This window comes from Pseudomonas sp. RSB 5.4 (assembly GCF_037126175.1).
Taxonomy (GTDB): Bacteria; Pseudomonadota; Gammaproteobacteria; order Pseudomonadales; family Pseudomonadaceae; genus Aquipseudomonas; species Aquipseudomonas fluorescens_H.
In genome coordinates this window covers 5,976,931-6,033,049 of the sequence record NZ_CP146986.1, presented here as the reverse complement: position 1 = coordinate 6,033,049, position 56,119 = coordinate 5,976,931, and the positions used below count along the sequence as shown (strand labels likewise).

The window sequence follows — 56,119 nt, the reverse complement described above, 5'->3', positions numbered from 1 at the left end:
GCCGATGCATGGCGACATCGGTTATTGGCTGGTCACTCCCGATCGCCCGTCTGGAGCAGCCGTGCAGAGTTTCATCCAATGGCTGGATGAACAGGTCCATGCATGAGCGATTTCGATACGTCGGATTAGATCTATCCGTTTGTCGTCAATCCGTCGCTTCAACATGCTGATGACCTCATTCAGGAGCACTCAACATGACCGATTCACTCAGCGCGCGCATTGAACTACTCGGCCTGCAACTTCCGCCTCCAAGCCAGCCCATCGCCAATTACGTCAATCAGGTCGGCACTCAAAACCGCCTGTACATCTCCGGACAAATTCCGTTGGTTGACGGCAAACCGGCGTTCATCGGACGTTTGGGCGAAGCCATCAGCGAAGAAGAGGGGGTCAAGGCCGCCGAGCTGGCTGCATTGGGCCTGCTCGCGCAATTGAGCGATGCCTTGGGCGATGACCTGTCAAAACTGGGGCGTATCCTGCGACTCGGCGTTTTTATCGCCACCACTCCCGACTTTCAACGCCAGGGCGCCGTGGCCAACGGTGCTTCCAATTTGCTGGTCAACGCACTCGGTGAAAAGGGCAGGCATGTCCGTACCGCCGTGGGGGTGTGCAGCCTGCCAAGTGGTGTGGCCGTTGAAGTCGATGCGATTTTCGAGCTGCTCCCGTGAATGCCCAAGCAGTCGAATATCTGCGAGCGGCCACGCCCGGCTGCGCCCGGATCATTCACTTCAACCATGCGGGTGCCTCTCTGCCGAGCCAGGCAACCCTCGATGCAATCATCGAGCAGCTGCAACGCGAAGCGCTCGGCGGCCCGATGGAGGCCGCTGACACTCAACTGCAGCACAGGGCACGCACCGCCGCCGCGACACTGCTCAATGCTGCCCCGGAAGACATCGCCTTCGCCAGCAGCGGCTCGGCGGCATGGAGTCAGGCGTTCAATGCGCTGGGGCCATGGCAACCCGGCGAGCGGATCCTCGTCGGACGTCACGAATGGGCCGGTAATCTGGCCTGCATGGCTGAAGCGGTAAAGGCCGGTGCGCGACTGCAGGTGATCCCCTGCGATGCCGATGGCGCTGTCGATCCGCAAGCGCTCGCGCAGATGATCGATCGTCACGTGCGCCTGATCGCCCTGACCTGGCTGCCGGCCAATGGCGGCCTCATCAACCCGGCCGCGCGAATCGGTCAGGTCGCTCGACAACATGGAGTCCCATACTTCATCGACGCCGGTCAGGCGCTGGGGCAGTTGCCCTGCGACGTCCAGGCCTTGCAGTGCGATGTGCTCAAGGGCGCCGGGCGCAAGTTTTTGCGCGGCCCGCGCGGTACGGCGTTGATGTACATCCGGGGGGCGTTTCTGCAACGGCTGTTGCCACAGCAACGCGATGTGTTGTCGGCGCCTTGGGATGGCCGGCGCTTCCCCCTGCGCGATGATGCGCGCCGTTTTGAAACCAGTGAAGTGTCGCTGGCCCTGCTGGCCGGGCTGGCCAATGCGCTGGAGGAACACAATCGGATCGGCGCACTATCGATTCGTCAGCGTATCGAGCAATTAAGCGATTACCTGCGTCAGCGCCTGCGGAGCATTCCCGGCCTGACCCTGCACAACCTCGGCGCGGCGGATCAACAGTCCGGGCTGATCGCCTTCACCCTTGAGGGCTGGGATTGTATCGAACTGAAGCAGGCGCTGGCTGCACGGCGAATCAACATCGGCGCCAACGGCGTGGCCTACACGCCCCTCGACATGCAGGCCCGCGGGCTCGAAAGCCTGGCGCGGGTGGCGGTGAGCTATCTGAATACTGAGGAGGAAATCGATGTGTTGCTGGCCAGTCTGGGCGAGCTGGCGGCGGCGCCTCAGATCTCGATATCGACCCACAAGCCCTGACGCGGCTGATCTTCCATCAGCGGCACCACCGGCACGGTGTTGTCAGCATTCAGCTCGGTGCCCGGCACGGCCAGATGCTCTTCCGGGTCTTCGTCGGCTTCGCGACGGCGACGATCACGTTCCTGCTGGCGACGCTGTTCTTCGCGCGCCAGCAGTCGATCCTCTTCCGGGTCACGTTTTTGCAGGTCGATCGTGCTTTCGTTGGAGCTTTCCTGCACCGGCACCACCGGAGGAATGTCCGGCCGCTGGCGAATCGGATCCTGCTGGGAAGTGATCGGCACAGCGCTCAGGGGGAGCATCGGTGGCAGCATATAAAGGGTCTCCTGTCAGCAGGCTATCGGCTGCGGCAAAGGCGCCTTGAGCCACTGGTCGCAAACTTGTGACCGGGTTGGCACTGTAGGAGCTGCCGAAGGCTGCGATCTTTTAATGGGACAATGTAGAACTCAGGTGTTTCCGTAGATCAAAAGATCGCAGCCTGCGGCAGCTCCTACCCAGTAATCTTTGGCCCTGAAGCCTGCATTCCGTTAAGATAGCCCGCTTTTTCAAGGTGGGAGTCAGGCAGCATGGCGCAGCAGTATCAACCGGGGCAACGCTGGATCAGTGACAGCGAAGCAGAGCTTGGTTTAGGCACCGTTCTGGCACAGGACGGCCGCTTGTTGACCGTGCTTTACCCGGCCACTGGCGAAACCCGCCAGTACGCGCTACGGAATGCGCCCCTCACCCGCGTGCGATTCTCGCCGGGTGACACCATTACTCACTTCGAAGGCTGGAAGATGACCGTGCGCGAAGTCGACGACGTCGACGGGCTGATGGTCTATCACGGTCTCAACGGGCAGAACGAAGCCGTTACCCTGCCGGAAACCCAGCTGTCGAACTTCATTCAGTTCCGTCTGGCCAGCGACCGTCTGTTCGCCGGGCAGATCGACCCGCTGTCGTGGTTCTCCCTGCGCTACAACACCCTGGAACACACCAGCCGCCAGTTGCAGTCCTCGCTCTGGGGCCTGGGCGGCGTGCGTGCGCAACCGATCGCGCACCAGTTGCACATCGCCCGTGAAGTCGCCGACCGCATCGCGCCACGGGTTCTGCTGGCGGACGAAGTGGGTCTGGGGAAAACCATCGAAGCCGGTCTGGTGATCCATCGCCAGTTGCTCTCGGGCCGCGCCAACCGCGTGCTGATCCTGGTTCCGGAAAACCTCCAGCACCAGTGGCTGGTGGAAATGCGCCGCCGCTTCAACTTGCAGGTCGCGCTGTTCGACGAAGAACGCTTCATCGAAAGCGATGCCACCAACCCGTTCGAAGACACCCAGCTGGCATTGGTTGCCCTGGAGTGGCTGGTCGAAGACGAGAAGGCGCAGGACGCCTTGTTCGCCGCCGGCTGGGACCTGATGGTGGTCGACGAAGCCCACCACTTGGTGTGGCACGAAGACAAGGCCAGCCCCGAGTATTCGCTGGTCGAACAACTGGCTGAAGTGATTCCCGGCGTGCTGCTGCTCACCGCGACCCCGGAACAACTGGGTCAGGACAGCCACTTCGCCCGTCTGCGCCTGCTCGACCCGAACCGTTTCCATGACCTGGCCGCGTTCCGCGCCGAGAGCGAGAACTATCGCCCGGTGGCCGAAGCCGTTCAGGAATTGCTCGACAAAGGGCGCCTGTCGCCTGCAGCACACAAGACCATCCACGGTTTCCTCGGCAACGAAGGCGAAGCCCTGCTGACTGCGGTCAACGATGGCGACAGCGAAGCCAGCGCGCGTCTGGTGCGTGAACTGCTCGACCGCCACGGCACTGGCCGCGTGCTGTTCCGGAACACCCGCGCCGCCGTGCAGGGTTTCCCGGAGCGCAAACTGCACCCGTACCCGCTGCCATGCCCGGACGAATACCTCGAACTGCCGCTGGGCGATCACGCCGAGCTGTACCCGGAAGTCAGCTTCCAGGCCCAGCCTGACGCCAGCGAAGAAGAACGCTGGTGGAAATTCGACCCGCGCGTCGAGTGGCTGATCGATCAGCTGAAAATGCTCAAGCGCACCAAAGTGCTGGTGATCTGCGCCCACGCCGAAACCGCGATGGATCTGGAAGACGCGCTGCGCGTGCGTTCCGGCATCCCGGCCACGGTGTTCCATGAAGGCATGAACATCCTCGAGCGTGACCGCGCCGCCGCCTACTTCGCCGACGAAGAATTTGGCGCACAGGTGCTGATCTGCTCGGAAATCGGCAGTGAAGGTCGCAACTTCCAGTTCGCGCACCACCTGGTGCTGTTCGATCTGCCGTCGCACCCGGACCTGCTCGAGCAGCGTATCGGGCGTCTCGACCGGATCGGTCAGAAGCACATCATCGAACTGCACGTGCCGTACCTGGAAACCAGCCCGCAAGAGCGCCTGTTCCAGTGGTACCACGAAGCACTGAACGCATTCCTCAACACCTGCCCGACCGGCAACGCCTTGCAGCATCAGTTCGGCCCGCGCCTGCTGCCGCTGCTTGAAGAAGCCGATGACGGCGAGTGGCAAGCCCTGATCGACGAAGCCCGCGCCGAGCGCGAGCGTCTGGAACAAGAGCTGCACACCGGTCGCGACCGTCTGCTGGAGCTCAACTCCGGCGGCGCTGGCGAAGGTGACGCGCTGGTCGAGGCGATCCTTGAGCAGGACGACCAGTTCGCCCTGCCGATCTACATGGAAACCCTGTTCGACGCGTTCGGTATCGACAGCGAAGACCACTCGGAAAACGCCCTGATCCTCAAGCCGAGCGAGAAGATGCTCGACGCCAGCTTCCCGCTGGGCGACGACGAAGGCGTGACCATCACCTACGACCGCAACCAGGCGCTGTCGCGCGAAGACATGCAGTTCATCACCTGGGAACACCCGATGGTGCAGGGCGGCATGGATCTGGTGCTGTCCGGTTCGATGGGCAACACCGCCGTCGCGCTGATCAAGAACAAGGCGCTGAAACCGGGCACCGTTCTGCTGGAACTGCTCTACGTCAGCGAAGTGGTTGCACCGCGCTCGCTGCAACTGGGCCGCTACCTGCCACCGGCTGCCCTGCGCTGCCTGCTCGACGCCAACGGCAACGATCTGTCGCCGCGGGTCTCGTTCGAAACCCTCAACGATCAACTGGAAAGCGTTCCACGTGCCAGCGCCAACAAGTTCATCCAGGCCCAGCGCGATCAGCTGACGCCACGGATCAACGCCGGTGAAGACAAGATTGCCCCGCGTCACGCCGAGCGCGTGGCCGAGGCCCGTCGTCGTCTGGCGGCCGATACCGAAGAAGAACTGGCGCGCCTGACCGCGTTGCAAGCGGTCAACCCGACCGTGCGCGACAGCGAACTGGATGCGTTGCGCAAGCAACGTGAACTGGGTCTGGCGATGCTGGATAAAGCGGCGCTGCGTCTGGAAGCGATCCGGGTGTTGGTGGCGGGTTAAACCGCCCTGCTTCAGTGCTGAAAACAAGAAGGCCCGCAGTGATGCGGGCCTTTTTGTTTGTCTGATATTCATGCTGCGCTGTTGATTGCCTCTTCGCGAGCAAGCCCGCTCCCACATTAGATCTGCGGTGTGAACTCGATTCCTGTGGGAGCGGGCTTGCTCGCGAAGGCGATCATGCAGTCGCCACCGCACCATCAGGTTCACTCACCGCCACCAACCCCTCCTTCATCCGCTGCGCATCCCGCACAAAACACCGCGCCGCCAGAAACAGAAACACCATGGTGAAAAACAGCGCCACCGGAATCAGATACATCGCGTCATGCAACCCGACAGCCTTGAATGCCTCGGTCATCTGCTCAGCCCCCGCCGAAATCATCGCCGACTGGGCGAAGTGATCCGACAAACCACCGACCACCACCGGCCCCAGGCCACCGCCCAGCAAATACAACCCGGCGAAGAACAACGCCATGGCCGTGGCCCGCAGGCGCGGCTCGACCACGTCCTGAATCGCCGTGTACACGCAGGTATAGAAGTTGTAGGCAAACAGCCAGCCGACGCTGAACAGCGCGACGAACACTCCGATCTCGACACGCCCGACATACAGTGCCCACACCGTGCACACCGTTGAGACGATCAGGCTGAACCCGACAAACAGTAGGCGTCCGTTGGCAACACGCTGATGAATCTTGTCAGCGATCCAGCCACCCAGGGTCAGGCCGATCAACCCGGTGATACCGACAATCACCCCGGTCGCCACCGCCGCATCGTGCAGAGGCATCAGGAAATAGCGCTGCAGCATCGGCACCATGAACGAGTTGCAGGCATAGGTGGCGAAGTTGAAACACAACCCGGCCAGCACCAGCCAGAGGAACGTCGGCACCGCGAGCACCCGGCGAATCGGTTTGTCGACTCTCTCCTGAGACACCTGCACGGTTTCTGCCGCACCGCGTTTGGGTTCCTTGATGAAAAACATGAACACCGCAAGGATCAGCCCCGGCACCGCCGCGATAAAGAACGGCGCGCGCCAGCTGTCGAACGCCTTGACCATCGCGCCGATGGTGAAGAACGCCAGCAGCAGGCCCAGCGGCAGGCCCAGCATGAAAATGCCCATGGCCCGCGCCCGACGGTGCGCCGGGAACAGGTCGCCGATCAACGAATTGGCGGCTGGCGCATAACTGGCCTCGCCGATACCGATGCCCATGCGCACCAGCAGAAAACTCCAGAAACTGCCGACCAGACCGTTGACTGCGGTCAGCGCGCTCCAGGTCGCCAGGCCCCAGCCCATCAGTTTGCTGCGCGAACCGGTATCGGCCATGCGCCCCAACGGCAGGCCGGCAATGGCATAAACCAAGGTGAACGCGGTGCCGACGATCCCCAGTTGAAAGTCGCTGAGGTGCCATTCCATGCGGATCGGCTCGATGATGATCGCCGGAATGGTGCGGTCGAAGAAATTGAACAGGTTGGCAAGGAACAACAGGAACAGAATGCGCCAGGCATTCGCCGCTTGGGTCGAGTTCTGCATGGGTCCGTCTCTTTATTGTTATAGGGCTTCACTGCCGACGCATCCGAGCCCGGAACCTGCAATCTAGACAGGCGGGCCGGGGCTGTCTGTGATCATTCGTCAAGCTGATAACGAGGCATGGCACTGTAAAGAAACGTAAGCCCTTGATAAGTCAGCAATCCCCCATAAACCGGGGGTTTTGCGGCAAAATCCGGCTACAAAAAAATACTTTCGCGCCCCCCTTCCCAAGTCCATGGCGAAGCCTAGAATAGCCGCCGGATCCGTCCGGATTCGCCGATCAACCCCTTTGATGCCCTCCCCATGTCCGAAGTCAGTCCGTGTCTGAATTGCGGTGCCTGCTGTTCCCATTTTCGCGTGTCTTTTTTCTGGGGTGAATGCGCCTCCTCCGGCGGCACAGTGCCCGATGAACTGGTCACGCAGATCAGCCCCAGTCGGGTGGCGATGAACGGCACCGACTGCAAATCGCCGCGCTGTACGGCGCTGGTCGGTGAGGTGGGCAGTAACGTGCAGTGCTCGATTTATGAGCAACGCTCCAGTCCTTGCCGCGAATTCGATGCTTCCTGGGAAAACGGCGAACAGAATGTCGATTGCGACAAGGCGCGCGCCCGCTTCGGCTTGCCGCCGCTTGAACCTGACTGGAATCAGATCCCTTACGAGCAAAGCGCCTGAGAGTTAGCGCCAATCGCTATAAAGCTCATGCCGAAATCGTTGGCACCAATGTGCCACTACCGCTTGCATGGCAAAAACCGCCTCTATACTCCAGTCATTCGCCTGCGTTGAAGACGCAGTAGGGACGACTTCAGAGACGGGGCATGCTATGGAGTGGCTTGGTTTGCAGTTTGTTACCGAGCTGCCGGAGAGCGGGCAGGTCATTCTCGATTGCACACACAACCCCTTGCTGGTGCTGGTGGCCTATCTGGTCGCCTGCGCCGCGAGTTTTGCCACCCTCGACATGGCCGAGCGGGTCGGTCACGCCGAAGACCCGGGCTCGCAACGGGTGTGGCGCTGGATCGGCGCTTCGTGCCTGGCCGGCGGCATCTGGGCCATGCACTTCATCGCCATGCTGGCGTTCCAGGCGCCGATCGAAGTCCACTACGATCTGGCGATCACTCTGTTTTCCCTGCTGATAGCCCTGCTCGCCTCGTGGCTGGCGATGCACACCTTGAGTGATCCACAGCCGAGCCTGGTGCACTACCTGAAAACCGCCATCGTCATCGGTCTGGGCATCGCCGGCATGCATTACGTCGGCATGGCGGCGATGCATTCGGTGGCCACCGTCTACTACCAGCCCCTGTTGTTCTGCCTGTCGATCGTGATTGCCATCGGCGCCAGCTTCGCCGCGTTGTGGGTCGCCGGTTATCTGCGTGAAGGCACTGGGCGTTTTCATCAATTACTCAAATACACCGCTGCGGTGATTCTCGGCGCCGGCATCATCAGCATGCACTTCACTGGCATGGCCGCGCTGCACCTGGTGTTGCCCGAAGGTACAGCACCGACGATGGCCGCCGACCCCAGCCATCTGCAACTGGGCCTGACGGTCGCGCTGATCATCCTACTGATTCTCGGCAGCGCGATCAGTGCGGCCCTGGCCGACAAGAAACTGCAGAACAAGGAGCACGACCTGCGCCGGGTCAACGCCCTGCTCGGGCAGCTCGATCAGGCGCGGATGTCACTGCAGCAAGTGGCCAACTACGACGCCCTGACCAACCTGATCAATCGCCGTGGATTCAACCAGATCTTCGCCGAGAAACTCAGCCAGAAAACCAGCGAAGGCGGCATGCTCGCGGTGATGTTTCTCGACATCGACCACTTCAAGCGGATCAACGACAGCCTCGGCCATGACGCCGGTGACGCCCTGCTCAAAGTCATCGCCAATCACATCAAAGGTTCGGTGCGCAGTCATGAGGATGTGGTCGCACGCTTCGGCGGCGACGAGTTCTGCATCCTGATCGGCCTGCACGACCGCGAAGAAGCGCGCGGCATGGCGCAGCGGATCATGCAGAAAATGAAGGAGCCGATCGAACTGGCGGGACGGCGCATGGTGATGACCACCAGCATCGGTATCAGCCTGTTCCCCGACGACGGCACCACCTGCGAAGAACTGCTCAAGCATGCGGATCTGGCGCTGTATCAATCCAAGGGTGCCGGGCGAAACGGCCTGCATTTTTTCAGTTCCAACATGAAGACCCGCGCCAGCCTTGAACTGCAACTGGAAGAAGAGCTGCGCCACGCCCTGCGCGAAGAAAACGGGCTGATGCTCTACTACCAGCCCATCTTCGAACTGAAAACCGGGCGGGTGACCAAGCTCGAAGCGCTGATTCGCTGGCAGCACCCGGTGCATGGCCTGCTGGCCCCGGATCGTTTCATCGCAATTGCCGAAACCAACGGCCTGATCGCCGAGCTGGATAACTGGGTGCTGCGCCGGGCCTGCACCGACCTTGGCGAACTGACGCGCCACGGCTGCGACGAACTGAAAATCGCCTGGAACTGCTCGCCACTCAATCTTGCCCGGGAAGAACTCGCCGATGAAATCGAAAGTGCGCTGCGCACCGCAGGCGTCGCGCCGGAACGACTGGAACTGGAAGTCACCGAAAACGCGCTGATGGGCAACATCGCCAACACCCTGGTGCTGTTGCGGCAGATCCGCGCCCTCGGGGTGTCGCTGTCGATCGACGACTTCGGCACCGGTTATTCATCGCTGGCCTACCTCAAGCGCCTGCCGCTGAACACGCTGAAGATCGACCGTTCCTTTATCCTCGACATCCCCAAGGCAACCGCCGACATGGAGATCGTCCAGGCGATCATCGTCATGGCTCACACCCTGCATTTGCAGGTGGTGACCGAAGGCGTGGAAAGCCTGGAGCAGTACGAGTTTCTTGAGCGCTCAGGCTGCGATTTCATTCAGGGCTACCTGCTGAGCCGCCCGGTGCCGCTGAACGAATTACGCCCGGTACTTGAGGAAATCAATCAGCGCAAACACTCGCACGCGGTCAATCCGCTGAGTCTGGCGCGCGGTACATTTGTACCAGTGTCGCTGGATCCTTCTGCAAAAAGCCCTGCGCCCCATGCAGGCGCATCAGTTGTGCGGCCAATCCGCTGATCGGCGTGGCCGAGCCTTGTTCGCGAGAGAATTTCACCGCGGTGTCGAGATCCTTGAGCAGCGTGCGCACGTGCCATTTCACCGGTTCGAAACGGCTCTCGGCCATTTGCGGGGCGAGGATCTGCAATGGTTTGGAATCGGCAAAACCACCGGCCAGCGCTTCGGCGATCAGGCGCGCATCGACCCCGGCCTGCTCGGCCAGCGCCACCACTTCAGCAATCACCAGCGCATTGCAGGCAACGATCATCTGATTGCAAGCCTTGGTCACTTGCCCGGCGCCGATGCCGCCCATGTGCGTGACGCGCTGACCGAGGCTGAGCAGTACCGGGCGCACCCGATCCAGATCCGCCGCCGCACCGCCGACCATGATCGCCAGACTGCCGGCCTCGGCGCCGACCACGCCGCCGGACACCGGTGAGTCGAGCCAGCTCATCCCGGTCTTGTCGGCCAACTCGGTGGCCATTTCGCGGGTAGCGGTCGGTTCGAGGCTGGAAAAGTCCACGAGCAACTGGCCGCTTTTCGCACCTTCAGCGACACCCCCGGCGCCAAACACCACCTCGCGCACCACCGCCGTGTCGGCCAGACAGAGCATCACCACGTCCGCGTGTTCGCACAGTTCAGCGGGGCTTGCCACCTGCCGGGCGCCTGCTTCGACCAGTGGCGCGCACTTGGCCGGGTTGCGATTCCACACGGTCAACGGGTAGCCGGCAGCCAGCAAACGGCGGCACATCGGCAGGCCCATCAGGCCGATTCCGGCAAAACCCAACGAAGGGAGCGTTGACATCATTTCGCCTCTTTTTGATTAAAGATCACTGAATAATGGCCGATTCATGAGCGATTAGGAAAGGATTCCCCCGTGCGACGATCAGGCCAAGCCCCTGACGCCCGGGCCAAATTCGCGCAATAAAAGACGCGAGATCTTATTCCGTGAGGCTCGCTGACACTGGTCAGCGGACCAACCAGTCCAGGTATATGGCGCACAATGACTTCTAAAAACAATCCGGCCACCGCGGTATCCGATCTGACCCTGAGCCCTGCGGCAAACAGCCCGGCTCCGATGAAGCCATTGCCTCCTTCGCGCCCGCTGGGCACTCACCAATACCTGTACTACACCGAAACCAACACCGACCGCATCCTCGACAACCTCGACGGTCTGCGTGACCTGGTGTTCCCGCGCCCGCCGCACCTGGAAGGCGACAACGAACAGCACAACGACCAGGAATTTCCCTCGGTGTGCCTGATCGGCCTCGGTCGCTGCGGCTCGAACATCGCCCTCGACGTCGCGGAGCTGGTGTACAACGCGCGCAAGTTCTACCTCAACGAATTCAACAACGAAGACCGTGCGGCGGATCGGCGTCTGGCCGACAAGGGCTACAGCCCGGCCCAGTGGATCAAGCACAACCTGCGGATCGGCCCGAACAAGTCGAGCAAACCGGTGTTCCTCGTCGAACCGCTGGTGATGCTCGGTGACCTCGACAAGGATATCGCCGGGCGCATCCGTTTCTCGCGCAAGGGCGAGAAAAGCGGCTTCCTGCGCGACTACAGCAAAATGAAGATCATGGACTTGTCCGAAGTCCACGCCGGTGGCGCCGGTAACGCGCCGATCCTCGGCCAGTATCTGGCGAAGATCATCCTCAACAAGGATACCCAGCGTTTCTCCAGCCCTGACTGGAAAATGATCCACTCGTACCTGATCGACAGCTGCGGTATCAAGGCCAACCAGTCGCGCCTGTACTTCTCGATCTTCAGTGCCGGCGGCGGTACCGGTTCGGGCATGGCCTCGGAGTTCGGTCTGGCCCAGCAGCACTCGTACATGAACAAGACGTTCGACACCAAGCCGATGGACGAGCACGACGGCAAGAGCGGGCATTCGTTCGTGTTCGAGCCGATCTTCACCAGCGGCATCTGCGTGCTGCCGAACATTTCCGACCACCGCAGTGAAATGTCCGAGGCGCTGCACATCAACGCCGGCCGCCTGCTGTGCAAATACCTCTCGGAAGAATGGGATTTCTCCTACAACTTCGCCAATGAAGACAGCAGCGAAGCCAGTGTCATGGGCCGTATCCGCCCATGGAACGCGATGATGCTGATCTCCAACGACATCATGCGTTACGCCGAAGAGAGCGATGACGGCAACATCCAGAACATTGATGTCAATGCGATGGAGAAGCACGCCAACCAGTACATCTCGCAACAGATCTTCAACATTCTGACGGCGCAGGCGGTGACCACCGACTACGACCAGAACTACTTCCGTCGCGCCGGCATCGACATCGGCGAAACCATTCGACTGGACGCCAACGACCTGTTCATGAGTCTGGCCGGCCCGGTGGCGATTGCCTACGCCGAATCGGTGGTGCCGGAAACCCCGCCGCCGAGCAGCGACAAGTTCAAGGTGTTCGACAAAGAGCCGCAGCGTCTGAACATCGATGATCTGTTCTTCCGTTCGATCGACCTGCCGCACTTCAACAAAGTCACCCAGGCCATCGAAGGCATCAGCCTGCTGCCGATCGAATCCAAGCGCTATCGCGCCTCGCTGGAGCAGTACAAGAATTCCGGCTACGACGCCGCCGCGCTGCACGACCTGCACTTCTTCAAGAACTGCTCGTCGGTGGTCTCGATCGTCTCGCTGCCGAAGGACTACAAACTGTCGTACATGGACTTGAACCGGTTGAAGACCCACCTCAACAGCCTGTTCCCCAACACCACGCTCAAGCGCTATGCACTGGTGATCGGCGCCTCGGCCAACCTGTCGCTGACCACTTTGATCGCCAAGAGCCCGTGCCTGTCGGATGATTTCCTGACGTTGATCGTGGCGTTCATCAAGCGCTGCTTTGCCAAGACCCCGTACCGTTTCGACGAGACCCTGGACAACTCGATCCTCGACTTCATCATCAATGAAGACTTCGACGAAGACCGCATCGACGATCTGCTCAACGAGTTCGAAAACCCGGCGAAGATCCTCGACACCAACTGGTACGCGATCAAACCGATGTACGAGAAGAAGTACCGCGAGCTGATCAACGACAAGGACAAGTTCGTCTCGATCAACGACATTCGCCTGTCGCGTGATTGCGTGAAGAAAGCGATCAAGTACCTGCGCGAGATCTACCGTCACCGGATCGGCAAGACCAAGGTTATTTCCCTGAATAACCATACCGGGAAGACTTACTCGGTCTAAAGTCAGACCGAGTCGCCCCCATTCGCGAGCAAGCTCGCTCCTACAGGGAAATGCATTCTCATGTGGGAGCGAGCTTGCTCGCGAAGAGGCCCTCAAATTCCCTGAAAATCTCAGTCGTTCCAATATCCAGAAACAATTAAGCAGCCCTCAGGCTGCTCAATAAACTGTTCCCGTTACGTTTACGTCACCGTGAGGCCACCCACGCTTGTGGCCTTTCTCTACGGCAACGTGCCATCACGCTACTCGGCTACACACTTTTCGCGGATGACGGCACGCACTACAAAGGTGCACCCCTTCAGACCTGCGCCCTTTCCTGGATCAGAATCCACGGACTCACCACCACCGCCCACAACTGAGGGTCGCGCTCGAAAATATCCAGCGCCCGCGTTTCAGACAGCTTGGCGAGTTTGTCTTCAGCCAGCCAGGCGGCGACTTTCTCGCCATCGTCCGATGCCACGGCCTCGGCGGCAGCAATCAAATCCAGGGCCGGGTCGACCCACAATAGGGCACCCTTGGCGAAGAACGGCTCCAGCTCTTTCCAGGTAATAGATGCGGTTTCACCAAGCAGCTTGGCATAGAGGGTGCTAGGTTCTTGATTCATGGGACTGTCCGGAAAAGAAATCGACGCGAATGATAACGTCGGTGGTCCGGCAGAAAAACCCGGTTGCAAATGGCTTCACCGAACGAAAAGAGCAGGAACGCCAAGGAATGCTGCTGTTTGGGGCATAAGCCCCAGGAAAGCCCCGCCGCAATTCTGTCTTTTTCATTCAAAAATGCGACACCCACAAGTTTTGCCCCCTGGCGCCAGCTTCCCAGGCCAACAACCGGCGCTCTACACTGTACCGGTACAGTTGCCGGGGGCATTTCCGGAGGGTATCGCAAAGGTATCTGACCCGGTTCTGCTGCTACGGCGCCAGAACTCAAAAAAATTACAACAGTAAGAGTGGAGCACTATGACTAAGGCTACTAAGCAGATTTCCAAACTGTTTGCCGCTATGGTTCTGGCCGGGGTTGCCAGCCATTCGTTCGCCGCTGACACCATCAAGATCGGTATCGCCGGCCCTAAGACCGGTCCTGTAGCCCAATACGGCGACATGCAGTTCAGTGGCGCCCGCATGGCCATCGAGCAGATCAACGCCAAGGGCGGCGTCGACGGCAAGAAACTCGAAGCCGTTGAATACGACGATGCCTGCGATCCGAAACAAGCCGTAGCGGTCGCGAACAAGGTCGTCAACGACGGCGTCAAGTTCGTGGTCGGTCACCTGTGCTCCAGCTCCACTCAGCCTGCTTCGGACATCTACGAAGACGAAGGCATCGTGATGATCACCCCGGCTGCCACCAGCCCGGACATCACTGCCCGTGGTTACAAAATGATCTTCCGCACCATCGGTCTGGACAGCGCCCAGGGCCCTGCCGCCGGTAACTACATTGCCAAGTACGTCAAACCGAAAGTCGTCGCTGTGCTGCACGACAAGCAGCAATACGGTGAAGGCATCGCCACCGCGGTTAAACAGACGCTGGAAAAAGACGGCGTGAAAGTCGCGGTATTCGAAGGCATCAACGCCGGCGACAAGGACTTTTCCTCGATCATCGCCAAACTCAAGCAAGCCAACGTCGACTTCGTCTACTACGGCGGCTACCACCCGGAACTGGGTCTGATCCTGCGTCAGTCCGAGGAAAAAGGCCTGAAAGCCAAGTTCATGGGTCCGGAAGGCGTGGGTAATGACTCCATTTCGCAGATCGCCAAAGAGTCCTCCGAAGGCCTGCTGGTGACCCTGCCGAAATCCTTCGACCAGGATCCGGCCAACGTTGCCCTGGCTGATGCCTTCAAGGCGAAGAAAGAAGATCCGAGCGGCCCGTTCGTGTTCCCTTCCTACTCGGCGGTTGAAGTGATTGCCGGCGGTATCACCGCAGCCAAATCCGAAGACCCGGCCAAAGTGGCCGCAGCCATTCACGCAGGCTCCTTCAAGACCCCTACCGGCGACCTGAGCTTCGACGCCAAGGGCGACCTGAAGGACTTCAAATTTGTGGTTTACGAGTGGCACTTCGGCAAACCGAAAACTGAAGTTTCGCCTCAGTAAGGCGCGCCCTGACTGACTGCCAATAAAGCCCACGGCGTGCCGTGGGCTTTGTTTTACGAATGTATGGGCCGCGCTGGCGTGATCCGCCAGTCTCCCCACCTGAAAATCTCAAAACCGTCATCAGCGGTTCGCTGGCAAAACCCGGATTCGAAGTGGATAAAGATCCACGGGGCCGGGCGGGAAAATGACTCCACCAGTGAAATGCGTATCAGGTTTTTAGGAGCGTTGTAATGCCTGACATCTATCACTTCTTCCAACAGCTGGTTAATGGCCTGACCATTGGCAGCACGTATGCCCTGATCGCCATCGGCTATACGATGGTCTACGGCATCATTGGAATGATCAACTTCGCCCACGGCGAGGTGTACATGATCGGTTCCTACGTGGCGTTCATCGCCATCGCCGGGCTGGCCATGATGGGAATCGACAACGTCCCGCTGTTGATGACCGCCGCGTTCATCGCGAGCATCGTCGTCACCAGTTCCTACGGTTACAGCATCGAACGGATCGCCTACCGCCCCCTGCGCGGCAGCAACCGTCTGATCCCGCTGATTTCCGCGATTGGTATGTCGATCTTCCTGCAGAACACGGTTCTGCTCGCGCAAGACTCCAAGGACAAATCCATCCCCAACCTGATCCCCGGCAACATCTCCATCGGGCCAGGTGGCGCACATGAAGTGCTGATTTCCTACATGCAAATCGTGGTGTTCGTGGTGACCCTGGTCGCCATGCTCGGCCTCACGCTGTTCATCTCCCGCTCTCGCCTGGGTCGCGCCTGCCGTGCCTGCGCCGAAGACATCAAGATGGCCAACCTGCTGGGCATCAACACCAACAACATCATCGCCCTGACCTTCGTCATCGGTGCTGCGCTGGCAGCCGTCGCTGCTGTGCTGCTGAGCATGCAGTACGGCGTGATCAACCCGAACGCTGGTTTCCTCGTCGGTCTCAAAGCCTTCACCGCTGCGGTACTCGGCGGCATCGGCAGCATCCCCGGCGCGATGCTCGGCGGGCTGGTGCTCGGGGTGGCGGAAGCCTTTGGCGCCGATATCTTCGGCGACCAGTACAAGGACGTCGTGGCTTTCGGCTTGTTGGTTCTGGTGCTGTTGTTCCGTCCGACCGGCATTCTGGGCCGTCCGGAGGTTGAGAAGGTATGACTAAAAATCTTAAGCAAGCACTCTTCAGTGCGCTCTTGGTTTGGGCGGTTGCGTATCCGGTACTCGGTCTGAAACTGACCATCGTCGGCATCAACCTCGAAGTGCACGGCACCAGCCCGGCCATTCTGGCGACCATCGCCGTGTGCTCGGTGCTGATGTTCCTGCGCGTGCTGTTCAACCAACAGATCAGCAAGGCGTGGAAATCCTCGCCGGGCCTGCCGTTGATCCCGGCCAAGGCCAGCAACTTCCTGACCCTGCCGACCACCCAACGCTACATCATCATTGCGCTGATCCTCGGTGCACTGGTGTGGCCGTTCTTCGGCTCCCGTGGCGCGGTGGACATTGCGACGCTGATCCTGATCTACGTGATGCTCGGCCTCGGTCTGAACATCGTCGTCGGTCTGGCCGGTCTGCTCGACCTCGGTTACGTCGGTTTCTACGCCGTCGGCGCCTACAGCTACGCGCTGCTGTCGCACTACTACGGCCTGAGCTTCTGGATCTGTCTGCCGATTGCCGGTCTGATGGCGGCGACGTTCGGCTTCCTTCTGGGCTTCCCGGTGCTGCGTCTGCGCGGTGACTATCTGGCGATCGTGACCCTGGGTTTCGGCGAAATCATCCGCCTGTTCCTGCGTAACCTGACCGATATCACTGGCGGTCCGAACGGCATCAGCAACATCGAGAAACCGACGTTCTTCGGTCTGACCTTCGAACGTAAAGCGGCGGAAGGCATGCAAACCTTCCACGAATATTTCGGCCTCGAATACAACTCGATCAACAAGGTGATCTTCCTCTACCTGGTGGCCCTGGTGCTGGCACTGGCGGCGCTGTTCATCATCAACCGTTTGCTGCGCATGCCGATCGGCCGCGCGTGGGAAGCGCTGCGTGAAGACGAAATCGCCTGCCGTGCGCTAGGTCTCAACCCGACGATCATCAAGCTGTCGGCGTTCACCCTGGGGGCAAGCTTCGCCGGTTTCGCCGGGAGCTTCTTCGCTGCCCGTCAGGGTCTGGTCACACCGGAGTCGTTCACCTTCATCGAGTCGGCGATCATCCTCGCCATCGTCGTGCTGGGTGGCATGGGCTCGCAACTGGGCGTGATTCTCGCGGCCGTGGTGATGATCCTGTTGCCGGAAATGATGCGTGAGTTCAGCGAATACCGGATGTTGATGTTCGGTGCGCTGATGGTGTTGATGATGATCTGGCGTCCACAAGGTCTGCTGCCGATGCAACGCCCACACATGGAGTTGCGAAAATGAGCCGCGAGATCCTTAAAGTCGAAAACCTGAGCATGCGCTTCGGCGGCTTGCTGGCGGTCAATGGCGTGGCCCTGACCGTCAAGGAAAAACAAGTGGTGGCGCTGATCGGGCCGAACGGCGCGGGCAAGACTACCGTGTTCAACTGCCTGACCGGTTTCTACCAGCCATCGGGTGGCAGCATCCTGCTGGACGGCGAGCCGATCCAGGGCCTGCCGGGGCACAAGATCGCCCTCAAGGGCGTGGTTCGCACCTTCCAGAACGTGCGTTTGTTCAAGGACATGACGGCGGTCGAGAACCTGTTGATCGCCCAGCACCGTCACCTGAACACCAACTTCCTGGCCGGCCTGTTCAAGACCCCGGCGTTCCGCAAGAGCGAGCGCGAGGCCATGGAATATGCCGAGTACTGGCTGGAAAAGGTCAACCTGAAAGAGTTCGCCAACCGTACCGCCGGCACCCTGGCCTACGGTCAGCAACGGCGTCTGGAAATCGCCCGCTGCATGATGACCCGCCCACGGATCCTCATGCTCGACGAACCGGCCGCCGGCCTGAACCCGAAGGAAACCGAAGACCTCAAGGCGCTGATCAGCGTGCTGCGTGAAGAGCACAACGTGACCGTGCTGTTGATCGAACACGACATGAAACTGGTCATGAGCATTTCCGACCACATCGTCGTGATCAACCAGGGCACGCCTCTGGCCGACGGCACGCCGGATCAGATCCGCGACAATCCTGAAGTGATCAAAGCCTACCTGGGGGAAGCGTAAATGCTGCAGTTCGAAAACGTTTCCACCTTCTACGGCAAGATCCAGGCCCTGCACAGCGTCAACGTCGAAGTCCGTCAGGGCGAGATCGTGACCCTGATCGGCGCCAACGGTGCCGGCAAGTCCACGCTGCTGATGACGCTTTGCGGTTCGCCGCAGGCGCACAGCGGCAGCATCCGCTACATGGGTGAGGAACTGGTTGGCCAGGACTCGTCGCAGATCATGCGCAAGAGCATCGCCGTAGTGCCGGAAGGTCGTCGGGTGTTCGCCCGTCTGACCGTCGAAGAAAACCTGTCGATGGGCGGTTTCTTCACCGACAAGGGCGACTATCAGGAGCAGATGGACAAGGTCCTCGGCCTGTTCCCGCGCCTGAAAGAACGCTTCAACCAGCGCGGCGGCACCATGTCCGGTGGCGAACAGCAGATGCTTGCCATCGGCCGCGCGCTGATGAGCAAGCCGAAACTGCTGCTGCTCGACGAGCCGTCGCTGGGCCTGGCACCGATCATCATCCAGCAGATCTTCGACATCATCGAACAGCTGCGCAAGGACGGTGTAACGGTGTTCCTGGTCGAACAGAACGCCAACCAGGCGCTGAAAATCGCCGACCGTGCGTACGTTCTGGAGAACGGCCGCGTGGTGATGCAAGGCACCGGTGAAGCCCTGTTGACCGACCCGAAAGTGCGCGAGGCGTACCTCGGCGGTTGAGGCTTTTCACTGAACAGAAAAACGGCCTTCGGGCCGTTTTTTGTGCCTGGCAGATAGTTTGAATCCAACACAGATCCCCTGTGGGAGCGGGCTTGCTCGCGAAAGCGATTTTACATTCAGCCTATGTGCTGACTGATCCATCGCATTCGCGAGCAAGCCCGCTCCCACACAATCAAAAGCCGTCAGTACGGATTGCAGTGTTGGGCTACAGCGGTGGCCTGATCGACATAAGGCCGTGCCGGCTCAAGGTTCCACTCAGGCTTGTTCCTCACAGGCTTGCCCTCGTAGGTAGCTGCCAGATGGCAAACCATCTGCCGCCGCAATGACCCGCCATTGACGCTGTATTCGCGCCACTGCGGATCGTCCTTGTGCTTGTTGTACAGCTCGGCAAACATCCGGTCGGTCTGGTCGTCCTTGATCGCCCGACCACACGCGGTCGGTACTACCGAGAGCGACCAGGTCTTCGGCCCCAGTTTCGGGTCGGGACGTTGTACCCAGGTGCTGGACTCGATGTACTTGTCGCAGAATTTTGGCGCGCTCGGCGTCGAGGTCTGGATGCACGAGAATGTGGCCTTGGCGACCGGGGTTTTCGGGAAGTCGATCTTGATGATGTTGCGATCCTTGCCGGTCTTGGCCTTGTAATCCTTTTGATTGGCCAAGGCATCATTCAAGCCGCGCTGATCGCTGTAGAAAAACGCCAGAATCGGCAGTTCATCGGTTTTCGGGTTGCCCAGGCGCAGCTCGGTCTGGGTCTGAAATTCGCGGCTGTTGATGACCTTGCGCGCGCCCATGAAATTGCGAAAGGCGTCGACCCGCTCCTTGCTGCTCATCGGATTGCGCATGTTGAAGCCGCACTGCAACTGGTCTTGCTGGCGGTTGTTGTTGAATTGGGTGAAGTGCGCCACCCAGGCACTCGGACTCGTGATAGGTGGCTTCATGGCCTGGCAGACTGCCTCGGTCGGGGCGGTGTTCTTGTTGTCGCCACAGCCACGGTCGTTGCGAAAGTCGGTCCAGGCATCGTTGGGAAACGCGCAGTAGACGTGCACTGGCGTCTCGGGGTCTTTCACTAGATCCCGGGGCGTAATCAGGTAGCCGTTCTGCGTGCTCATGCCCGGGTCTTCATAACTGATGCCGTCGGCCCGCATGAACGAGGCAGCAAACGTACCCAGCTCCACGGCTTTCGGGCTGGGATTCCACACGTCCCACTTTTGCCCTTTGGCCGGATCGGCGCGGTGCGTGCCGCGAACCAGCAGCCCCGAACAGTCCGACGCGGGATCCTGCCCGCAACTGTCGACGGTGTTGTTGTACAGCGTTTCGACTTTTTTCAGCGTCTCCGCACAGGATTCGGCAGTGGCCGCAGTCGCGTGCAACAGCAGCGGCAAGATCAGCAGTGGAACAGTCCTGACCAGACATCTTTTCATGGCTTGCATCTCCTTGATTAGCCAACACACACTCAACGGGGAACGGGGTTGCAACCGGCGGCCCGGGTCTCGGCCTCCGATAACGCCGGCCTGAACGGCTCGAGATTCCACGGCGTCTTGTTGCGATAGTTGGCCAGGACGCACCCCAATTGCTGGCGCATGCTGCCGGCTGAGGTTTCGTTGTCGCGCCAGTTGCTGTCCGCGCCCTTGAGGGCGAACAACTGCTCGTACAAGGCGCCGAGCTGTTCGTTGGGCAAGGCGCGCCCCGCTGCCGTGGGCACGATGCTCAGGCTCCATTCATCCTTGCGGGTGCCGGGGTCGTAACGCTTGATCCAGTCAGCCGAAGCGATGTACTGCGGCGTCGGGGCTGCCACTGGATTGCATCCGGCCTTTGCCGCTTCCTGCGGGCTGACCACGGGGCGGAAAGGTTCCAGGTTCCACTCGGTCTTGGCCGGATAGTTCTGCACCAGACAGCTCAATTGCTGACGCATGCTGCCTGCGGCTTTCTCGTTGTCGCGCCACTGGCTGTCGGCGCCACGCAGCGTGAACAGCTCCTGATAAACGGCGTCCTGGTTGCTGGCCTGAATCGCCTTGCCCTCGGCGGTCGGTGTGACCTTGAGCGACCATTCGTTTTTCTTGCTGCCCGGGTCGTAACGCTCGACCCACACGGCATCGGCAATGTACCTGGCCGCCGGGGCGCCACCCATCACCATTTCGTCGATCGCCTGATCGGCGGCGACGTAGCTGAAGCGCTGCTCTGCAGGCTTGGTGAAATCCAGGCGCAGGATCGGCACGCTGTAGCCCTGAGCCTGAAGTTTTTTCTGGAAATTGCGCGCGCTGTTCAGGCCGTTCTCCGGCTTCGGCGGCGCCTGATCACCGCGGGTGGCGAAGTTCTGCGTGCTGTTGACGTTGTAGATGAAAGCATCGATGTACTTCATGTTTTCGCTGCCATCGTTGGTCGCGGTAGCGTTCTTCAACATGAACTCGTTGACCTGGGCACTGAAGGCAAAAGGATCCTTGTTGGTGGTGTTCGGCCGCGACTCGTGCACGCGGATCATCGCGTGCCAGTCGCTGGGTTTTTCCGCGTTCCACGAACATTGGCCGTACTGGATCGGCCCCTTCATCAGCCCGGTGTATTTCTGCGTCCACTGCTCGGCGGTGGTTACACCGGCCTCCGCGCAAGTGCCATAAGCCAGTGCGGCATTGCGATTGTTCATCGTGCCTTGCGCCGCGCGCGGCGGTTCGCGGCTGTCGAAGAAACCGCAGCCATACCACTTGCGCTCCGGCCCGGTGCCGCCATCGAACGCATAGATGCAGGTAAAGCCCTGCTCTTTGACCGGCAGCTTCAATGCCGCGGCATCGGTGGGCGTGCGCAGGATGAAACCGGCAGGGTGAATCAGAATGCGTGTGCTCAGATCCTTGCGGATCCACGAGTAGGACGTCGCGCCGATCTTGATCGCATAGGGGCTGTAATCCCACGGGTTGAACGGCCCGTCATTGACCATGCGCAAGGTCACGCCGCTGCAGTAATACAGCCCGCGCGCAGCACCGGTATCGGGTTCCTGGCAAGCGTCCTTGAGGGTGTTGTAGTTGCTGTTGATGCGCTTGAGCGTGTCCAGCGGGTCGGTTTGTGGCTGAGCGTTAACCGTGGAAACCAACAGGGGCAGCGTGCAGGCCAGAGCAAACGATGAAGCTTTGCGCGATAGCGCAGCAGAGTCTGAGCGATCCTTCGTCATAAGATACCGTCCTGGTAAATCGGCCTGTCAGAGTTGGCCGTTGAAATGACTATAGAACAGGCGAGAGTGAACACAATCCAGTGTGGGAGCGGGCTTGCTCGCGAAGGCGGTGTGTCATCAAACATCAATGGCGTCTGACACTACGCCTTCGCGAGCAAGCCCGCTCCCACAGTGGATTGCCGTGTTCGAAGAATTTTCTGAAAAATTTGCACTGCGCTGTAACGCATCGCCATGAGCGTTCTCTAGTGGGGTAAGCAAGCGCACTTCGCTTGTAAAACCCAAGCTCAAATCTGGAGAAACATCATGACTACCACTCGCACCCTGTCCGCCGCTGCCCTGGTTCTGGCTCTTGGTTCTGCCCTGAGCATGACTGCCGTTTCCAGCGCCAATGCCGCCGATAACAGCAACATGGAAAAATGCTTCGGCGTGGCCATGAAGGGTCACAACGATTGCGCCGCGGGCGCAGGCACCACCTGTGCCGGCACAGCGAAGATGGACTACCAGGCCAACTCGTGGAAGTTCGTGCCAAAAGGCACCTGCACCACCACCGAGAGCAAGACCTCGCCGACCGGTTTCGGTCAGATGGAAGCCTTCAAAGCCAAGTCCTGAACCATTGCCTGCCCGAGTGACGCTCATGTTGACCACCCGCGAAACTGTCCCACCGCGCACTCGGGCAGCCCTCTGCGGGCTCCCGCCCCGCGCGGGGCTGGGGCTCAAGACCGGGCACTTTGTTGAAGTGCTCGGCACCCGACCGGACATCGGTTTCTTTGAAGTCCACGCCGAAAACTATATGGTCGACGGCGGTCCGTTTCATCATTTTCTCGGGTTGATCCGCGAGCAGTATCCGCTGTCGCTGCACGGTGTCGGGCTGTCCATCGGGGCCGAAGGGTCGCTGGATGCTCAACACCTGCAACGCCTGAAAACGCTGATCGAGCGCTATCAACCGCAATCCTTTTCCGAACACCTGGCCTGGTCGAGCCACGGCCCGGTGTTCCTCAATGACCTGCTGCCACTGGCGTATGACACTCCGACCCTGAACCGCGTCTGCGCGCATATCGACCAGGTGCAGAACAGCCTCAAGCGCCCGATGCTCCTGGAAAATCCAGCGACCTATCTCGGGTTCGAACGCTCGACCATCGATGAGCCGGAGTTCATTACCGAGGTGATCCGCCGCAGCGGCTGTGGTCTGCTGCTCGACGTCAACAACGTCTACGTCTCGTGCGTCAATCATCAACGCGATCCACTGACCTACCTCGACGCGCTGCCTTTGCACGCGGTCGGCGAGATTCATCTGGCCGGGTTCGCCGAAGATGCCGACAGCCTCGGCGACCGTTTGCTGATCGACGATCACGGCGCGCCGATTGATGACGCGGTCTGGGCGTTGTACCGGCTGGCGCTCGAACGAATCGGCCCGATGGCAACCTTGATCGAACGGGACAATCAGGTTCCGGCGTTCAATGTGCTGCTGGCCGAGGCGCAGCAGGCCGAAGCGTTATTGCTGCACGCCGGGAATCAGCCATGAGCACTCAAGCCGACTTCAGCGCCGCCCTGCTCGACACTCGCCGGCCCTGCCCCGCTGGCCTGTGCAGCGTTAACGGTGCTGATCCCGCCAGCCGATTCTCGGTGTATCGCAATAACGTGCAAGGTTCGTTGATCAACGCGCTGGCCGACAGTTACCCGGTGGTGCAGCAGTTGGTCGGCGAGGAGTTTTTCCGTGGCATGGCCAGCATTTTCATCCAGCAGCAGCCGCCGCGCAGTCCGTTGATGAGCCGTTACGGCGACGGTCTGGCGGACTTCATTGGCGCCTTCGAACCGGCGGCCGGCGTCCCTTATCTGGCCGACGTCGCACGGCTCGAACGCCAGCGCACCCGCGCCTATCACGCCGCCGATGCGCTGGCGGTCAATGCGCAACAGATCAGCGCTGCACTGGCCGATCCGCACACACTGGCCAAACTGACCATCGCCCTGCATCCCTCGCTGCACCTGCTCGATTCGGCCTACGCGGTGGTTTCGATCTGGGCGGCGCATCAAGGAGACGCGACGCTGGCGGGCATCGACGTCCATCAAGGCCAACACGCACTGGTGCTGCGCAACGCACTCGAAGTCGAGGTCTTTACCCTCGATCACGGCGCCAGCGTGTTTATCCGCCACCTGCTCAACCACCAACCGCTGCTGCAAGCTGCGCAAAACAGCCCGCCCTTCGATCTGCCGCAGACGCTCGCCCTGCTGATCGGCCACAACGCCATCACCGACCTGAACAACAAGGTATCGCCATGAACAACCTCATCACTCGCGCCATCGGGCTCATGGAAAAAATCCCCCACAGCCTGATCGCCTTCATCGCGCGGTTCTCGATAGCCGCGGTGTTCTGGAAGTCCGGGCAGACCAAGGTCGAGGGGCTGGCCATCGATTTGATCGACGGCACCTTGCAACTCGGCTGGCCACATTTGGCGGACTCGACGATTCCGTTGTTTCAGAGCGAATACCACGTGCCGCTGCTGTCACCGGAAATCGCCGCGCACATGTCGGCGTTTGCCGAGCACTTCTTTCCGGTGCTGATATTGATCGGCTTCGCCACGAGATTTTCAGCGCTGGCGCTGCTGGGCATGACACTGGTGATCGAGGTGTTCGTCTATCCCGATGCCTACCCGACCCACGGCACCTGGGCGGCGGTGTTGCTGTACCTGATGGCGACCGGGCCGGGGAAATTGTCGATCGATCACCTGATCGCACGACGTTTTGCCAGTTGACCACCAACTGTAGGAGTGAGCCTGCTCGCGATAGCGGTAATCCAGCTAACATTTCTGTTGAATTTGCTTACGCAATCGCGAGCAGGCTCACTCCTACAGGAAATGAGTTAGCGCTGAAGGCGATCCAGCGCCTCGCCGCTGCGCTTGAACCAGCCAATCAGATAATCCGCCAGCACTTGCGTGCGCTTGGGCAAACCGCCCTGATAAGGATGCACCAGATACATCGGCATCCGGCGCGTCTGAAAGTCGCGCAGCAGCCAGCGCAACCGACCGTCAGCCAATTCCGTTTGCAGCAGATACGACGGCAAACGGGCGATACCAGCGCCGGCCAGTGCGGCTTTCTTCAGCAGGTTGTAATGGTTGCTGGCGAACGGCCCCGACACCCGCACCCGCAGCAATTCGTGCTGTTGGTGATACAGCCATTCCTCGCGACCACTGTAGTGACTGTTGAGCAGGCAACGGTGCTCGACCAGCTCCTGCGGGCTCAGAGGTTCGCCGAACTGCTCAAGATACGCCGGGCTGGCACAGGTCATTTCCTGCCACGCCAGCAGTGGCCTGGCCACCAGCCGTTCGTCATTGGCCACTTCGCTGCGGATAGCCAGATCAAACCCATCCCGGGACAGGTCGCGATAGCTGTTGTTCAGCTCCAGCTCGATCTGCACCTCGGGGTATTTCTGCGAGAACTCCAGCAGCAGGCCATCGAAAAACGTTTCCCCCAGCGACACCGGTACCGTCATCCGCACCGGCCCGGCCATGTCGTCCTTCAAGCGCGCCAATGCCTGACGCGCGCGCTCCACCTGAACGACCAGCGCTTGCGCCTGCGGCAGCAAAGCGGCGCCGGCGGCAGTCAGGTTCAGACGGCGCGTCGTGCGTTGCAGCAACACCACGGAAAACTGTGCTTCCAGCTGACTGATGCGTTTGGACAACTGGCCCTTGCTGCAACCCAGTTGCTGCGCCGCCAGGGTAAAACTGCCGGCCTCGATCAACACCGCAAACGCCGCCAGATCATCCATTTCGCTCATGGATTGTTTCCATTTGAAAACCAAAGGTTGCCTATTAGTGCGCTTATCCGCAGAAAAAACCACTCTAGACTGAAACCTCATTCAACCCATTGAGGAACAGCCCATGAAGATTCTGTTGATCGGTGCCGCCGGCACCATCGGTTCGGCCGTGGATAAAGAGCTGAGCCAGCGTCACGAAGTCATTCGTATCGGTCGCAACAGCGGCGATTTCCAGGTAGACATCAGCGACAGCGCGTCGATTCGCAAGCTGTTCGAGCAGACCGGCAAGTTCGACGCGCTGGTCTGCGCCGCCGGCAACGTGACCTTCGCCCCACTCGGCGAGATGAACGCCGACAGCTTCGCCCTGGGCCTGAAAGACAAGCTGATGGGCCAGGTCAACCTGCTGCTGATCGGCCGCGAATATGCCAACGACGGCGCCTCGTTCACCTTCACCACCGGCGTGCTCAGCCACGACCCGATCCGCTCCGGCGCCTCGGCAGCACTGGTCAACGGCGCCCTGGACAGTTTCGTCAAAGCCGCCGCCATCGAATTGCCGCGTGGCTTGCGCGTCAACTCGATCAGCCCGACCGTGCTGCTGGAAGCCATGGGCAGCTACGCCCCGTACTTCCGTGGCTACAAGCCGGTTCCGGCAGCCGATGTGGCATTGGCCTACGCCAAAAGTGTCGAAGGCCTGCAAACCGGTCAGACCTTTCACGTGGGCTAAACCCTTGTGATCAACGGTCAGCCTGCGTAACGTGGCGGCACTTGTCTGGAGAGCCGAAGATGCGTGTTGCCCGTTCGTTGATCGTTGTTGCCCTGCTGCCGTTGTTCGCCGCCTGCCAATTGCTCGATGGCCCGCGTGAAAGTGCTTCCCACGTCGGGCAAACCCGGATGCAGGGGCAGTTGACGGCGGCCGACGGCAAACTGGTGTTCCAGCCCTGTGGCGAACAGCGTCAGTACGTGGTCAACGACATCGGCGGCACCAGCGTGCTGCAAGAGGCCGCGACCCTCGCCGATCAGCAGGGCAAGCTGTTTGCCGATGTGCGCGGGAAGATCGCCGGCGACCGGCTCGACCTTGGCCAGTTGTATCGCGTCGAGCGCTCCGGCACCGCGTGCGATGACCCGAATTTCAAACTGTTGATCCTGCGTGCCGCCGGCCACGGTCCCGAGTGGAACGTCAAAGTCAGCGGCAAGGGCATGGTCATCGATCGTGAAGGCCAGCCGGCACTGGCCGTGCCTTATGTCGAAGAGCAACTGGGCGACGGTCGCTTCAACCTCAGCAGCGAAGCCAACAACCAACGCATCGAGTTGTGGGTCGCGCCGCAGCGCTGCGTCGACAGCAGCACCGGCAGCGTGCAGCACATGAGCGCCGAACTGCGCATCGACGGCAAGGTCGAGCGTGGTTGCGGGTATTTCGGCGGATCGCGTAACGACTGAGCGTTTTAGCCTCACCGGATCCGGCCTTTGCGGCTTATAATCGCGGCCTTCAAACGCCCTGGCGCAGTTGTGCGCCCCGCGAATCCGGATCCTCGCCATGTTACGAATCACCGAACTCAAGCTGCCAATCGACCATCCCGAAGAAGACCTGCGTGCCGCCATCGTGCAGCGCCTGGGCATCGCCAGCGATGATTTGCTCGATTTCACCTTGTTCAAGCGCAGCTACGACGCGCGAAAAAAGTCCTCCGAACTGTGCTTCATCTACACCATCGACCTCACCGTGCGCGACGAGGCCAAGGTGCTGGGCAAGTTCGCCGACGACCGTAACGTCAACGTGGCGCCGGATGTCAGCTACAAATTCGTCGGGCAGGCGCCGAGCGACCTGAGCCAGCGCCCGATCGTGGTCGGTTTCGGCCCGTGCGGGATCTTCGCCGGCCTGTTGCTGGCTCAGATGGGCTTCAAGCCGATCATCCTCGAACGTGGCACCGAAGTCCGTCAGCGCACCAAGGACACCTGGGGCCTGTGGCGTAAAAGCGTGCTCAACCCCGAGTCCAACGTGCAGTTCGGCGAAGGCGGCGCGGGTACGTTCTCTGACGGCAAGCTGTACAGCCAGATCAAGGATCCGAAGTTCCTTGGCCGCAAAGTCCTGCACGAGTTCGTCAAGGCCGGCGCGCCGGAAGAAATCCTCTACGTCAGCAAACCGCACATCGGTACGTTCCGTCTGACCGGCATGGTCGAGACCATGCGTGAAGAGATCCGCGCCCTGGGCGGCGAAGTGCGTTTCCAGGAGCGCGTCACCGACGTGCTGATCGAAGACGGCCAACTGGTCGGCGTCGAACTGGCGAGCGGTGAAACCCTGCATTCGAAACACGTGGTCCTGGCCCTCGGCCACAGTGCCCGTGACACCTTCCGCATGCTCCACAGCCGTGGCGTATTCATGGAAGCCAAGCCGTTCTCGGTGGGTTTCCGCATCGAACACCCGCAGTCACTGATCGACCGTGCGCGGCTGGGCAAGTACGCCGGCCACCCGAAACTCGGTGCTGCCGACTACAAACTGGTGCACCACGCCAAGAACGGTCGTTCGGTCTACAGCTTCTGCATGTGCCCGGGCGGCACCGTAGTGGCGGCCACGTCCGAGCCGAATCGCGTGGTCACCAACGGCATGAGCCAGTACTCGCGTAACGAGCGCAACGCCAACTCCGGGATCGTCGTCGGCATCACCCCGGAAGTCGATTACCCGGGCGGCCCGCTGGCCGGTATCGAGTTGCAGGAGCGTCTGGAATCCCACGCGTTCATCCTCGGCGGCAGCGACTACAAGGCCCCGGCGCAACTGGTCGGCGACTTCATCAATGGCACCCCGTCGACCGAACTGGGCGAAGTCGAGCCGTCGTACAAACCGGGCGTGGCCCTGGGCGACCTGGCTCTGGCCCTGCCGGACTTTGCCATCGAAGCGATTCGTGAAGCGTTGCCGGCGTTCGAGAAGCAGATTCGCGGTTACTCGCTGCACGATGCGGTGTTGACCGGCATCGAGACTCGCACCTCGTCGCCGCTGCGCATCACGCGTAACGAGTCGCTGCAGAGCATGAACGTCAAAGGTCTGTTCCCGGCGGGTGAAGGCGCGGGTTATGCGGGCGGGATTCTGTCGGCGGGTGTCGACGGGATTCGGATTGCCGAGGCCGTGGCGCGGGACATTCTCGGTCTGGAAGCCTGATACATCTGTCTTGAAGTAACACCAACCTCCTGTGGGAGCGGGCTTGCTCGCGAATGCAGTGTGTCAGTCGACGAAGATGTTGACTGACCCGACGCATTCGCGAGCAAGCCCGCTCCCACATTGGTTTCCGCGTTTGGCTTTAGATATTGGCGCGCAACACCGAGGTCGGCAGCGCCTCACCTTTCTCGGCACTCGCCGCCACTGCCGCCATCAACCCCTCCAGCTCATAGCCCTGCGCCTTCAGCCAGGCCTGATCGTAATAGGTGTCGGCATACCGCTCGCCACCATCGCACAGTATCGCCACGATTGATCCCGACTCCCCCGTCGCTTTCATCTGTTGCGCTGCCATCAGCGCGCCGATCAGGTTGGTGCCGCTCGACCCGCCGACATGCCGTCCCAGACGCTGCGCCAGATAATGCATGGCCGCCAGAGACAAGGCGTCCGGCACCTTGACCATCGCATCGATCACCTTGGGCAGGAACGACGCCTCGACCCGTGGCCGGCCAATGCCTTCAATTCGCGAACCGCAATCCAGGCGCAGACTCGCGTCGCCGGTCTGGTAGTAATCGAAAAACACCGAACGCTCGGCGTCGGCGCACAGCACCCGGGTGCAATGCTGGCGATAACGCACGTAACGACCCAGGGTCGCGGTGGTGCCGCCGGTGCCGGGGCTGGAAATCAGCCAGCTCGGTTCGGGATGTTGCTCGAAACGCATCTGCTGGAAGATCGACTCGGCGATGTTGTTGTTCGCCCGCCAGTCGGTGGCCCGCTCGGCATAGGTGAACTGGTCGATGAAGTGGCCGCCATGCTCGCGGGCCAGACGTTCGGATTCGGCGTAAATCTGCGTCGGATCCTTTACCAGATGGCTCTGGCCACCGTAGAAAGCGATCTGCGCAATTTTCTCTTTCGAGGTGGTCGCCGGCATCACCGCAATGAACGGCAAACCGAGCATGCGCGCGAAATACGCCTCGGAAATCGCCGTCGAACCGCTGGACGCCTCGATCACCGGCGCGCCGGGCTTGAGCCAGCCGTTACACAACGCATACAGGAACAACGACCGCGCCAGGCGATGCTTGAGGCTGCCGGTGGGATGACTGGACTCATCCTTGAAATACAACTCGATACCCGGGAAACCCGGTAGCGGCAAGGGGATCAGATGGGTGTCGGCGCTGCGCTGGAAGTCCGCTTCGATAATGCGGATGGCTTCGCGGGCCCACTGGCGGTTGTCGCTCATGATCATGCTCTCGTTGATTCGGGCAGAAATTGCCTCGTCACAGGCTCAGCCGCCAAGCATAGGAAAAAACCTACAGGCCTCACAGATACAGCTGAGCCTCAATATATCCGCCAACTGCTAGGCTCTGTGCAAGTGCGTGTCTGACCTTATGCCATGTAGATGGAGAGTGACCTTGCCGCTGCGCAGAACCTTTACCCGTTTCTTTCAGTTGGAAGCGGCCAGCGGCTTGCTATTGATTGCCGCCGCCATCCTCGCCCTGATCATCAACAACTCACCGCTGTCATGGCTGTACACCGGGTTTCTCGACACCCCGGTGGTGACGCAGATCGGTGCGCTGAAAATCGCCAAGCCGCTGCTGCTGTGGATCAACGACGGCCTGATGGCACTGTTCTTCCTGCTGATCGGTCTGGAAGTGAAGCGCGAAGTGCTCGACGGGCAGCTGTCGAAACCATCGCAGATCGTCCTGCCGGGAGCAGCGGCGGTCGGCGGCATGCTGGTGCCTGCGTTGATCTACTGGCTGCTCAATCGTGACAACCCGCCCGCCCTGAACGGCTGGGCGATTCCCACCGCCACCGACATCGCCTTCGCCCTCGGCGTACTGGCGCTGCTGGGCAAGCGTGTGCCGGTGTCGCTGAAACTGTTTCTGATGACGCTGGCGATCATCGACGACCTCGGCGCCATCGTGATCATCGCGGTCTTCTATTCCGGCGAACTCTCGAGCCTGTCGCTGGGTCTGGCGGCGGCATGCATCGCAGCGCTGGTGGCGATGAACCGGCTCGGCGTGGTCAAGCTCGGCCCGTACATGATCATCGGTCTGATCCTGTGGGTGTGCGTGCTCAAGAGCGGGGTTCACGCGACACTGGCCGGGGTCACGCTGGCGTTCTGCATCCCGCTACGCACGAAAAATGCCGAACCCTCGCCATTGATGACCCTCGAACACGCGCTTCATCCGTGGGTGGCCTACGGCATTCTGCCGCTGTTCGCCTTCGCCAACGCCGGGCTGTCGCTGAGTGGGGTGACCGTCGAAAGCTTCACCCATCACGTCCCCATGGGTATCGCCATCGGCTTGCTGCTGGGCAAAACCGTCGGTGTGTTCGGCCTGACCTGGCTGGCGGTGAAAATCGGCATCGCCGCTCTGCCCCAAGGTGCCAATTGGGGTCAGGTACTGGGCGTGGCGATCCTCTGCGGCATCGGTTTCACCATGAGCCTGTTTGTCGGCTCGCTGGCCTTTGAACCGGGCGTGAGCGACTACGCCGGCATGGACCGGATGGGCATTCTGACCGGTTCGATTCTGGCGGCGTTGATCGGGTATGCGGTGACGGCGGCGGCGAGTCGCCATAACGCACATTCACCTGCATAGGACCTGTGAATGGGCTCGTTGTGGCGAGGGAGCTTGCTCCCGCTGGAGCGCGAAGCGATCCCAATATCCCGGGTCTGCTGCGCAGCCCAGCGGGAGCAAGCTCCCTCGCCACAAGTCCAGGCTCGTCTGAAAACCAGCGAACAATCCCGGAGATAAATCCCCTCACCACAGGCCTGGCTTGCCTGACAAATAGCGAACAATCCCCAGCCCATTAGAGATGCGTCCTACAGCCACCCTCTGCCTGCTTTCGTTAACGTCGCGCAGCCCTTTCGAAGGGTTGACGATGGATGAACGAAAGGACGCTCAGTGGCTCGCAACAAGGACATTCCCCGGGTTCCCAACCCACCGGCGGGCGACGGTCATCACGTCACCTACCGCTATATGACGGCCACTGAACTGGCCGAGCGCGACGCTCGACAAAACGCATACGACGCCATGCTGGCGCGGCAGGAGGCCTTCGAGCGCAGCCGCGAGGTTGCGGCGAAAAAGCCTGATCCCGTGCGTGCCGGGTGCGTGTTCGCCAAGTCCTGCAAGTTGCCGGACGCGATCATCGATTACTCGAATCCTTCGGGGATGGTGCCGACTGACAGCCTGAAGGATTACGGAGATCTGGTCCTGCTCGGCGGCCGTGAAGCCGATGACAGCGGCGGCGTTCCACTCAAGAAAATCAGCGGCACTGCCATCCCGGCAGGCCTGGGCACCTTCGCCCTTGCGGGTGAGGCGTTCAAGGCATTGCCCGCCATCGCTTCCGCCGCCGTTGTGACCCCTTTGGTCGGGCTGGTGGCGTTGCTCATGCCATCGAACCTGGGCGACAGCGCCCTCTACACCGAAGACCAGTTGCTCGCCCTCAAACAGGCTCGAACCCGCGTGCGCCTGCATGTCGAACAACAGGCCGACGGCAGCCTCAAGGGTTATGGTTTCTACACCGGCAAGAATCGCGACTGGGAAATGGTCGATGTCGCGCAGTTCACCGCACGTGATAACCGCTTTGTCGCAGACCTCGGCGAAGGCATCGAACTGATCTGGACGCCCGCCGTGGACGGCTCCGACATCCTCGGCATCCCCGCGCTGGAGGCCGCTCCGCAGGCACCGCATATCTGGGTATACCCACCGACGAAAGCGGCGGACGGGATTCTGGTGAACCCGGTTTATCCGCCGGAGTATCGGGATTTCATTTTGGTGTTTCCGGCGGATTCGGGGGTTAAGCCGGTTTACATTGTGCTCAGTCGAGCTCGCGACCATGCCTACTACGACCACCCAAAGACGCTACCTGCGTTTCCTGATGCGGTCAGAGTGAAGTCCAAGTCATCGGTTCAGGGTGGAGGAAAGCGGCGAGCACGCTGGGTAGACCGCAAAGGTCGGATCTATGAATGGGATTACAAAAGCAATGCTGTAGAAAAATACGACAAACTGGGAACCACTCATTTGGGTGAGTTCAATCATATTACTGGCGAACAAACCGGGCCCGCCGAGCCGGATAGAAGAACCTCTAGAAATTAAGGGACTAAAACATGCGTTACCTTTCAATAACCGGGTTTTACCCTGACGAAATCCAAGACAGCTCGCTACAGTTTGAAATGGATATCAACGATAGCGAAATGAATCAAAAGGTTGCACAGCTCATTGAATCCAAGCCGCTTAACGAGCTGGAGCCTGGAGAATTGTTATTGAGCCGGGATCAAGTAAGCGCATTGGAAGTCCTTCTGAACGTCAGCTTCCCGAAGGGTCTGGAGTATTTCATGGGCACCTGTGCCCAGCACTGATCAGGCGAATTGAAACAAACAAAAAACCCCGACCAGTCACCTGATTGGGGTTTTCTTTTACCGCTCGTTTCCGCTTAGTGCGAAACGCGGCTGGTGCCACCGACGGTGGAGATGCGCACGCGCTCACCGACACGGAACACTTCGTTTTCCTGAACCTGTTGCACGTAGGCACGCATGCTGCCGTCGTCTTCGCGCACGGTGATTTCAACGCCCTGGGTGCGGGTCAGGCCTTCTTCGGTGGCCGAACCGATCAGGCCGCCGGCCACGGCGCCGATGACCGCCGCGACGATGCTGCCTTTGCCGCCACCGATGGCGCTGCCGCCGACACCACCGACCACTGCGCCTGCAGCGCCGCCGATCGGGGTCTTGGTGCCTTCGATTTTCACCGGACGCAGGGATTCGATGGTGCCCATGCGAATCGTCTGCACACGACGCGCTTCGTCACGGGAGTAGGAGTCACCGGTCAGGCTCGACTGGCAGCCGGTCAGCAACATCGCCATCGTGGAAAAGGAAGCAACCAGCAGAACAGACTTACGCATAGCATCAACTCCAAAAGAACATGTATTCATTAAACCCCGCAGCTTGACGCCTGTCACGACGCGGCCGGGATAAACTTGATTTTATTCAGGCCCGGTACAGGCACCTGCCGCCCACCCAACAGTAGCGCCAAATCGCCCAACCCGCCCTGCCGACCCAAGGATTTTTCATGGATTACGTGATCATTTTCGTCACCACCGTCGCCGGTTTGTACTTCCACGGGTGGCTGTACGTACGGATCAGACGCTGGATGGACCGTGATCTGGCGCTATCCCTGGCTGGCAAGGACGAAGGCAAACGCACCTTCATGCTCGAACAACTGGCAGATGCCCGGGCGCAGAAGGTCAAGCGTCGGGACCTGCCGCAGTGGCTTGAGGCCGCTGCGGCAGGCTATCTCGCTCGGTAGACTGCTTAAGGCGCCAGACGTTCAAGAATCCAGTCGGCACCCTGCTGACGATAGTTCAGGCGATCATGCAGACGACTTGGACGGCCCTGCCAGAACTCGATGCGCTCAGGCAGCAGGCGATAGCCGCCCCAGTGCTCCGGGCAGTCAGGCTGAGTATCGCTGAAGCGTTGCTCGGTGGCCTTGAGCAAATCCTCTAGCTCGCCACGGCCGTTGATCACCCGGCTCTGCGGCGAGGCCCAGGCGCCGAGCCGGCTGCCCAGCGGGCGCACCTGATAATACGCGTCGGACTCTTCAGGCGTGACCTTCACCACCCGCCCTTCAATACGCACCTGGCGCTCCAGGGTTGGCCAGAAAAACGTCATGGCCGCGAAAGGATTCGCCGCCAGATGCTGCCCCTTGGCACTGTCGTAGTTGGTGAAAAAGGTGAAGCCCTGCGCGTCCAGGCCCTTGAGCAGCAGAATGCGACAATGCGGACGCCCGTCCGCATCGACCGTGGCCAGGGTCATCGCGTTGGCCTCCACCGGCGCCTGTTCGGTTTTCACCGCGTCGGCAAACCACTGGTGAAACAGCGCGAACGGCTCGCCCGGGGCTTGCGCCTCGGTCAGGCCATCCCGGGTGTAATCACGACGCATATCAGCCAGAGCCTGAGTCATGGCGCATTCCTTTTCGTTAGCGGATCACTGCTTGGCAGCATCGGTGGCAGCGACCTTCTTGTCGGTCGCTGCGGCTTTGGCCGGCTCGGTTTTCTTCACCGGAGTCTTGGCTGGAGCCCTCTTCGCAGGTGCTTTGGCTGCAGCTTTTTTCGCTGGAGCCTTTTTAGTCGCCGATGCCGCGGCTTTCTTCGCGGCAGGCGCTGGCGTTACCGGCTTGTCGACTGGCTTGACGTCCTGCGCGGCAACCAGAGTCACCGGTGCCGGAGCTGGCATGTTGTACTTGCTCAACAGCGCAACCATGGTGTTCTGCGGTGTAACCAGCAGCTCGATACGACGGTTCAAGGCACGGCCTTCAACACTGTCGTTAGCCGCGCGCGGAGCGTCGGCCCCCATGCCACGCAGCATCAGGCGGTCACGTTGCAGGCCGCTGAGACGGAAGATCGCGGCCACCGATTGGGCGCGTTCCAGGCTGAGCTTGGTGTTATCCGCCGCCACGCCCGAGCTGTCGCTGTGACCGAGTACCAGGATCGCCGTTTTCGGATCGGCTTCGAGGATTTTGGCGACGTTGGTGAACGGGCTCAGGGTAACCGGGAGCAGCATGGCCGGACGTTTCGGGTTGAACGAGCCTTCAACCGGTGCGATCAGCACCAGCACGTTCTCACGACGTTCGAACTGCAGGTTGCTGCCTTTGATGGCGGCACGCAGACGCGGCTCATAATCGTCAAGCCAGGCTTGGGTGACTTTCGGATCCGGCATCGGCACGACTTTAGCGGCAACCTGATCTTTGGCAGTGCTCTGCTGCTTGCCGAATGGCCACCACCACTTGGTGCCTGTGTCAGCGTTGGCATTGGCGTTGGCGACTACAGCCGGCTTGGCGTCGGGTTTCGCCTCAGGTTTCACTTCAGCTTTGACGTCGGGTTTCACATCAGACTTAGCGGCCGAGTTGTCCGAACCGCCGAACGGCCAGTACCAAGGGCTGCTGCTTTCAGCCTTGGCCACCGGTGCGGTGGCGGCAGGCTTCAACGGGGCTGGGGCCGGGGCCGGGGCTGCCGCTGGAGCCGGTGCCTTTGCAGATGCAGATGCAGATGCAGATGCAGATGCAGATGCAGACGCTGTCGCTGGAGCTGGCGCCGATACTGGATCTTTGGCCGCTGCTTTATCGGAAGAGCCGAACGACCACCAACTGCCGCCGTCCGCATCATTTTTAGGGGTCTGCGCACATCCGGTAATCGCAACACACAGGGCGGCCAGGGCAAGAGTGTTTTTATATGACATTGAAAATCCCCAAGATGAAGTAATTGAATCAGAGCTCTTTTGCCCGGATAAATAGACGTTTTGCATCGAAAAACCAAAACAGACTCCATCCCTGGAGCCTGAAGTAAAGCATTACAGACAAGTGGCAAGTACCCGCGCCAGTTTCTGCGCCCGAGGGTCCATCAAGACGTACGGCCCCAGGGTATTTGTCACAAAACCAAAAGCAACATCGTGCTCCGGGTCTGCAAATCCGATGGAACCCCCGGCGCCCGGATGGCCAAACGCCCGTGGGCCCAGACCATAAGTCGCGTTCGCCACGTCGGGTTGATCAAGCATGCAGCCCAGACCGAAACGGGTTCGGGTCAGCAGGGTCTTGTCTTCGCCGAGGCTATGCTCGCGGGTCAGCTCGTTGAGCATTTCGCCGTCAAGCAGGCTACCGTCGAGCAATCCGGCGTAAAAACCCGCCAGGCTGCGCGCATTGCCGTGGCCATTGGCCGCCGGTTGTTGCATGCGTCGCCATTCCGGCTTGTTGGTACTGGTGAGCACCGATGGCGGATTGGTGAATGCACGAGTGGTCATGGCCGTGGGTTCACGCATGGTCACTTGCAACAGGCGCTGGGCCGCGGCATCGCCGACGTTGCCCTTGCCCCGGGCGATGTGCGCCACGCGGTAAAACTCCTCGTCAGCCAGACCGACATGAAAATCCAGCCCCAATGGCTTGGCCACGCGTGCCACAATCGATTCCCCCGGCCCGCGACCGTCTGCGCGGCGCAACAACTCGCCGATCAGCCAGCCGTAAGTGATCGCGGCATAACCGTGCCCCTCACCCGGCGCCCACCACGGTGCTTCGGCCGCCAGGGCATCGACCATGGTTTGCCAGTCATAAAGGGCTTCGGGGGCGAGCAGTTCACGCAGGGCCGGCAGACCGGCCCGATGGCTGAGCAACTGGCGCAGGGTGACCGATTCCTTGCCGGCCGCCGCGAACTCCGGCCAGTAGCGGGCCACCGGAACATCCAACTGCAATTTGCCTTCGGCCACAAGTTGCAGCGCCGCAACGGCGGTGAAAGTCTTGGTGCAAGAGAACAGGTTGGCGATGGTGTCGCTGTGCCAGGCCTCGGTGCCGTCCTTGTCGGCGGTACCGGACCAGAGGTCGAGGACAGTTTCTCCGCCGACCTTGATGCACAACGTTGCGCCGCGTTCCTGGGGATCGTCGAACAGTGCCGCGAATGCCTCGCGCACCGCTTCGAATTGAAGCTCGTAATGTCCCTGAATCTGCACCCGCAACTCCCCCGCAAAAACACGCTACAAATTGGTCGGCATTGTTCCAGTCCTTGAGGGATTTGGGAACAGCCGCAGGCTAGACGGTTGATGTTGTGGCATACGACTGATGCCATCGCCAAAAGGCCCGCTCGCACAGCAGATTCATGAACACCACAAATCCAGTGTGGGAGCGAGCCCGCTCGCGAAGAACGATAGCTCGTTCCGAGGCTTAGTGCCCATTCCCTGAATGCCCGCCCGCATGCCCGGCGCCAGGCCCTTTGCCGGCCTCGCCCTGTCTGCCGCCTTCAGCTTCATGCGCCGGCGCAGCGGCTTTTTCGGCTTCTTTGCCCAACTGATCAAGCGCCTGCAGGTTGCTCTTGCGCACCGCCTCGACAAAGCCCTGATACGGCAGATCGGTAACCCCCACCAGACCGAAGTGCCCGTTCTCGCCGTCGAGCAGGCGTCCGGTCGCCGGTTGATCCAGGTACTGGAACCAGTGCACGCCGACGATCGACGGCTCGTTCAACGCCTGTTTGAGGAAGTTGGCATAGGCCGGGCCGCGATCTTCTTCCCGTGCCAGTTGCGTTACGCCGCCCCAGAACGGTCCACGGTCAGCCGAACCGAAATTGAATTCGGTGATCAGCACCGGTTTGTCGAGGGCGCGCAAGGCGGCGAAGTCATACCCGTCCTGCGGCTTCAGCGTGTACATATTGAAGCTCAACACGTCGCAATACTGCGCGCAGGACGCTACCGCTTCCGGGGTGCTGGTGGCGAAACGGCCGCCGAGCAGCAGCTGATTCGGCGCGTGCCATTTCAACGAGTCAGAGATGGTCTTGAAGTAGGTATCGGCGAACACCTTCTGGAAGTATTTGAAGTCGTTTTCGATTTCCGGATGCTCCGGATTCGGCATCGGCGGCACGAAACCCGGGTCTTCCATCAACTCCCACGCCGGCAAATCAATGCCCCACGCTTTCGACAGACCTTCCTGGTTGCGGTACTTGTCGCGCAGTTGCTTGAGGAACGCGCGTTTGGCTGGCACGTCGGTGGTCATTTTCAACGTGCCATAGGCCAGGGCGTAGCGCGACTGCGGATCGTCGCCGGGACCGGCCCAGGCCAGTTCGTTGTCGGCGTAGTAACCGATCAACCACGGATCATCGCGGTGATCACGGGCAGCGATGGCCACGGCACGCTCGGTAGCCATGGCGAAACGCGGGTCGAACGGGTCAGGCATGCCGCCCCACCAGTCTGTGCCGGTGCTGATGCTGGTGTAGTCGCCGACGATCGACAGCGGCAAGGTGTACGGCACCCGCTCTGCGTCGCCCAGCGAATCGGCACTCCAGTTGCCAACCGTGTTGAACCCCCAGGCTTGCAGACGATCAAGGGTGTGCGCGGCCCACTTCTGCTCATCGACCGTGGCTTTGCATGGCGCGGCGCTGGTCGGCTCGGCTGCCGGTCCGGCGGGTGCCTGCGCTGCGCAAGGTTCGCCGTACAGGCGTTGCAGGTTGGCGCCGTAGAAATCGTACCAGCGCCCGGCGTTGTAGCCACGGCCCTGGTCGGCGCCGTTGCCGCCACGGTTGTCGCCTTCGCCGAAATGGCTGGCAAGTGGCTCGTCTGGTTTTGGCAGCGATTCGAACATCCACTCACGCCCGGCGACGTAGGTCTGGTTGACCTGCGGGCTGACGGTGTTGACCCCCAGCGAATAGAACGGATGCCCTTCAGGGGTCACCAGATACCAGCGACCGTCACGCTTTTCGGTGCGGAAAAAGCCGCTGGCCTTGAACGCCGGGCCTTTGCTCCAGCCACCGAACTTGTCCAGCGAGGACTTTTCGCGCTCGGCCAGCCAGGTTTTCAGCTGTTGATCTTCCTTGGCGGCGGCGGATTTCAGTTGTTCGTCATTGTTGATTTTCTCCAGCCATTTGCTGCGGGTCGACTGCCCGTAAGCGTCCACCAGATTGCCATACACTGCCTGGGTGACGGCATCGCCGTCCTGCACGCCGAAACGTTCAAGCAGCAGGCTCTGAGCGGCTTTCGGCTGATCCATCCACAGGCTCACCGACACCACCTGACTGCGGTCCAGTTCACCGCTGCTGCTGGCCAGCAGAATCCGCTGGCCATCGACGGTCATCGGCATCGGCGGCCCGGCCTTCATGCCCTGGCTCAGCGGCGAAGTCGCCACCAACGGCACCAGCAGGGTTTGCGCGGGTCCGGCCGGCAAGTCGACGCGGCTGGTCAGCGTCTGGCCGTTGTTGCTCTGGATTTGCACGTAAACCGTCACCGCCCAGTTCATTGCACTCTGCAGACGCAGGCTCATCATGCCCGACTGCGACCAGTCCCAGGCACCGGTCTGCGGAGTCAGGCGCAGGGTCGGACGGGCTACCGGGTTGAACGTCACCCGGCGCAGCACTTCACCTTCCGGGGTTTGCTCGGCGTTGGCTTGTGGCAGGTCAGTGTTTTCGGTGACGACTTTCACCACGTCGGCAGGACGGACGAAGTTGAACAGGGTCTGCTGACCGGCAGGCGCCGCCAACAACGGGGCGGCGAAGATCAAGGCAAACACGGCAGGCAACGAGCGGCGAATCATAAGAACGGAGTTCTCCCTAACGACCAAAAGGCCAATGGAAAAGCGATGGCGGAGAGATAGACAACGCGGCGGGCAAAACTGCCCACCGTTGTCTCAGGATATTTCACGACGGAATGGCGGCAACGCATTGAGAATCGCCTTGCCGTAGCGCTGGGTGACCAGTCGCCGATCGAGCAAAGTGATGGTGCCGCGGTCTTCTTCGGTACGCAGCAGACGCCCGCAGGCCTGGACCAGTTTCAAGGACGCATCGGGCACCGAGATTTCCATGAACGGATTGCCGCCACGGGCCTCGATCCACTCCGACAGCGCCGCCTCGACCGGATCGTCCGGCACCGAGAACGGGATCTTGGCGATCACCACGTGCTCGCAGTACGCACCCGGCAAGTCCACCCCTTCGGCGAAACTGGCAAGGCCGAACAGCACGCTGGAATCACCGCCATCGACCCGCGCCTTGTGCTTGTTCAGGGTTTCCTGTTTCGACAGGTTGCCTTGAATGAACACTTGCTTGCGCCAGTCGCGGTCGAGGCCATCGAACACGTCCTGCATCTGTTTGCGCGAGGAGAACAGCACCAGCGTGCCGCGCGAGCCTTCGACCAGATCCGGCAACTCGCGGATGATCGCGGCGGTGTGAGCCGCGGCGTCGCGTGGGTCGGCCTTCAGATCCGGCACCCGCAGCACGCCGGCGTCGGCATGATGGAACGGGCTCGGCACCACGGCAGTGACCGCTTTTTTCGGCAGACCGGCGCGCATGCGGAAACGGTCGAAGGTGCCCAGTGCCGTCAAGGTTGCCGAGGTCACCAGGCAGCCGTAAGCCACGTTCCACAGGCTGCGACGCAAGGTTTCTGCGGCGAGGATCGGGCTGGCGTTGACCTCGATGTCGAACAGCGAACCGCTCTCGGCCAGTGTCAGCCAGCGCGCCATCGGCGGGCTGTCTTCCGGGTCTTCGGCGGTAAATGCAGTCCACAATTCCCAGTTGCCCGAAGCCCGGGACAACAGGCTGCCGAACAGTGGATACCACTCCTCGGCCTGATTGCTGGCGATGCCGATGTTGACCTCGCCGTCCATGCCTTCCTTGAGCAGGTCGGTCAGACGGGTGAACAGATCGTTGAGCCGCGAGTAGCCCTTCTTCAGCTCGATGCCCATCTCGCGCATGTGCTCGGGAATCACCCCGCCAACGAAACGATGGCGTGGCCGCTCGCGACCTTCGACGTCTTCGCCGGGCTTGAAGTCGGCGATCTGCTCGCACGCGGTGAACATGAACTGCTGCTGGGTCTTGATCTCCCGCGCCAGCTCCGGCACCTGCTCGATCAGCTTGCCGAGATCCCCCGGCAACGGATGCTGGGCCAGCAGTTTGGTGAGGTTCTTCGCGGTGGTTTCCAGCCAGTCGGCGGTGGAACGCAGGCGCGTGTAGTGGGCGAAGTGGCCGATGGCCTTGTCCGGCAGGTGGTGGCCTTCGTCGAACACATAAATGGTGTCGCGCGGATCGGGCAGCACCGCACCGCCGCCGAGGGCCAGGTCAGCCAGCACCATATCGTGGTTGGTGACGATCACGTCGACTTTGCCCATGCCTTCGCGCGCCTTGTAGAACGCGCACTGGCCAAAGTTCGGGCAATGACGGTTGGTGCACTGACTGTGATCGGTGGTCAGGCGCGCCCAGTCGGCGTCTTCCAGCGCGTTGGGCCAGCTGTCGCGGTCGCCGTCCCACTTATTGCCGGCAAGCTTCTCGATCATGCTGGTGAACAGCTTCTGACTGGCCTCGTCGACCTCGATCTTGAAGCCTTCTTCTTCGAACAGCTGGGCGGTGGCGGTTTGCGCGTGGCCTTCCTGCAGCAGCATGTCGAGCTTGGACAGGCACATGTAGCGGCCACGGCCCTTGGCCAGCGCGAAACTGAAGTTCAGCCCGCTGTTGCGCATCAAGTCGGGCAAATCCTTGTAGACGATCTGCTCTTGCAGGGCCACGGTCGCGGTGGCGATCACCAGGCGCTTGCCGGCCAGCTTCGCCGTGGGGATTGCCGCCAGGCTGTAGGCCACGGTCTTGCCGGTACCGGTGCCGGCTTCCACCGCGACAATCGCGGGGTCGCCACTGCGCCGGCCTTCGTCGTCGGTATCGATATCCCCGAGGACTTTGGCGATTTCAGCGATCATCAGGCGCTGGCCGTAACGCGGCTTGAGGCTCTTGGCTTCAAGAAAACGCGAATAGGCGCCCTGGATCGTGGTTTTGAGTTCAGTGCTGATCATTGATTGTCGGGCGCAAAAAACGCTGGATAAATTTTCAGTGGTTTCGGATGGCGGCTATCATACCCCGCTAATTAATCCCGCGCAGAACGGAGTGCCCCAATGACACCTTTTAGCCTCGTTTATCCGCTGCATGTCTTGTCTGCCCTGGTCTGGGTCGGCGGCATGTTTTTCGCCTGGATGGTCCTGCGCCCGGCGGCTGTAAAGGCTCTCGACGGCCCTGCCCGCCTGACCTTGTGGGTGGAAGTGTTTCAAGGTTTTTTCCGCTGGGTCTGGGTCGCGGTGATCCTGTTGCCGATCAGCGGCGTCGGCATGTTGCATTTGCAGCACATCGGCTTCGAGACCGCGCCTAAATATGTGCAAGTGATGATCGGGCTGTATGTGGTGATGACGGCGCTGTTTATCCGGATTCAGGGCCTGATGCTGCCGGAGTTGCGCAAAGCGGTGGAGGCGAAAGACTGGCCCGCGGGTGCGGCGGTGCTGGGGCGGATTCGCCGGGTGGTGGGGATCAATCTGATTGTCGGGTTGGTGCTGGTGGCGATTGCGGCGGCGCGGCCGATGTTCTGACCCGCTGACGACCAGCACTTTTTGTGGCGAGGGAGCTTGCTCCCGCCGGGCTGCGCAGCAGCCCCAAATCAGCTGGCGCGTTCAATCTGATGAAGCGCGGTATCTGGGATGGGGCCGCTACGCGACCCAGCGGGAGCAAGCTCCCTCGCCACAATTGTGAATAGTGCTGTTATTTACAGGCGTTGCACGGTCACCGCACCCGCGGCCCCCACCGGCCCTGGCTGACCATCAGCGCCGGCCTTGCCGTTCTTGCCGCCATCAGCGCGGTACACCAGGCACCCCTTGGACTTGCCGCCCTGGCCGGCCTTGCCGCCGACACCCGCCGGACCACCGGCGCCGCCAGCGACGTCGACTTTGATCAGCTCGGCCGGAAACTCGCGAGGCACTTCCAGGCGCACCAGCGCACCCGGAGCACCGGGTTGGCCGTCGCTGCCATTGCTGCCATCAAAACCGTGTCCGGCTTCGCCCCAGGTACAGCCCGGATCTTCACCGTTGCCGCCATCCAGACCGACAAAACCTGGTGCGCCGGTACCGCCACGGGCATCGACAAACAGCTTGGGTGCGGTCAACGCCTTGAACTGCAGATTCAGATTACGCCCGGCACGGGCGGCTTTTTCATAGGTCCCCGGTGCCCCGCGTGCAGTAATCAGGCTGCCTTCGCTCAGTTCGGCACGAATGACTTTCATGTCCAGCGCCTGTTCGCTCGGAACAATCGCGATGCGTGCTTCATGGCCCAGGCGCAGTTCGCCGACGGTCAGTTCGGTCACATTGGAAGGAATCAGCAAAGTGCCGTAATCGGCGACTTCGAGTTTTTCCAGCTGCAAGGTGCTGGCGGTATTGGGCAGGCGCATCAGGGAATTGGTTTCGACACTGACCACCTGGGCGCAGGCCAAGGGACTGATGAATGCAGCGAGCAGGCAAAGTTTACGCATGGGAAGAAGCCTCCGGAGCGGCCGGGGCCGGGATGGTTTGCAGGTGGAAAACGCCAAACAGCAGGATCAGCAGACGGTCACGCCACGGGTTGGCACGCCCCTCGAGGCGAGAGAACAGCAACTCCAGCACATGCAGCGCCAGCAACAAGCCGCCGGCCAGATTGACCAGCAGATGCAGCGGATGCACAAACGGCATCAGCAGATTGAGCACTACCACGCACCAGAACAGCAGGGTCAGCAAACGCCCCAGCCCCCAGAAAACCTTCATACGCTCCCCCGTGTCGGAATTATTCTTTGGGCGCACAGTAACGGCTTACACGGGGGATAAGCCAGAGGGGCAAAAGAAAAAACTTTTGTCAGTCGTCGGATCGCTGCCGGTTCGACGATGATCGTCGCCCGGCAGCTCTAGTCTGCGGACTACAGACAAGTCTCAGCGATTGATATGCAACTCGACCCGACGGTTTTTCGCCCGTCCTTCTTCGGTCGCATTGTCAGCCACCGGCTCACTCTCGCCGCGTCCCTCACTGGTCAGTTTGTTCGGCGCCAGACCCTGGCTCAGCAAGTAGGCGGCAACACTGCTCGCGCGGCGTTCGGAAAGCGCCTGGTTATAGGCGTCCGAACCTTTGCTGTCGGTATGCCCGATAACCTTGATGCTCACCACGTCGGCGTTGCGCAATTTGTCCATCAGCGTATCGAGCTGGGCTTTGGCTGCCGGGGTCAGATCCGATTTGTCGAAATCGAACAACACATTGCCGGCATCGCTGAGGGTGATGACTTCGGTTTGCGGCGCTACAGGCTCCGCAGGTTTTTCGGTCACAGGATATTGCGGCAACGGGCAACCACGGTGATCGACCGGCGTATTGGGCGGTGTGTCCGGGCAACGATCACGACGGTCGAACACGCCATCGCCGTCTTCATCGCCATCCTGGGCGTAACAGATCAGTCCGCCAGTCAGAATCCCCAGCGCTGCGCCGCCACCGGCCCAGCCGCCACTTTCAATCGCGCCGAGCCCACCACCGACCAAGCCGCCAATGAGGCTGCAGATCGGCCATGTACGTTGATTGAGCGGGGCATCGCCATCGCTATGAGTGGCGCAACCGGTGAGCAAGCTGCCCAGCAGCAGCACCGGCAAGACGGACCTTGGGAAAACAGTCATTGTGAAAGCTCCTGTGTCACCGGCCCATACCGGTTACACAGGAGTAAAGACCCGCATCCGCGACTGCACAAGCCGCGGATGCGAGAGGGGCTAGCGGACGATTTTGATTTCGGTACGACGGTTCTGTGCACGACCGTCAGCGGTTTTGTTATCCGCCACTGGTTGGCTTTCACCCATGCCCGATACCGAGACGAAGCTGGCACGCGGCACACCTTGCGAAATCAGGTATTCCACCACCGAGTGCGCGCGACGATCCGACAGTTTCTTGTTGTAGGCATCGCTGCCGACGCTGTCGGTGTGGCCGGTCACGGTCAGTTGCGCCGTGGACGACTCTTGTTTCAGGCGCGTGGCGACTTTGTCCAGAACCTGTTTGTCGGCACCGGTCAGGGTGGCTTTGTCGAACTGGAAGTGCACATCACGAATAACGATGGTTTCTTCCCTGACAATGACCGCCTCTTCTACCACTGGCGCAGGGGCCGGTGGAGGGCAGCCGTCAGCATCGACCTGCACGCCTCGAGGGGTGTGCGGGCACTTGTCGCGACTGTCCGGCACACCATCGCCGTCTTCATCGCCATCACCGTGCACCCAGCAATAGGCGGCTGCCGTACCGCCGACCAACAGTGCGCCGTAGCCGGCCCACGCCGAACTTTCCGTCGCGCCGAGGCCCGCACCGACCACACCGCCGACCGCCGCACAGGTCGGCCAGTCGGTTTTCTGCAAACCTGCGCAACCAGTCAACACACTGGTTAGCAGAATCAAAGGTAACGCTGTCCGAACTATGCTCATCTGGTTTTCTCCTGAGGGATCGGCTTAGAACCGATTCACGGAGTAAAGACCGGAGTTTTAATCTCCGCCAGCAATAGGCCAGCGTCATTTGGGACCGTGTTCACAGGGATTTGGCACTTTTGCCATACGCGACAAAACGGGGTCTAGGCCGGATCCGTCTGGCGCGCTAGTCTTGGCGATCTGATTGAGGAGCTTCGATGAACGTCGCCATTTCTTCGCGCACGCCGCAACAGGCGCTGGCCGCTTTACTGGATCGCTATGCACCGGCGCGTTTGCTGCTGATCGGCGCCAGTGAGTTTCCAGCGTTGACTGCCTTCAAAGAGGCGCACACGGACTGCTGCGTCGCCCACGCCGCCCCCGGTGCACTGCCTGCCGAACTGGCGGCGCAACGCTTCGACCTGGCGCTGGTGGTCGATTGCCTGGAGCATCTGCCCAAGCGTGACGGCCTGAATCTGCTGGGCGGGATCCGCAACCTCAATGCCAGCCGCATCGCTGTGCTGGCAGACCTGCCGGCCAGCGGCTGGCAGGAGACCGATTTCTATTCACTGGCGCTGCAAGCCAGCGAACGTTTTCAGCGTGACGAGCAGGTACTGACCCTGTTCACCTACGATCTGCTTGACTACAAACAAGTCCCCGACTGGCTCAACTCGCGGTTCTGGGCCAATCCGGAAAACTTCGGGAAATACTGGTGGTAATGCAATGAGTACAGCCATTTGCCCGTGCGGCAGCGGCAACCTGCTGGAGGCCTGCTGCGGTCACTATCACGAAGGCCATCCCGCGCCGTGCGCCGAAGCCCTGATGCGTTCGCGCTACAGCGCCTACGTGCTGGGGCTGATCGATTATCTGGTGGCCACCACCTTGCCCGCCCAGCAGGCGGGTCTGGATCGCCAGTCGATCAGTGCCTGGAGCGCGCAAAGCACCTGGCTCGGTCTTGAGGTCGAAAGCTCGGAAGTGTTCGGCGGCCAGCCCGAGCACGCCTTTGTCACCTTTACCGCGCGCTGGCACGACAGCCAGGGCGAACACAGCCACCGCGAGCGCTCATCTTTCGTGCAAAACAGCGGGCGCTGGTACTTCATCGACCCGACCGTGCAGTTGAAGCTGGGGCGCAATGACAGTTGCCCGTGCGCAAGCGGGCAGAAGTTCAAGAAGTGCTGTGCAGGGTATTTCGGCGCATAGGCCTGCAATTTTTTTAGCGTCTAGACTGGCTGCAAAGGGAGTTCAACCATGCTCGGTCGTTGGCGCACATTCCAGTTCTTCACGTTGATGCTGTTGCTGAACCTCGGCGGTTGCGCCTCGTGGTTCAGCGACGACTCCCTCGACCCCGCCGTGCACCTGGTGAAAGTCGAGGTGGTGCGGGCCAAATTGCTCGAACAAAAATTCATCCTGCACTTTCGTATCGACAACCCCAACGACAGCGACCTGACCGTGCGCGGTATGGAATATCGCATTCATCTGGCGGATCTGCTGCTGGCCGAAGGCGAGCATGAACACTGGATCACCGTGCCCCCCAAAAGCAGCGCGTTCTACCGGATACCGATCCGCACCAACCTGTGGCCACGAGTGAAGGACGTGGTGAAAATGCTCAAGAGTCCGCACCAGCAGGTGCCTTATCAACTGCAGGGCGAGATGGAAACCGGTTTATTCATCGCTCACTACGTGCACCTGGAGCGCAATGGCGTGATAATCCCGGCCGATTTAATTCCGGAGCACAACCGATGACTCAGCAACCTCACGTCCATGGCCCTGACTGCAACCACGATCATGACCATCATCACGATCACGACCATGGCCATGTCCACGGCCCGAACTGCGGCCACGCCCACCAGGAACCGGTGCGCAACGCCCTGAAAGACGTCGGCCGCAACGACCCTTGCCCGTGCGGCAACGGCAAGAAATTCAAGAAGTGCCACGGCGCTTGATGTTTCAGGTGAAGTCCTTCTTCGCCTGACAAGCCGCCTTCGCGAGCAAGCCCGCTCCCACATTCGACCGCATTCCTACTGACTGAACGCAGTCGAATGTGGGAGCGGGCTTGCTCGCGAAAGGGCCGGCACATTCACCCCAAACTGTTCAGTCAGCCGCCAGAATCTGCTTCGTCCTGACCACCGTCGCATACTCCCCCTGCAAATTCCCCAGCGACATCCCGTGCACCTCTTCGGCTCCCACATTCGACCGCATTCCTGCTGACTGGACGCAGTCGAATGTGGGAGCGGGCTTGCTCGCGAAAGGGCCGGCACATTCACCCCAAACTGTTCAGACAGCCGCCAGAATCTGCTTCGCACTGACCACCGTCGCATACTCCCCCTGCAAATTCCCCAGCGACATCCCGTGCACCTCTTCGGCTCCCACATTCGACCGCATTCCTGCTGACTGAACGCAGTCGACTGTGGGAGCGGGCTTGCTCGCGAAAGGGCCGGCACATTCACTCCAAACTGTTCAGACAGCCGCCAGAATCTGCTTCGCACTGACCACCGTCGCATACTCCCCCTGCAAATTCCCCAGCGACATCCCGTGCACCTCTTCGGCTGAGCGCGGTGTGCCGAAGTAATCGGCCTTGTCGAAGGTGAAACACGCATCCTCCGCCACCCACGCCTCAAACCCCAGATTGCCCGCGGTGCGCGCCGTGGATTCCACCGAATTGTTGGTGGCCACGCCAACAATGATCAATTGCCCGATCCCCGCCTCACGCAACTGCGCTTCCAGCCCTGTGGCACAAAACGCATCCGGCACGCGTTTCTGGATCAGCCACTCGCCTTGCTGCGGCGCAAACCGTGGCTGAAACTCCACCCCCGGTTGTGCGGGCCAGAACACCGAATCCGGCGAATGCGACAGATGCTGCACATGAATCACCGGTCGCCCGCGGCTGCGCCATGCCCCCAGCAAGTCGAGCATGCGTTCTTCGGCCTGCGGATTATTCCGCCGCCCCAGGCGCGGCTCCAGAATGCCTTGTTGCTGGTCGATGATGATCAGTGCCGCGTTGGCCTTCAGCTCCATGGCGATTTTTCTCACGGGGGTCATTGAATTTTCCGCAGTTCAGCATCACCTGCAATTATTAAGCAAGCTATCGAACACACGGGACCACCTGCTGCCGGCGTTTGCTCTACGCAACCAAGCCAATTGTTGATCTGGAGTTTGCAATGATCGATCTGTATTACTGGACCACCCCCAACGGCCACAAAATTTCGCTGTTCCTCGAGGAGGCTGGCCTGCCTTACAAGGTGCATCCGATCAACATCAGCCAAGGCGAGCAGTTTCAGCCACACTTTCTGAAGATCGCGCCGAACAATCGGATTCCGGCGATCGTCGACCACGAACCGGCCGATGGCGGTGAGCCGCTGTCGCTGTTCGAGTCCGGAGCGATCCTGCTGTATCTGGCGGAGAAGACCGGCAAATTCCTGCCCAAAGACCTGCGCGGCCGGCAAACCGCGTTGCAATGGTTGTTTTGGCAGATGGGCGGCCTGGGGCCGATGGCCGGGCAGAATCATCACTTCAGCCAGTTCGCCGCGGAAAAAATCCCCTACGCGATCAAACGCTACATCGACGAAACCGCGCGCCTCTACGGCGTGTTGAACAAGCAACTGGCCGATCACGAATTCGTCGCCGGCAGCGAATACAGCATCGCCGACATGGCGATCTACCCGTGGATCGTCTCGCACAAGTGGCAGAGTCAGAACCTTGAAGACTTCCCGCACGTGTTGCGCTGGTTCAACCGGATCAAGGAGCGTCCGGCGACGGTGCAGGCGTATGCCTTGGTGCAGCAGATCAACCCGCCGAAAGCCTGATTGAAGCGCAAAAGATCGCCGCCTTCGGCAGCTCCTGCAGGGTGTACTCAATCCAATGCAGGAGTTACCGCAGGCTGCGATCTTTTCCATTCGACAGAAATACACAAATAACCCCTACCCCCGCTTGCGCGGCCACCTCCTGCTCACTAACGTAGCGGCTTTATTGCGCCCCCAGCCTCTACACCCCCGCAGGAGCTTTGCCATGGCCTCGCCAGCCCTTACACATTTTCTTCCCCGGTTCGGCGTTGCCGCAGCAGTGACCGGTGTCTTGAGCCTGTCCGGTTGCCAGACCTGGAACGCTCAGGACACCCTCCCGCCCACCTCCGGCGTGCAACCGCTCAAGGGCCTGGCGCAGAACGTTTCGGTGCGACGCAATGCCCAGGGCATGCCGCTGATCGAGAGCAACAGTTTCCACGACGCACTGTTCAGTCTCGGCTATGTTCATGCCAGCGACCGCATCAACCAGATGGTCACCCTGCGCCTGCTGGCTCAGGGACGTCTGGCGGAAATGTCCGGGCCGTCGATGCTCGACGCCGACCGCTACATGCGTGCGGTCAACCTGAAGAAAAGCGCCGCCGAGCTTTACAAGGCTTCGTCGCCACGGCTCCAGCGCTTCTTTGAAGTCTATGCGCGGGGCGTCAACGCCTACCTGTTCCGCTACGCCGACAAGTTGCCGGGCGATCTCGCCTCCAGTGGCTACAAGCCGGAATACTGGAAACCGGAAGATTCGGCGCTGATCTTCGCGCTGCTGAACTTCAGCCAGTCGGCCAACCTGCCGGAAGAGATCTCGTCCCTGATGCTGGCGCAAACCGTGACCAGCGACAAACTCGCCTGGCTGACCCCGTCCGCACCCGATGAAAATCTGCCACTGGCCGAGGCCGACAAGCTGCAAGGCCTCAAGCTCAACGGGCAGATCCCCGGTCTCACCGAGCTGAGCAATGCCAGCCAGCAATTGGCAGCGATGAATCTGCTGGGCGCCAGCACGTCGAACAACTGGGCGATCGCCCCGCAACGCAGCCGCAGCGGCAAGAGCATTCTGGCCAGCGACAGCCATGGCCCACTGGCGGCACCGTCGCTGTGGAGCTTCGTGCAGATCCGCGCGCCGAAATATCAGGCTGCCGGTGTCACCGTCGCCGGTCTGCCGATGATCCTCGGCGGTTTCAACGGCAAAGTCGCGTGGAGCGCCACCAGCGTGCTCGGCGACAACCAGGACCTGTTCCTGGAAAAGATCCGCCGTCAGGGCAACAGCCTGACCTATGAGGTCAACGGCAAGTGGCAACCGCTGGGCGTGCGCAACGAAACCTATTTCGTCAAAGGCCAGCGGCCGATTCGCGAAGCGGTGTACGAAACCCGCCACGGCGCGCTGCTCAACAGTGCCCAGGCAGCACAAGGCAACGGTTTTGGCCTGGCCCTGCAAACACCGAGCTTCACCGACGACAAATCGCTGGACGCGTTTTTTGACCTGACCCGCGCACAGAACGTTGAACGCGCCTCGGACGCCAGTCGCGAGATCCGCGCCATCGCCCTGAACATGGTGTTCGCCGACGCCAGCAACATCGGCTGGCAAGTCACCGGGCGTTTCCCCAACCGTCGTGAAGGCGAAGGCCTGCTGCCATCGCCGGGCTGGGAAGGTCGCTACGACTGGGACGGTTACGCCGACCCGATGCTGCACCCGTACGATCAGGATCCGACCCAGGGCTGGCTCGGCACCGCCAACCAGCGCGTCATTCCCCATGGCTACGGCATGCAACTGTCCAACTCCTGGGCGGCGCCGGAGCGCGGCGAACGTCTGGCGGAACTGGCCGGCAGTGGCAAACAGGACGGTCGCAGCGTGATCGCCATGCAGTACGACCAGACCACGACGTTTGCCGCCAAGCTGAAAAAAATGTTCGAAGCGCCGGGCATGAAACAGCCGCTGAAACAGGCGATTGACGCCCTGCCGGAAGCCGATCGCAGCAAGGCTCGCGAGGCCTTGACCCGATTGATGGCGTTCGACGGCAAGCTCAGCCCGACGTCGGCGGATGCGGCGATCTACGAGTTGTTTCTGCAAGAAAGCATGAAGCAGATCTTCCTCGACGAACTTGGCCCCGAGTCCAGCCCGGCGTGGAAAGCCTTTATCGCCAATGGCGACTTGTCCTATTCGGCGCAGGCCGATCACCTGCTGGGGCGTGAAGACAGCCCGTTCTGGGATGACATCCGCACACCGCAAAAAGAAGACAAGGCACAGATTCTGGCGCGCAGTCTGGCGGCCGCGATCAACGCTGGCGACAGCCAGTTGGGTGGCGATCACAAGGCTTGGCAGTGGGGCAAACTGCATGGCTACACGTGGAAAAACGCCAACGGCCAGACCGTTCGCGGGCCGCTGGCAGCCGGCGGCGATCACACCACGCTCAATACCGCGGCGTTTGCCTGGGGTAAGGACTTCAACACCACGCGAGCGCCGTCGATGCGTTTCATCGTCGACTTCAGCCAGAGCGAGCCGCTGATGGGCCAGAACGGCACCGGCCAGTCCGGCAACCCGGCCAGCCCGAACTACCTCAATGGCATCGACGCCTGGCTCAAGGGCCAGTACATCGGCTTGCCGATGCAGCCGCAGAACTTTGACCGGGTGTATGGCAAGACGCGTTTGACCCTCACCCCGAGCAAATAAACGCAATCCCTCCCTGTGGGAGCGGGCTTGCTCGCGAAGGCGTCGTGTCAGGCGATTTTGTATTGCCTGACACACTGCATTCGCGAGCAAGCCCGCTCCCACATTGGTTTTGCATCGCCTGGGAAATAATCGATAGAACTTCCGGACTCGCGCCAACCTCTTAGCTAACAAGCCCTCCATTCTGGTAACGACATGGACCTTGTTATCGCCCGCCCCGAAGGTTTGTATTGCCCGGCCGGGGACTTCTACATTGACCCGTGGCGCCCGGTCGAGCGCTCGGTGATCACCCATGCCCACGGCGATCACGCCCGTAACGGCAATCAGCACTACCTTGCCAGCAGCGCCAGCGAAGGGATTCTGCGTGCGCGTCTGGGTCAGGACATCAACCTGCAAACCCTCGCCTACGGCCAGCGGTTGACCCACCACGGGGTGACCTTGAGTTTCCATCCCGCCGGGCATGTGCTCGGTTCGGCTCAGGTACGTCTGGAATACGGCGGTGAAGTCTGGGTCGCGTCGGGGGATTACAAGATCGAACCCGATGGCACCTGCGCGCCGTTCGAACCGGTGCGCTGCCACACCTTCATCACCGAATCGACGTTCGGCCTGCCGATCTACCGCTGGCAGCCGCAGGCGCAGGTGTTCAGCGAGATCAATCAGTGGTGGCAGGCGAACATCGCCGCGGGCAAGGCCAGTGTGCTGCTCTGTTATTCGTTCGGCAAAGCCCAGCGGATTCTGCACGGCATCGACGCCAGCCTCGGCCCGATCCTCAGCCACGGCGCGGTCGAGCCGCTGAATCGGGTCTACCGCGAGGCCGGCGTGTACCTGCCGCCGACGATCTACGCCGGCGACATCAAAAAGTCCGACCCGATCATGCGTCAGGCGCTGGTGATCGCCCCGCCCTCGGCCGGTGGCAGCACCTGGATGCGCCGTTTCGGTGATTTCAGTGATGCCTTCGCCAGCGGCTGGATGCGCCTGCGCGGCACCCGTCGGCGTCGTGGGGTGGATCGCGGCTTTGTGCTGTCGGACCACGCCGACTGGCCGGGCCTGCTCTGGGCCATTGAACAGACCGGCGCCGAGCGCGTGATGGTGACCCACGGTTCGATCGGCGTGCTGGTGCGCCATCTGCGTGAACAAGGCCTGGACGCGCAGGGTTTCAACACCGAGTACGGCGACGACGAAGAGGAAAACATCGACGCCGAACCTGCCATCGCCGAGGTGCAAGCATGAAAGCCTTCGCCGAGTTGTACGCCGAACTCGACGCCACCACGTCCAGCAACGCCAAACTGGCGGCGATGCAAAGTTACTTCGCCCAGGCTGCACCGCAGGACGCGGCGTGGGCGGTGTACTTTTTGTCCGGCGGGCGCCCACGGCAATTGGTGCCGGTGCGCATCCTGCGCGAACTGGCGGTAGAGGTCTCGGGGCTGCAACCGTGGCTGTTCGAGGAAAGTTATCAGTCCGTCGGCGATCTGGCGGAAACCATTTCCCTGGTGCTGCCGGAAAATTCGCACAGCTCCGCGGCGGGCCTCGCCGAATGGATCGAAGACAAGCTGCTGCCGCTGCGCGGTGAAACCCCGGAATACCTCGCCCGCCAACTGCCCGCGCTGTGGGCGCAACTGGATCGGCCGAGCCTGATGTTGTGCATCAAGCTGATCACCGGCAGCTTCCGCGTCGGCGTATCGAAATTGCTGGTCACTCGCGCTCTGGCGTCGATGGCCGGCCTCGACAGCAAACGCGTGGCGCAGCGGCTGGTGGGTTACACCGACCTGTCGAACCGGCCGAACGCGGCCAGCTACCTGAAACTGATCGCGCCGGAGTCCGCCGACGAACACGCCCAGCGTGGCGGCCAGCCCTACCCGTTCTTCCTCGCGCATGCCTTGTCGCAACCGGTCGAGGAATTTGAAGGGCTGCTGGGGCCGGCGAGCCACTGGCAGGTGGAATGGAAGTGGGATGGCATCCGCGCGCAGGTGGTCAAGCGCGAGGGTCGGCTGTGGGTCTGGTCGCGGGGTGAAGAACTGGTGACCGAGCGCTTTCCCGAGTTCGACACACTGGTTCACGCGTTACCCGACGGCACGGTGATCGACGGCGAAATCGTGGTCTGGAAAAGCACTCATCCGAGCACCGAAGACGCCTTCGATCCGCAATCGAGCGCACCGCCGGCGGTGCAACCGTTCGCCCTGCTGCAGCAACGCATCGGGCGCAAAACCCTCGACAAGAAAATCCTCGAAGAAGTGCCGGTGGTGGTGCTCGCCTACGACTTGCTGGAATGGCAGGGCGAGGACTGGCGCAACCGTCCGCAGGCCGAACGGCGGGCGCAACTGGAACAAGTCATCGCCCACGGTAACAACCCGGTGTTACTGCCCTCGCCGATTCTGACCGGCAGCGACTGGTTCGACCTCGCCCGTCAGCGTGAAGCCTCGCGGCGACTGGGGGTCGAGGGCATGATGCTCAAGGCCCGCGACGCCCTGTATGGCGTGGGCCGGACCAAGGACATGGGCGTGTGGTGGAAGTGGAAGGTCGATCCGTTCAGCGTCGATGCGGTGTTGATCTACGCCCAGCGCGGACACGGCCGGCGCGCCAGTCTGTACAGCGATTACACCTTCGCCGTGTGGGACGGCCCGCCAGAATCCAGCCAACGGGCGCTGGTGCCGTTCGCCAAGGCCTATTCGGGGCTGACCGACGAGGAAATGCGCCAGGTCGACAGCATCGTGCGCAAGACCACCGTGGAAAAATTCGGCCCGGTCAGCAGCGTCAAGCCAAGCCTGGTGTTCGAACTGGGTTTCGAAGGCATCGCCCTGTCGCGACGGCACAAGAGCGGGATCGCCGTGCGCTTTCCGCGAATGCTGCGCTGGCGGCAGGACAAGACGGTGGATGAGGCCGACAGCCTGGCGACGCTGCAGGATTTGCTGGCCTGACCCGGTTTCCGGGACAAACCTCCAATCGTCCTGAATGAATTCCCTGTGGTGAGGGAATTTTGTGGTGAGGGGATTTATCCCCGATCGGCTGCGCAGCAGCCGCAAATCCGTACGCGCGGTTTGCTGAAAGAACACTGGGGGCCGCTTCGCAGCCCATCGGGGATAAATCCCCTCACCACAAGTCACCTCACCCCTGGTCCTCTCAACCACAGAAAAATGCGTGCATCGACCCAACTTGGTGCAGCCTTCAACAGCCGCCCATTTCCGTGCACCAATCCTTCTCCCTCCTCCCTCCCCCAACCTTTTAAAACACTTGTTCGGGACTCTGGTTCGGAAATTGCTACTTTCTATAGGTCGTACGCGTTGCAGTAACAATAATTCTGCGCCACAAGCGCTCATATTGGTTCTTAGGGATTGAATAATGAAAAAAGCATTGCTGACCCTTTCTGCACTGGCGTTGTGCATGGCTGCCGGCTCCGCGCTGGCCAAGGAATACAAAGAGCTGCGTTTTGGCGTTGATCCTTCCTACGCACCGTTCGAGTCGAAAGCGGCCGACGGCAGCCTGGTGGGCTTCGACATCGACCTGGGTAACGCGATCTGCGCCGAGCTGAAGGTCAAGTGCAAATGGGTTGAAAGCGACTTCGACGGCATGATTCCGGGCCTCAACGCCAACAAATTCGACGGTGTGATCTCGTCGATGACCGTGACCCCGGCCCGTGAAAAGGCGATCGATTTCTCCAACGAGCTGTTTTCCGGCCCAACTTCCTACGTGTTCAAGAAGGGTTCCGGCCTGAGCGATGACGTCGCTTCCCTCAAGGGCAAGTCGGTCGGTTACGAGCAAGGCACCATCCAGGAAGCCTACGCCAAGGCTGTGCTGGAGAAGGCCGGGGTGAAAATCCAGGCTTACGCCAACCAGGATCAGGTCTACGCCGACCTGAAAAACGGCCGTCTCGACGCC

At 61.0% G+C, this 56,119-nt stretch carries 52 protein-coding genes and 2 pseudogenes (2 of these 54 running past the window's edge); 33 read left to right on the top strand and 21 right to left on the bottom strand.

All coding sequences use genetic code 11. The features are described 5' to 3' along the window. The 3 genes from V9L13_RS27200 to V9L13_RS27190 form a co-directional block, all read left to right on the top strand. A protein-coding gene (locus V9L13_RS27200) for a LysR substrate-binding domain-containing protein (protein ID WP_338800993.1) crosses the window boundary here: on the top strand, positions 1-106 show its 3' end. It extends 761 nt beyond the left edge of the window; only the last 106 of its 867 coding nucleotides appear in the window; its start codon lies beyond the left edge, outside the window; the stop codon is at positions 104-106. An 88-nt stretch (positions 107-194) separates the two neighbouring features. Continuing rightward, positions 195-665 carry a RidA family protein gene (locus tag V9L13_RS27195; protein WP_338800992.1) on the top strand — a complete coding sequence of 157 codons (471 nt, stop codon included), beginning with the start codon at positions 195-197 and terminating at the stop codon, positions 663-665. Next, positions 662-1,873 carry an aminotransferase class V-fold PLP-dependent enzyme gene (locus V9L13_RS27190; protein ID WP_338800991.1) on the top strand — a complete coding sequence of 404 codons (1,212 nt, stop codon included), beginning with the start codon at positions 662-664 and terminating at the stop codon, positions 1,871-1,873. The genes V9L13_RS27195 and V9L13_RS27190 overlap by 4 nt, the downstream gene beginning before the upstream one ends. Here V9L13_RS27190 and V9L13_RS27185 read toward each other — a convergent pair. Then, entirely contained in the window at positions 1,843-2,184 is a 342-nt protein-coding gene (locus V9L13_RS27185; RefSeq protein WP_003222394.1) for a hypothetical protein, read from the bottom strand. The two genes, V9L13_RS27190 and V9L13_RS27185, sit on opposite strands and share 31 nt — an antisense overlap. A 252-nt stretch (positions 2,185-2,436) precedes the next feature. Here V9L13_RS27185 and rapA point away from each other — a divergent pair, with 252 nt between their 5' ends. Then, positions 2,437-5,283, top strand: a complete 2,847-nt coding sequence (gene rapA, locus V9L13_RS27180) for an RNA polymerase-associated protein RapA (RefSeq protein ID WP_003222393.1) — start codon at positions 2,437-2,439, stop codon at positions 5,281-5,283. 172 nt (positions 5,284-5,455) lie between these two features. Here rapA and V9L13_RS27175 read toward each other — a convergent pair whose 3' ends face one another. Next, complete coding sequence (locus tag V9L13_RS27175; RefSeq protein WP_338800990.1) at positions 5,456-6,805, bottom strand: MFS transporter; 1,350 nt, start codon at positions 6,803-6,805, stop codon at positions 5,456-5,458. A gap of 300 nt (positions 6,806-7,105) precedes the next feature. Between V9L13_RS27175 and V9L13_RS27170 the strand changes: the two genes are divergently transcribed. Continuing rightward, entirely contained in the window at positions 7,106-7,474 is a 369-nt protein-coding gene (locus tag V9L13_RS27170; protein ID WP_338800989.1) for a YkgJ family cysteine cluster protein, read from the top strand. Between the two features lie 148 nt (positions 7,475-7,622). Then, positions 7,623-9,905, top strand: coding sequence for a bifunctional diguanylate cyclase/phosphodiesterase (locus V9L13_RS27165; protein WP_338800988.1), 2,283 nt, complete (start codon positions 7,623-7,625; stop codon positions 9,903-9,905). Here V9L13_RS27165 and V9L13_RS27160 read toward each other — a convergent pair. Continuing rightward, positions 9,796-10,692, bottom strand: a complete 897-nt coding sequence (locus V9L13_RS27160; protein WP_338800987.1) for an NAD(P)-dependent oxidoreductase — start codon at positions 10,690-10,692, stop codon at positions 9,796-9,798. The genes V9L13_RS27165 and V9L13_RS27160 overlap by 110 nt on opposite strands. A 195-nt stretch (positions 10,693-10,887) precedes the next feature. On the opposite strand from V9L13_RS27160, the gene V9L13_RS27155 reads away from it, so the two are divergent. After that, entirely contained in the window at positions 10,888-13,086 is a 2,199-nt protein-coding gene (locus V9L13_RS27155) for a hypothetical protein (protein WP_103485739.1), read from the top strand. Positions 13,087-13,381: 295 nt separating this feature from the next. Here the strand turns inward: V9L13_RS27155 and V9L13_RS27150 are convergent, their stop codons facing one another. After that, on the bottom strand, positions 13,382-13,687 hold the full coding sequence (locus V9L13_RS27150; RefSeq protein WP_338800986.1) for a DUF2288 domain-containing protein: 306 nt from the start codon (positions 13,685-13,687) through the stop codon (positions 13,382-13,384). Positions 13,688-14,039: 352 nt separating this feature from the next. On the opposite strand from V9L13_RS27150, the gene V9L13_RS27145 reads away from it, so the two are divergent. The 5 genes from V9L13_RS27145 (at position 14,040) to V9L13_RS27125 (ending at position 19,040) form a co-directional block, all read left to right on the top strand. Then, complete coding sequence (locus V9L13_RS27145) at positions 14,040-15,167, top strand: branched-chain amino acid ABC transporter substrate-binding protein (protein WP_338800985.1); 1,128 nt, start codon at positions 14,040-14,042, stop codon at positions 15,165-15,167. A 230-nt stretch (positions 15,168-15,397) separates the two neighbouring features. Beyond that, entirely contained in the window at positions 15,398-16,321 is a 924-nt protein-coding gene (gene livH / locus V9L13_RS27140) for a high-affinity branched-chain amino acid ABC transporter permease LivH (protein ID WP_003222384.1), read from the top strand. After that, positions 16,318-17,574, top strand: coding sequence for a high-affinity branched-chain amino acid ABC transporter permease LivM (locus V9L13_RS27135; RefSeq protein ID WP_338800984.1), 1,257 nt, complete (start codon positions 16,318-16,320; stop codon positions 17,572-17,574). Before livH ends, V9L13_RS27135 begins: the two co-directional genes overlap by 4 nt. Next, positions 17,571-18,338 carry a high-affinity branched-chain amino acid ABC transporter ATP-binding protein LivG gene (gene livG, locus V9L13_RS27130; protein WP_003222381.1) on the top strand — a complete coding sequence of 256 codons (768 nt, stop codon included), beginning with the start codon at positions 17,571-17,573 and terminating at the stop codon, positions 18,336-18,338. The genes V9L13_RS27135 and livG overlap by 4 nt, the downstream gene beginning before the upstream one ends. Further along, on the top strand, positions 18,339-19,040 hold the full coding sequence (locus V9L13_RS27125; RefSeq protein WP_003222380.1) for an ABC transporter ATP-binding protein: 702 nt from the start codon (positions 18,339-18,341) through the stop codon (positions 19,038-19,040). A gap of 182 nt (positions 19,041-19,222) precedes the next feature. Here the strand turns inward: V9L13_RS27125 and V9L13_RS27120 are convergent, their stop codons facing one another. Continuing rightward, entirely contained in the window at positions 19,223-20,461 is a 1,239-nt protein-coding gene (locus V9L13_RS27120) for a DUF2599 domain-containing protein (protein WP_338800983.1), read from the bottom strand. Between the two features lie 32 nt (positions 20,462-20,493). Then, positions 20,494-22,197 carry a DUF2599 domain-containing protein gene (locus tag V9L13_RS27115; RefSeq protein WP_338800982.1) on the bottom strand — a complete coding sequence of 568 codons (1,704 nt, stop codon included), beginning with the start codon at positions 22,195-22,197 and terminating at the stop codon, positions 20,494-20,496. A gap of 300 nt (positions 22,198-22,497) precedes the next feature. Between V9L13_RS27115 and V9L13_RS27110 the strand changes: the two genes are divergently transcribed. From V9L13_RS27110 to V9L13_RS27095, 4 genes are read left to right on the top strand one after another with little or no spacing between them, the layout of a single operon-like run. After that, entirely contained in the window at positions 22,498-22,806 is a 309-nt protein-coding gene (locus tag V9L13_RS27110; protein ID WP_086803514.1) for a DUF2282 domain-containing protein, read from the top strand. A gap of 25 nt (positions 22,807-22,831) precedes the next feature. After that, on the top strand, positions 22,832-23,719 hold the full coding sequence (locus tag V9L13_RS27105; RefSeq protein ID WP_338800981.1) for a DUF692 domain-containing protein: 888 nt from the start codon (positions 22,832-22,834) through the stop codon (positions 23,717-23,719). After that, the gene (locus V9L13_RS27100; protein WP_338800980.1) at positions 23,716-24,474 is read left to right on the top strand and encodes a DNA-binding domain-containing protein; all 759 of its coding nucleotides are present in this window, start codon (positions 23,716-23,718) and stop codon (positions 24,472-24,474) included. Before V9L13_RS27105 ends, V9L13_RS27100 begins: the two co-directional genes overlap by 4 nt. Further along, complete coding sequence (locus V9L13_RS27095) at positions 24,471-24,947, top strand: DoxX family protein (protein ID WP_103520435.1); 477 nt, start codon at positions 24,471-24,473, stop codon at positions 24,945-24,947. The genes V9L13_RS27100 and V9L13_RS27095 overlap by 4 nt, the downstream gene beginning before the upstream one ends. Before the next feature lie 107 nt (positions 24,948-25,054). Here V9L13_RS27095 and V9L13_RS27090 read toward each other — a convergent pair whose 3' ends face one another. Further along, complete coding sequence (locus V9L13_RS27090; protein ID WP_338800979.1) at positions 25,055-25,969, bottom strand: LysR family transcriptional regulator; 915 nt, start codon at positions 25,967-25,969, stop codon at positions 25,055-25,057. Positions 25,970-26,072: 103 nt separating this feature from the next. Here V9L13_RS27090 and V9L13_RS27085 point away from each other — a divergent pair, with 103 nt between their 5' ends. From V9L13_RS27085 to V9L13_RS27075, 3 genes are all read left to right on the top strand, one after another. After that, entirely contained in the window at positions 26,073-26,672 is a 600-nt protein-coding gene (locus tag V9L13_RS27085) for a short chain dehydrogenase (protein WP_003222362.1), read from the top strand. Positions 26,673-26,731: 59 nt separating this feature from the next. Next, a complete protein-coding gene (locus V9L13_RS27080; RefSeq protein ID WP_003222359.1) occupies positions 26,732-27,385 on the top strand; it encodes a membrane protein in 654 nt (217 codons plus the stop codon). A gap of 97 nt (positions 27,386-27,482) precedes the next feature. Then, positions 27,483-29,096 (top strand): NAD(P)/FAD-dependent oxidoreductase, encoded by a 1,614-nt coding sequence (locus tag V9L13_RS27075; protein ID WP_003222357.1) that lies wholly within the window; start codon positions 27,483-27,485, stop codon positions 29,094-29,096. Between the two features lie 139 nt (positions 29,097-29,235). Here the strand turns inward: V9L13_RS27075 and V9L13_RS27070 are convergent, their stop codons facing one another. Next, positions 29,236-30,333 (bottom strand): PLP-dependent cysteine synthase family protein, encoded by a 1,098-nt coding sequence (locus V9L13_RS27070; RefSeq protein ID WP_338802908.1) that lies wholly within the window; start codon positions 30,331-30,333, stop codon positions 29,236-29,238. Between the two features lie 169 nt (positions 30,334-30,502). Between V9L13_RS27070 and nhaA the strand changes: the two genes are divergently transcribed. From nhaA to V9L13_RS27055, 3 genes are all read left to right on the top strand, one after another. Then, positions 30,503-31,690, top strand: coding sequence for a Na+/H+ antiporter NhaA (gene nhaA, locus V9L13_RS27065; RefSeq protein ID WP_338800977.1), 1,188 nt, complete (start codon positions 30,503-30,505; stop codon positions 31,688-31,690). Positions 31,691-31,996: 306 nt separating this feature from the next. Then, positions 31,997-33,190 carry an S-type pyocin domain-containing protein gene (locus V9L13_RS27060; RefSeq protein WP_338800975.1) on the top strand — a complete coding sequence of 398 codons (1,194 nt, stop codon included), beginning with the start codon at positions 31,997-31,999 and terminating at the stop codon, positions 33,188-33,190. Positions 33,191-33,201: 11 nt separating this feature from the next. Beyond that, positions 33,202-33,453, top strand: a complete 252-nt coding sequence (locus tag V9L13_RS27055) for a pyocin S6 family toxin immunity protein (RefSeq protein WP_338800973.1) — start codon at positions 33,202-33,204, stop codon at positions 33,451-33,453. Positions 33,454-33,527: 74 nt separating this feature from the next. Here the strand turns inward: V9L13_RS27055 and V9L13_RS27050 are convergent, their stop codons facing one another. Further along, the gene (locus V9L13_RS27050; protein WP_007969461.1) at positions 33,528-33,992 is read right to left on the bottom strand and encodes a glycine zipper 2TM domain-containing protein; all 465 of its coding nucleotides are present in this window, start codon (positions 33,990-33,992) and stop codon (positions 33,528-33,530) included. Between the two features lie 167 nt (positions 33,993-34,159). Here V9L13_RS27050 and V9L13_RS27045 point away from each other — a divergent pair, with 167 nt between their 5' ends. Continuing rightward, positions 34,160-34,396 (top strand): hypothetical protein, encoded by a 237-nt coding sequence (locus V9L13_RS27045; protein ID WP_338800970.1) that lies wholly within the window; start codon positions 34,160-34,162, stop codon positions 34,394-34,396. Positions 34,397-34,401: 5 nt separating this feature from the next. Here V9L13_RS27045 and pdxH read toward each other — a convergent pair whose 3' ends face one another. The 5 genes from pdxH to dinG form a co-directional block, all read right to left on the bottom strand. Further along, on the bottom strand, positions 34,402-35,049 hold the full coding sequence (gene pdxH / locus V9L13_RS27040) for a pyridoxamine 5'-phosphate oxidase (RefSeq protein WP_338800969.1): 648 nt from the start codon (positions 35,047-35,049) through the stop codon (positions 34,402-34,404). Between the two features lie 24 nt (positions 35,050-35,073). Next, the gene (locus V9L13_RS27035; RefSeq protein WP_338800968.1) at positions 35,074-36,324 is read right to left on the bottom strand and encodes an OmpA family protein; all 1,251 of its coding nucleotides are present in this window, start codon (positions 36,322-36,324) and stop codon (positions 35,074-35,076) included. 111 nt (positions 36,325-36,435) lie between these two features. Continuing rightward, positions 36,436-37,581: a serine hydrolase domain-containing protein gene (locus V9L13_RS27030; protein ID WP_338800967.1), complete on the bottom strand. Its 1,146-nt coding sequence runs from the start codon at positions 37,579-37,581 to the stop codon at positions 36,436-36,438. Positions 37,582-37,792: 211 nt separating this feature from the next. Continuing rightward, complete coding sequence (locus tag V9L13_RS27025; protein ID WP_338800966.1) at positions 37,793-40,144, bottom strand: beta-galactosidase; 2,352 nt, start codon at positions 40,142-40,144, stop codon at positions 37,793-37,795. A 93-nt stretch (positions 40,145-40,237) separates the two neighbouring features. Then, positions 40,238-42,382 (bottom strand): ATP-dependent DNA helicase DinG, encoded by a 2,145-nt coding sequence (gene dinG, locus V9L13_RS27020; protein WP_003222341.1) that lies wholly within the window; start codon positions 42,380-42,382, stop codon positions 40,238-40,240. A 99-nt stretch (positions 42,383-42,481) separates the two neighbouring features. On the opposite strand from dinG, the gene V9L13_RS27015 reads away from it, so the two are divergent. Next, entirely contained in the window at positions 42,482-42,946 is a 465-nt protein-coding gene (locus tag V9L13_RS27015; RefSeq protein WP_003222340.1) for a DUF2269 family protein, read from the top strand. Positions 42,947-43,119: 173 nt separating this feature from the next. On the opposite strand, the gene V9L13_RS27010 is transcribed toward V9L13_RS27015, so the two are convergent. From V9L13_RS27010 to V9L13_RS26995, 4 genes are all read right to left on the bottom strand, one after another. Then, complete coding sequence (locus V9L13_RS27010) at positions 43,120-43,878, bottom strand: collagen-like protein (RefSeq protein ID WP_338800965.1); 759 nt, start codon at positions 43,876-43,878, stop codon at positions 43,120-43,122. Beyond that, the gene (locus V9L13_RS27005; RefSeq protein WP_003222338.1) at positions 43,871-44,146 is read right to left on the bottom strand and encodes a DUF1145 domain-containing protein; all 276 of its coding nucleotides are present in this window, start codon (positions 44,144-44,146) and stop codon (positions 43,871-43,873) included. The genes V9L13_RS27010 and V9L13_RS27005 overlap by 8 nt, the downstream gene beginning before the upstream one ends. Positions 44,147-44,308: 162 nt before the next feature. After that, positions 44,309-45,034: an OmpA family protein gene (locus V9L13_RS27000; protein ID WP_103522357.1), complete on the bottom strand. Its 726-nt coding sequence runs from the start codon at positions 45,032-45,034 to the stop codon at positions 44,309-44,311. Between the two features lie 90 nt (positions 45,035-45,124). Next, complete coding sequence (locus V9L13_RS26995) at positions 45,125-45,820, bottom strand: OmpA family protein (protein ID WP_103485721.1); 696 nt, start codon at positions 45,818-45,820, stop codon at positions 45,125-45,127. A 197-nt stretch (positions 45,821-46,017) separates the two neighbouring features. Here V9L13_RS26995 and V9L13_RS26990 point away from each other — a divergent pair, with 197 nt between their 5' ends. Genes V9L13_RS26990 through V9L13_RS26975 form a run of 4 tightly spaced genes read left to right on the top strand, consistent with a single transcriptional unit; the run spans position 46,018 to position 47,739 of the window. Beyond that, positions 46,018-46,515 (top strand): DUF6231 family protein, encoded by a 498-nt coding sequence (locus V9L13_RS26990; protein ID WP_338800964.1) that lies wholly within the window; start codon positions 46,018-46,020, stop codon positions 46,513-46,515. A gap of 4 nt (positions 46,516-46,519) precedes the next feature. After that, positions 46,520-46,996: a YchJ family protein gene (locus tag V9L13_RS26985; RefSeq protein WP_003222334.1), complete on the top strand. Its 477-nt coding sequence runs from the start codon at positions 46,520-46,522 to the stop codon at positions 46,994-46,996. A gap of 48 nt (positions 46,997-47,044) precedes the next feature. After that, entirely contained in the window at positions 47,045-47,539 is a 495-nt protein-coding gene (locus V9L13_RS26980) for an LEA type 2 family protein (RefSeq protein WP_201135631.1), read from the top strand. Next, positions 47,536-47,739, top strand: a complete 204-nt coding sequence (locus V9L13_RS26975; RefSeq protein ID WP_003198420.1) for an SEC-C metal-binding domain-containing protein — start codon at positions 47,536-47,538, stop codon at positions 47,737-47,739. Before V9L13_RS26980 ends, V9L13_RS26975 begins: the two co-directional genes overlap by 4 nt. A 148-nt stretch (positions 47,740-47,887) precedes the next feature. Here the strand turns inward: V9L13_RS26975 and V9L13_RS26970 are convergent. From V9L13_RS26970 to V9L13_RS26960, 3 genes and pseudogenes are all read right to left on the bottom strand, one after another. Next, positions 47,888-47,977: pseudogene (locus V9L13_RS26970) on the bottom strand (cysteine hydrolase); the annotation flags it as partial. A gap of 93 nt (positions 47,978-48,070) precedes the next feature. Further along, a pseudogene (locus V9L13_RS26965) lies at positions 48,071-48,160 on the bottom strand (cysteine hydrolase); the annotation flags it as partial. A gap of 93 nt (positions 48,161-48,253) precedes the next feature. Continuing rightward, the gene (locus V9L13_RS26960; protein WP_338802907.1) at positions 48,254-48,811 is read right to left on the bottom strand and encodes a cysteine hydrolase family protein; all 558 of its coding nucleotides are present in this window, start codon (positions 48,809-48,811) and stop codon (positions 48,254-48,256) included. A gap of 143 nt (positions 48,812-48,954) precedes the next feature. Between V9L13_RS26960 and V9L13_RS26955 the strand changes: the two genes are divergently transcribed. The 5 genes from V9L13_RS26955 to V9L13_RS26935 all read left to right on the top strand — a co-directional run. Further along, positions 48,955-49,599: a glutathione binding-like protein gene (locus V9L13_RS26955; protein ID WP_003222330.1), complete on the top strand. Its 645-nt coding sequence runs from the start codon at positions 48,955-48,957 to the stop codon at positions 49,597-49,599. Between the two features lie 202 nt (positions 49,600-49,801). After that, entirely contained in the window at positions 49,802-52,249 is a 2,448-nt protein-coding gene (locus tag V9L13_RS26950; protein ID WP_338800963.1) for a penicillin acylase family protein, read from the top strand. A gap of 192 nt (positions 52,250-52,441) precedes the next feature. Then, positions 52,442-53,476, top strand: a complete 1,035-nt coding sequence (locus tag V9L13_RS26945) for a ligase-associated DNA damage response exonuclease (protein WP_003222325.1) — start codon at positions 52,442-52,444, stop codon at positions 53,474-53,476. Then, positions 53,473-55,161, top strand: a complete 1,689-nt coding sequence (locus V9L13_RS26940; RefSeq protein WP_003222323.1) for an ATP-dependent DNA ligase — start codon at positions 53,473-53,475, stop codon at positions 55,159-55,161. Before V9L13_RS26945 ends, V9L13_RS26940 begins: the two co-directional genes overlap by 4 nt. A gap of 421 nt (positions 55,162-55,582) precedes the next feature. After that, positions 55,583-56,119 carry the 5' portion of a transporter substrate-binding domain-containing protein gene (locus V9L13_RS26935; protein WP_103521848.1) on the top strand. It continues 246 nt past the right edge of the window, so only the first 537 of its 783 coding nucleotides appear in the window; its start codon is at positions 55,583-55,585; its stop codon lies beyond the right edge, outside the window.

What these genes read in the sequence shown, in the direction of transcription:
- V9L13_RS27195 (WP_338800992.1), top strand. Translation starts at nt 195, where the DNA reads ATGACCGATTCACTCAGCGCGCGCATTGAACTACTCGGCCTGCAACTT.
- V9L13_RS27185 (WP_003222394.1), bottom strand. Translation starts at nt 2,184, where the DNA reads ATGCTGCCACCGATGCTCCCCCTGAGCGCTGTGCCGATCACTTCCCAG.
- rapA (WP_003222393.1), top strand. Translation starts at nt 2,437, where the DNA reads ATGGCGCAGCAGTATCAACCGGGGCAACGCTGGATCAGTGACAGCGAA.
- V9L13_RS27175 (WP_338800990.1), bottom strand. Translation starts at nt 6,805, where the DNA reads ATGCAGAACTCGACCCAAGCGGCGAATGCCTGGCGCATTCTGTTCCTG.
- V9L13_RS27170 (WP_338800989.1), top strand. Translation starts at nt 7,106, where the DNA reads ATGTCCGAAGTCAGTCCGTGTCTGAATTGCGGTGCCTGCTGTTCCCAT.
- V9L13_RS27165 (WP_338800988.1), top strand. Translation starts at nt 7,623, where the DNA reads ATGGAGTGGCTTGGTTTGCAGTTTGTTACCGAGCTGCCGGAGAGCGGG.
- V9L13_RS27160 (WP_338800987.1), bottom strand. Translation starts at nt 10,692, where the DNA reads ATGATGTCAACGCTCCCTTCGTTGGGTTTTGCCGGAATCGGCCTGATG.
- V9L13_RS27155 (WP_103485739.1), top strand. Translation starts at nt 10,888, where the DNA reads ATGACTTCTAAAAACAATCCGGCCACCGCGGTATCCGATCTGACCCTG.
- V9L13_RS27150 (WP_338800986.1), bottom strand. Translation starts at nt 13,687, where the DNA reads ATGAATCAAGAACCTAGCACCCTCTATGCCAAGCTGCTTGGTGAAACC.
- V9L13_RS27145 (WP_338800985.1), top strand. Translation starts at nt 14,040, where the DNA reads ATGACTAAGGCTACTAAGCAGATTTCCAAACTGTTTGCCGCTATGGTT.
- livH (WP_003222384.1), top strand. Translation starts at nt 15,398, where the DNA reads ATGCCTGACATCTATCACTTCTTCCAACAGCTGGTTAATGGCCTGACC.
- V9L13_RS27135 (WP_338800984.1), top strand. Translation starts at nt 16,318, where the DNA reads ATGACTAAAAATCTTAAGCAAGCACTCTTCAGTGCGCTCTTGGTTTGG.
- livG (WP_003222381.1), top strand. Translation starts at nt 17,571, where the DNA reads ATGAGCCGCGAGATCCTTAAAGTCGAAAACCTGAGCATGCGCTTCGGC.
- V9L13_RS27125 (WP_003222380.1), top strand. Translation starts at nt 18,339, where the DNA reads ATGCTGCAGTTCGAAAACGTTTCCACCTTCTACGGCAAGATCCAGGCC.
- V9L13_RS27120 (WP_338800983.1), bottom strand. Translation starts at nt 20,461, where the DNA reads ATGAAAAGATGTCTGGTCAGGACTGTTCCACTGCTGATCTTGCCGCTG.
- V9L13_RS27115 (WP_338800982.1), bottom strand. Translation starts at nt 22,197, where the DNA reads ATGACGAAGGATCGCTCAGACTCTGCTGCGCTATCGCGCAAAGCTTCA.
- V9L13_RS27105 (WP_338800981.1), top strand. Translation starts at nt 22,832, where the DNA reads ATGTTGACCACCCGCGAAACTGTCCCACCGCGCACTCGGGCAGCCCTC.
- V9L13_RS27100 (WP_338800980.1), top strand. Translation starts at nt 23,716, where the DNA reads ATGAGCACTCAAGCCGACTTCAGCGCCGCCCTGCTCGACACTCGCCGG.
- V9L13_RS27095 (WP_103520435.1), top strand. Translation starts at nt 24,471, where the DNA reads ATGAACAACCTCATCACTCGCGCCATCGGGCTCATGGAAAAAATCCCC.
- V9L13_RS27090 (WP_338800979.1), bottom strand. Translation starts at nt 25,969, where the DNA reads ATGAGCGAAATGGATGATCTGGCGGCGTTTGCGGTGTTGATCGAGGCC.
- V9L13_RS27085 (WP_003222362.1), top strand. Translation starts at nt 26,073, where the DNA reads ATGAAGATTCTGTTGATCGGTGCCGCCGGCACCATCGGTTCGGCCGTG.
- V9L13_RS27080 (WP_003222359.1), top strand. Translation starts at nt 26,732, where the DNA reads ATGCGTGTTGCCCGTTCGTTGATCGTTGTTGCCCTGCTGCCGTTGTTC.
- V9L13_RS27075 (WP_003222357.1), top strand. Translation starts at nt 27,483, where the DNA reads ATGTTACGAATCACCGAACTCAAGCTGCCAATCGACCATCCCGAAGAA.
- V9L13_RS27055 (WP_338800973.1), top strand. Translation starts at nt 33,202, where the DNA reads ATGCGTTACCTTTCAATAACCGGGTTTTACCCTGACGAAATCCAAGAC.
- V9L13_RS27050 (WP_007969461.1), bottom strand. Translation starts at nt 33,992, where the DNA reads ATGCGTAAGTCTGTTCTGCTGGTTGCTTCCTTTTCCACGATGGCGATG.
- V9L13_RS27045 (WP_338800970.1), top strand. Translation starts at nt 34,160, where the DNA reads ATGGATTACGTGATCATTTTCGTCACCACCGTCGCCGGTTTGTACTTC.
- pdxH (WP_338800969.1), bottom strand. Translation starts at nt 35,049, where the DNA reads ATGACTCAGGCTCTGGCTGATATGCGTCGTGATTACACCCGGGATGGC.
- V9L13_RS27035 (WP_338800968.1), bottom strand. Translation starts at nt 36,324, where the DNA reads ATGTCATATAAAAACACTCTTGCCCTGGCCGCCCTGTGTGTTGCGATT.
- V9L13_RS27025 (WP_338800966.1), bottom strand. Translation starts at nt 40,144, where the DNA reads ATGATTCGCCGCTCGTTGCCTGCCGTGTTTGCCTTGATCTTCGCCGCC.
- dinG (WP_003222341.1), bottom strand. Translation starts at nt 42,382, where the DNA reads ATGATCAGCACTGAACTCAAAACCACGATCCAGGGCGCCTATTCGCGT.
- V9L13_RS27015 (WP_003222340.1), top strand. Translation starts at nt 42,482, where the DNA reads ATGACACCTTTTAGCCTCGTTTATCCGCTGCATGTCTTGTCTGCCCTG.
- V9L13_RS27010 (WP_338800965.1), bottom strand. Translation starts at nt 43,878, where the DNA reads ATGCGTAAACTTTGCCTGCTCGCTGCATTCATCAGTCCCTTGGCCTGC.
- V9L13_RS27005 (WP_003222338.1), bottom strand. Translation starts at nt 44,146, where the DNA reads ATGAAGGTTTTCTGGGGGCTGGGGCGTTTGCTGACCCTGCTGTTCTGG.
- V9L13_RS27000 (WP_103522357.1), bottom strand. Translation starts at nt 45,034, where the DNA reads ATGACTGTTTTCCCAAGGTCCGTCTTGCCGGTGCTGCTGCTGGGCAGC.
- V9L13_RS26995 (WP_103485721.1), bottom strand. Translation starts at nt 45,820, where the DNA reads ATGAGCATAGTTCGGACAGCGTTACCTTTGATTCTGCTAACCAGTGTG.
- V9L13_RS26990 (WP_338800964.1), top strand. Translation starts at nt 46,018, where the DNA reads ATGAACGTCGCCATTTCTTCGCGCACGCCGCAACAGGCGCTGGCCGCT.
- V9L13_RS26985 (WP_003222334.1), top strand. Translation starts at nt 46,520, where the DNA reads ATGAGTACAGCCATTTGCCCGTGCGGCAGCGGCAACCTGCTGGAGGCC.
- V9L13_RS26980 (WP_201135631.1), top strand. Translation starts at nt 47,045, where the DNA reads ATGCTCGGTCGTTGGCGCACATTCCAGTTCTTCACGTTGATGCTGTTG.
- V9L13_RS26975 (WP_003198420.1), top strand. Translation starts at nt 47,536, where the DNA reads ATGACTCAGCAACCTCACGTCCATGGCCCTGACTGCAACCACGATCAT.
- V9L13_RS26960 (WP_338802907.1), bottom strand. Translation starts at nt 48,811, where the DNA reads ATGGAGCTGAAGGCCAACGCGGCACTGATCATCATCGACCAGCAACAA.
- V9L13_RS26955 (WP_003222330.1), top strand. Translation starts at nt 48,955, where the DNA reads ATGATCGATCTGTATTACTGGACCACCCCCAACGGCCACAAAATTTCG.
- V9L13_RS26950 (WP_338800963.1), top strand. Translation starts at nt 49,802, where the DNA reads ATGGCCTCGCCAGCCCTTACACATTTTCTTCCCCGGTTCGGCGTTGCC.
- V9L13_RS26945 (WP_003222325.1), top strand. Translation starts at nt 52,442, where the DNA reads ATGGACCTTGTTATCGCCCGCCCCGAAGGTTTGTATTGCCCGGCCGGG.
- V9L13_RS26940 (WP_003222323.1), top strand. Translation starts at nt 53,473, where the DNA reads ATGAAAGCCTTCGCCGAGTTGTACGCCGAACTCGACGCCACCACGTCC.